At 68.5% G+C, this 53,079-nt stretch carries 64 protein-coding genes and 2 pseudogenes (2 of these 66 only partly in view); 57 read left to right on the top strand and 9 right to left on the bottom strand.

What is annotated here, in order from left to right:
• From B0I32_RS16395 to B0I32_RS16340, 13 genes and pseudogenes are all read left to right on the top strand, one after another.
• On the top strand, nucleotides 1-376 hold the 3' portion of the coding sequence (locus B0I32_RS16395) for an HAD family hydrolase (RefSeq protein WP_146178189.1). The gene continues 155 nt to the left of window position 1, outside the view; 376 of the gene's 531 nt are visible here — the last part of the coding sequence; the start codon falls outside the window, past its left edge; its stop codon occupies nucleotides 374-376.
• Entirely contained in the window at nucleotides 373-696 is a 324-nt protein-coding gene (locus tag B0I32_RS16390; RefSeq protein WP_106239753.1) for a hypothetical protein, read from the top strand. Before B0I32_RS16395 ends, B0I32_RS16390 begins: the two co-directional genes overlap by 4 nt.
• Nucleotides 693-1,058 carry a hypothetical protein gene (locus tag B0I32_RS16385; RefSeq protein ID WP_146178188.1) on the top strand — a complete coding sequence of 122 codons (366 nt, stop codon included), beginning with the start codon at nucleotides 693-695 and terminating at the stop codon, nucleotides 1,056-1,058. The genes B0I32_RS16390 and B0I32_RS16385 overlap by 4 nt, the downstream gene beginning before the upstream one ends.
• Before the next feature lie 12 nt (nucleotides 1,059-1,070).
• Nucleotides 1,071-1,244, top strand: coding sequence for a hypothetical protein (locus tag B0I32_RS57695; RefSeq protein ID WP_181307454.1), 174 nt, complete (start codon nucleotides 1,071-1,073; stop codon nucleotides 1,242-1,244).
• Nucleotides 1,241-1,660 carry a hypothetical protein gene (locus B0I32_RS16380; RefSeq protein ID WP_146178187.1) on the top strand — a complete coding sequence of 140 codons (420 nt, stop codon included), beginning with the start codon at nucleotides 1,241-1,243 and terminating at the stop codon, nucleotides 1,658-1,660. Before B0I32_RS57695 ends, B0I32_RS16380 begins: the two co-directional genes overlap by 4 nt.
• Nucleotides 1,657-1,974 (top strand): hypothetical protein, encoded by a 318-nt coding sequence (locus B0I32_RS16375; RefSeq protein WP_106239745.1) that lies wholly within the window; start codon nucleotides 1,657-1,659, stop codon nucleotides 1,972-1,974. The genes B0I32_RS16380 and B0I32_RS16375 overlap by 4 nt, the downstream gene beginning before the upstream one ends.
• A gap of 304 nt (nucleotides 1,975-2,278) precedes the next feature.
• Nucleotides 2,279-2,497: pseudogene (locus B0I32_RS59855) on the top strand (DnaJ domain-containing protein); the annotation flags it as partial.
• 121 nt (nucleotides 2,498-2,618) lie between these two features.
• The gene (locus B0I32_RS16365) at nucleotides 2,619-3,056 is read left to right on the top strand and encodes a phospholipase D-like domain-containing protein (RefSeq protein WP_146178186.1); all 438 of its coding nucleotides are present in this window, start codon (nucleotides 2,619-2,621) and stop codon (nucleotides 3,054-3,056) included.
• A 240-nt stretch (nucleotides 3,057-3,296) separates the two neighbouring features.
• Nucleotides 3,297-3,617, top strand: coding sequence for a hypothetical protein (locus tag B0I32_RS16360; RefSeq protein ID WP_106239739.1), 321 nt, complete (start codon nucleotides 3,297-3,299; stop codon nucleotides 3,615-3,617).
• A complete protein-coding gene (locus B0I32_RS16355) occupies nucleotides 3,614-3,868 on the top strand; it encodes a hypothetical protein (RefSeq protein ID WP_106239736.1) in 255 nt (84 codons plus the stop codon). The genes B0I32_RS16360 and B0I32_RS16355 overlap by 4 nt, the downstream gene beginning before the upstream one ends.
• A gap of 226 nt (nucleotides 3,869-4,094) precedes the next feature.
• The gene (locus B0I32_RS16350; RefSeq protein ID WP_146178185.1) at nucleotides 4,095-4,817 is read left to right on the top strand and encodes a hypothetical protein; all 723 of its coding nucleotides are present in this window, start codon (nucleotides 4,095-4,097) and stop codon (nucleotides 4,815-4,817) included.
• Between the two features lie 2 nt (nucleotides 4,818-4,819).
• A complete protein-coding gene (locus tag B0I32_RS16345; RefSeq protein ID WP_106239731.1) occupies nucleotides 4,820-5,461 on the top strand; it encodes a hypothetical protein in 642 nt (213 codons plus the stop codon).
• Between the two features lie 76 nt (nucleotides 5,462-5,537).
• Nucleotides 5,538-5,948, top strand: a complete 411-nt coding sequence (locus B0I32_RS16340) for a hypothetical protein (RefSeq protein WP_106239729.1) — start codon at nucleotides 5,538-5,540, stop codon at nucleotides 5,946-5,948.
• A 457-nt stretch (nucleotides 5,949-6,405) separates the two neighbouring features.
• Here B0I32_RS16340 and B0I32_RS16335 read toward each other — a convergent pair whose 3' ends face one another.
• Nucleotides 6,406-6,939: a hypothetical protein gene (locus B0I32_RS16335; RefSeq protein WP_146178184.1), complete on the bottom strand. Its 534-nt coding sequence runs from the start codon at nucleotides 6,937-6,939 to the stop codon at nucleotides 6,406-6,408.
• Between the two features lie 165 nt (nucleotides 6,940-7,104).
• Between B0I32_RS16335 and B0I32_RS57690 the strand changes: the two genes are divergently transcribed.
• On the top strand, nucleotides 7,105-7,596 hold the full coding sequence (locus B0I32_RS57690; protein ID WP_181307452.1) for a hypothetical protein: 492 nt from the start codon (nucleotides 7,105-7,107) through the stop codon (nucleotides 7,594-7,596).
• A gap of 155 nt (nucleotides 7,597-7,751) precedes the next feature.
• Here the strand turns inward: B0I32_RS57690 and B0I32_RS16325 are convergent, their stop codons facing one another.
• The gene (locus tag B0I32_RS16325; protein ID WP_106239725.1) at nucleotides 7,752-7,970 is read right to left on the bottom strand and encodes a hypothetical protein; all 219 of its coding nucleotides are present in this window, start codon (nucleotides 7,968-7,970) and stop codon (nucleotides 7,752-7,754) included.
• An 881-nt stretch (nucleotides 7,971-8,851) separates the two neighbouring features.
• Between B0I32_RS16325 and B0I32_RS57685 the strand changes: the two genes are divergently transcribed.
• Both B0I32_RS57685 and B0I32_RS16315 read left to right on the top strand, forming a co-directional pair.
• On the top strand, nucleotides 8,852-9,295 hold the full coding sequence (locus tag B0I32_RS57685; protein ID WP_181307450.1) for a hypothetical protein: 444 nt from the start codon (nucleotides 8,852-8,854) through the stop codon (nucleotides 9,293-9,295).
• Nucleotides 9,282-10,106, top strand: a complete 825-nt coding sequence (locus tag B0I32_RS16315) for a pentapeptide repeat-containing protein (protein WP_106239721.1) — start codon at nucleotides 9,282-9,284, stop codon at nucleotides 10,104-10,106. Before B0I32_RS57685 ends, B0I32_RS16315 begins: the two co-directional genes overlap by 14 nt.
• Before the next feature lie 222 nt (nucleotides 10,107-10,328).
• Here the strand turns inward: B0I32_RS16315 and B0I32_RS57680 are convergent, their stop codons facing one another.
• Nucleotides 10,329-10,502 (bottom strand): hypothetical protein, encoded by a 174-nt coding sequence (locus B0I32_RS57680; protein ID WP_181307449.1) that lies wholly within the window; start codon nucleotides 10,500-10,502, stop codon nucleotides 10,329-10,331.
• Nucleotides 10,503-11,555: 1,053 nt separating this feature from the next.
• Here B0I32_RS57680 and B0I32_RS16305 point away from each other — a divergent pair.
• The 6 genes from B0I32_RS16305 (at nucleotide 11,556) to B0I32_RS16285 (ending at nucleotide 17,133) form a co-directional block, all read left to right on the top strand.
• Nucleotides 11,556-12,617, top strand: a complete 1,062-nt coding sequence (locus tag B0I32_RS16305) for a hypothetical protein (protein WP_106239716.1) — start codon at nucleotides 11,556-11,558, stop codon at nucleotides 12,615-12,617.
• Entirely contained in the window at nucleotides 12,614-12,796 is a 183-nt protein-coding gene (locus B0I32_RS56455; RefSeq protein WP_146178182.1) for a hypothetical protein, read from the top strand. The genes B0I32_RS16305 and B0I32_RS56455 overlap by 4 nt, the downstream gene beginning before the upstream one ends.
• A complete protein-coding gene (locus B0I32_RS58820) occupies nucleotides 12,796-13,401 on the top strand; it encodes a RyR domain-containing protein (RefSeq protein WP_219911840.1) in 606 nt (201 codons plus the stop codon). Before B0I32_RS56455 ends, B0I32_RS58820 begins: the two co-directional genes overlap by 1 nt.
• Nucleotides 13,401-14,033, top strand: coding sequence for a ParB N-terminal domain-containing protein (locus B0I32_RS16295; RefSeq protein WP_106239714.1), 633 nt, complete (start codon nucleotides 13,401-13,403; stop codon nucleotides 14,031-14,033). The genes B0I32_RS58820 and B0I32_RS16295 overlap by 1 nt, the downstream gene beginning before the upstream one ends.
• A gap of 581 nt (nucleotides 14,034-14,614) precedes the next feature.
• Complete coding sequence (locus tag B0I32_RS16290) at nucleotides 14,615-15,721, top strand: DNA cytosine methyltransferase (RefSeq protein WP_219911839.1); 1,107 nt, start codon at nucleotides 14,615-14,617, stop codon at nucleotides 15,719-15,721.
• On the top strand, nucleotides 15,721-17,133 hold the full coding sequence (locus tag B0I32_RS16285) for an asparagine synthetase B family protein (RefSeq protein WP_106239709.1): 1,413 nt from the start codon (nucleotides 15,721-15,723) through the stop codon (nucleotides 17,131-17,133). The genes B0I32_RS16290 and B0I32_RS16285 overlap by 1 nt, the downstream gene beginning before the upstream one ends.
• A gap of 50 nt (nucleotides 17,134-17,183) precedes the next feature.
• Here the strand turns inward: B0I32_RS16285 and B0I32_RS16280 are convergent, their stop codons facing one another.
• Nucleotides 17,184-17,798 carry an RICIN domain-containing protein gene (locus tag B0I32_RS16280; RefSeq protein ID WP_146178181.1) on the bottom strand — a complete coding sequence of 205 codons (615 nt, stop codon included), beginning with the start codon at nucleotides 17,796-17,798 and terminating at the stop codon, nucleotides 17,184-17,186.
• A gap of 247 nt (nucleotides 17,799-18,045) precedes the next feature.
• Here B0I32_RS16280 and B0I32_RS16275 point away from each other — a divergent pair, with 247 nt between their 5' ends.
• The 24 genes from B0I32_RS16275 (at nucleotide 18,046) to B0I32_RS16150 (ending at nucleotide 39,024) form a co-directional block, all read left to right on the top strand.
• The gene (locus B0I32_RS16275; RefSeq protein WP_106239707.1) at nucleotides 18,046-18,801 is read left to right on the top strand and encodes a class I SAM-dependent methyltransferase; all 756 of its coding nucleotides are present in this window, start codon (nucleotides 18,046-18,048) and stop codon (nucleotides 18,799-18,801) included.
• Nucleotides 18,802-18,815: 14 nt separating this feature from the next.
• The gene (locus B0I32_RS16270; RefSeq protein WP_106239704.1) at nucleotides 18,816-19,208 is read left to right on the top strand and encodes a hypothetical protein; all 393 of its coding nucleotides are present in this window, start codon (nucleotides 18,816-18,818) and stop codon (nucleotides 19,206-19,208) included.
• A gap of 46 nt (nucleotides 19,209-19,254) precedes the next feature.
• Nucleotides 19,255-19,731, top strand: coding sequence for a hypothetical protein (locus tag B0I32_RS16265; RefSeq protein WP_106239701.1), 477 nt, complete (start codon nucleotides 19,255-19,257; stop codon nucleotides 19,729-19,731).
• Nucleotides 19,728-21,035 carry a PBSX family phage terminase large subunit gene (locus tag B0I32_RS16260; protein ID WP_245955857.1) on the top strand — a complete coding sequence of 436 codons (1,308 nt, stop codon included), beginning with the start codon at nucleotides 19,728-19,730 and terminating at the stop codon, nucleotides 21,033-21,035. Before B0I32_RS16265 ends, B0I32_RS16260 begins: the two co-directional genes overlap by 4 nt.
• Before the next feature lie 178 nt (nucleotides 21,036-21,213).
• Nucleotides 21,214-21,759, top strand: coding sequence for a hypothetical protein (locus B0I32_RS16255; protein ID WP_106239700.1), 546 nt, complete (start codon nucleotides 21,214-21,216; stop codon nucleotides 21,757-21,759).
• Nucleotides 21,760-21,797: 38 nt separating this feature from the next.
• Nucleotides 21,798-24,005, top strand: coding sequence for a hypothetical protein (locus B0I32_RS16250; protein WP_106239697.1), 2,208 nt, complete (start codon nucleotides 21,798-21,800; stop codon nucleotides 24,003-24,005).
• A gap of 20 nt (nucleotides 24,006-24,025) precedes the next feature.
• Complete coding sequence (locus B0I32_RS16245) at nucleotides 24,026-24,310, top strand: hypothetical protein (RefSeq protein ID WP_146178180.1); 285 nt, start codon at nucleotides 24,026-24,028, stop codon at nucleotides 24,308-24,310.
• 81 nt (nucleotides 24,311-24,391) lie between these two features.
• The gene (locus B0I32_RS16240; RefSeq protein ID WP_219911838.1) at nucleotides 24,392-25,909 is read left to right on the top strand and encodes a phage portal protein; all 1,518 of its coding nucleotides are present in this window, start codon (nucleotides 24,392-24,394) and stop codon (nucleotides 25,907-25,909) included.
• The gene (locus B0I32_RS16235; protein ID WP_106239691.1) at nucleotides 25,902-27,773 is read left to right on the top strand and encodes a phage minor capsid protein; all 1,872 of its coding nucleotides are present in this window, start codon (nucleotides 25,902-25,904) and stop codon (nucleotides 27,771-27,773) included. Before B0I32_RS16240 ends, B0I32_RS16235 begins: the two co-directional genes overlap by 8 nt.
• 21 nt (nucleotides 27,774-27,794) lie before the next feature.
• Nucleotides 27,795-28,133 carry a hypothetical protein gene (locus B0I32_RS16230; protein WP_106239688.1) on the top strand — a complete coding sequence of 113 codons (339 nt, stop codon included), beginning with the start codon at nucleotides 27,795-27,797 and terminating at the stop codon, nucleotides 28,131-28,133.
• A gap of 164 nt (nucleotides 28,134-28,297) precedes the next feature.
• The gene (locus tag B0I32_RS16225; protein ID WP_106239687.1) at nucleotides 28,298-29,071 is read left to right on the top strand and encodes a hypothetical protein; all 774 of its coding nucleotides are present in this window, start codon (nucleotides 28,298-28,300) and stop codon (nucleotides 29,069-29,071) included.
• Between the two features lie 5 nt (nucleotides 29,072-29,076).
• The gene (locus B0I32_RS16220; RefSeq protein ID WP_106239684.1) at nucleotides 29,077-30,024 is read left to right on the top strand and encodes a major capsid protein; all 948 of its coding nucleotides are present in this window, start codon (nucleotides 29,077-29,079) and stop codon (nucleotides 30,022-30,024) included.
• 105 nt (nucleotides 30,025-30,129) lie between these two features.
• A complete protein-coding gene (locus B0I32_RS16215; protein ID WP_146178179.1) occupies nucleotides 30,130-30,486 on the top strand; it encodes a hypothetical protein in 357 nt (118 codons plus the stop codon).
• A gap of 9 nt (nucleotides 30,487-30,495) precedes the next feature.
• Nucleotides 30,496-30,777: a hypothetical protein gene (locus B0I32_RS16210; RefSeq protein ID WP_106239681.1), complete on the top strand. Its 282-nt coding sequence runs from the start codon at nucleotides 30,496-30,498 to the stop codon at nucleotides 30,775-30,777.
• Nucleotides 30,777-31,124: a hypothetical protein gene (locus B0I32_RS16205; RefSeq protein WP_106239679.1), complete on the top strand. Its 348-nt coding sequence runs from the start codon at nucleotides 30,777-30,779 to the stop codon at nucleotides 31,122-31,124. The genes B0I32_RS16210 and B0I32_RS16205 overlap by 1 nt, the downstream gene beginning before the upstream one ends.
• A gap of 2 nt (nucleotides 31,125-31,126) precedes the next feature.
• Complete coding sequence (locus B0I32_RS16200) at nucleotides 31,127-31,504, top strand: head-tail connector protein (protein WP_106239677.1); 378 nt, start codon at nucleotides 31,127-31,129, stop codon at nucleotides 31,502-31,504.
• On the top strand, nucleotides 31,501-31,815 hold the full coding sequence (locus B0I32_RS16195) for a hypothetical protein (RefSeq protein WP_106239675.1): 315 nt from the start codon (nucleotides 31,501-31,503) through the stop codon (nucleotides 31,813-31,815). The genes B0I32_RS16200 and B0I32_RS16195 overlap by 4 nt, the downstream gene beginning before the upstream one ends.
• Nucleotides 31,812-32,174: a minor capsid protein gene (locus B0I32_RS16190; RefSeq protein ID WP_219911837.1), complete on the top strand. Its 363-nt coding sequence runs from the start codon at nucleotides 31,812-31,814 to the stop codon at nucleotides 32,172-32,174. Before B0I32_RS16195 ends, B0I32_RS16190 begins: the two co-directional genes overlap by 4 nt.
• On the top strand, nucleotides 32,171-32,626 hold the full coding sequence (locus B0I32_RS16185; protein ID WP_106239673.1) for a minor capsid protein: 456 nt from the start codon (nucleotides 32,171-32,173) through the stop codon (nucleotides 32,624-32,626). The genes B0I32_RS16190 and B0I32_RS16185 overlap by 4 nt, the downstream gene beginning before the upstream one ends.
• Nucleotides 32,627-32,701: 75 nt before the next feature.
• Nucleotides 32,702-33,172: a phage tail tube protein gene (locus B0I32_RS16180; protein WP_106239671.1), complete on the top strand. Its 471-nt coding sequence runs from the start codon at nucleotides 32,702-32,704 to the stop codon at nucleotides 33,170-33,172.
• Between the two features lie 3 nt (nucleotides 33,173-33,175).
• Nucleotides 33,176-33,655 carry a DUF7426 family protein gene (locus tag B0I32_RS16175; RefSeq protein ID WP_106239668.1) on the top strand — a complete coding sequence of 160 codons (480 nt, stop codon included), beginning with the start codon at nucleotides 33,176-33,178 and terminating at the stop codon, nucleotides 33,653-33,655.
• Nucleotides 33,656-33,910: 255 nt separating this feature from the next.
• Nucleotides 33,911-35,911, top strand: coding sequence for a phage tail protein (locus B0I32_RS16165; protein WP_106239667.1), 2,001 nt, complete (start codon nucleotides 33,911-33,913; stop codon nucleotides 35,909-35,911).
• Nucleotides 35,912-35,953: 42 nt separating this feature from the next.
• Entirely contained in the window at nucleotides 35,954-38,152 is a 2,199-nt protein-coding gene (locus tag B0I32_RS57675; RefSeq protein WP_181307448.1) for a phage tail protein, read from the top strand.
• Nucleotides 38,152-39,024: a hypothetical protein gene (locus B0I32_RS16150; protein ID WP_106239659.1), complete on the top strand. Its 873-nt coding sequence runs from the start codon at nucleotides 38,152-38,154 to the stop codon at nucleotides 39,022-39,024. Before B0I32_RS57675 ends, B0I32_RS16150 begins: the two co-directional genes overlap by 1 nt.
• 13 nt (nucleotides 39,025-39,037) lie before the next feature.
• On the opposite strand, the gene B0I32_RS57670 is transcribed toward B0I32_RS16150, so the two are convergent.
• Nucleotides 39,038-39,907: an AbiTii domain-containing protein gene (locus B0I32_RS57670; protein WP_181307447.1), complete on the bottom strand. Its 870-nt coding sequence runs from the start codon at nucleotides 39,905-39,907 to the stop codon at nucleotides 39,038-39,040.
• A gap of 50 nt (nucleotides 39,908-39,957) precedes the next feature.
• Between B0I32_RS57670 and B0I32_RS16145 the strand changes: the two genes are divergently transcribed.
• The 9 genes and pseudogenes from B0I32_RS16145 to B0I32_RS16110 all read left to right on the top strand — a co-directional run bounded on the left by B0I32_RS16145 (nucleotide 39,958) and on the right by B0I32_RS16110 (nucleotide 49,492).
• Nucleotides 39,958-42,714, top strand: a complete 2,757-nt coding sequence (locus B0I32_RS16145; RefSeq protein ID WP_146178177.1) for a fibronectin type III domain-containing protein — start codon at nucleotides 39,958-39,960, stop codon at nucleotides 42,712-42,714.
• Nucleotides 42,714-43,172 carry a hypothetical protein gene (locus tag B0I32_RS16140; protein ID WP_146178176.1) on the top strand — a complete coding sequence of 153 codons (459 nt, stop codon included), beginning with the start codon at nucleotides 42,714-42,716 and terminating at the stop codon, nucleotides 43,170-43,172. The genes B0I32_RS16145 and B0I32_RS16140 overlap by 1 nt, the downstream gene beginning before the upstream one ends.
• Before the next feature lie 128 nt (nucleotides 43,173-43,300).
• The gene (locus B0I32_RS16135) at nucleotides 43,301-46,111 is read left to right on the top strand and encodes a fibronectin type III domain-containing protein (protein WP_106239652.1); all 2,811 of its coding nucleotides are present in this window, start codon (nucleotides 43,301-43,303) and stop codon (nucleotides 46,109-46,111) included.
• Nucleotides 46,108-46,770, top strand: coding sequence for a hypothetical protein (locus B0I32_RS16130; RefSeq protein WP_146178175.1), 663 nt, complete (start codon nucleotides 46,108-46,110; stop codon nucleotides 46,768-46,770). Before B0I32_RS16135 ends, B0I32_RS16130 begins: the two co-directional genes overlap by 4 nt.
• Nucleotides 46,767-47,111, top strand: coding sequence for a hypothetical protein (locus tag B0I32_RS57665; protein WP_181307446.1), 345 nt, complete (start codon nucleotides 46,767-46,769; stop codon nucleotides 47,109-47,111). Before B0I32_RS16130 ends, B0I32_RS57665 begins: the two co-directional genes overlap by 4 nt.
• A 14-nt stretch (nucleotides 47,112-47,125) precedes the next feature.
• Nucleotides 47,126-47,566 (top strand): annotated as a pseudogene (locus B0I32_RS59850) (peptidoglycan recognition protein family protein); the annotation flags it as partial.
• Between the two features lie 539 nt (nucleotides 47,567-48,105).
• The gene (locus B0I32_RS16120) at nucleotides 48,106-48,918 is read left to right on the top strand and encodes an N-acetylmuramoyl-L-alanine amidase (RefSeq protein WP_106239647.1); all 813 of its coding nucleotides are present in this window, start codon (nucleotides 48,106-48,108) and stop codon (nucleotides 48,916-48,918) included.
• 40 nt (nucleotides 48,919-48,958) lie between these two features.
• Nucleotides 48,959-49,177: a hypothetical protein gene (locus B0I32_RS16115; protein ID WP_106239644.1), complete on the top strand. Its 219-nt coding sequence runs from the start codon at nucleotides 48,959-48,961 to the stop codon at nucleotides 49,175-49,177.
• Nucleotides 49,178-49,234: 57 nt separating this feature from the next.
• Nucleotides 49,235-49,492, top strand: coding sequence for a holin (locus tag B0I32_RS16110; RefSeq protein ID WP_106239641.1), 258 nt, complete (start codon nucleotides 49,235-49,237; stop codon nucleotides 49,490-49,492).
• Nucleotides 49,493-49,559: 67 nt separating this feature from the next.
• Here B0I32_RS16110 and B0I32_RS16105 read toward each other — a convergent pair whose 3' ends face one another.
• The 4 genes from B0I32_RS16105 to B0I32_RS16090 form a co-directional block, all read right to left on the bottom strand.
• The gene (locus B0I32_RS16105; protein WP_106239639.1) at nucleotides 49,560-49,760 is read right to left on the bottom strand and encodes a helix-turn-helix domain-containing protein; all 201 of its coding nucleotides are present in this window, start codon (nucleotides 49,758-49,760) and stop codon (nucleotides 49,560-49,562) included.
• A 98-nt stretch (nucleotides 49,761-49,858) separates the two neighbouring features.
• Complete coding sequence (locus B0I32_RS16100) at nucleotides 49,859-50,257, bottom strand: hypothetical protein (RefSeq protein ID WP_146178174.1); 399 nt, start codon at nucleotides 50,255-50,257, stop codon at nucleotides 49,859-49,861.
• A 55-nt stretch (nucleotides 50,258-50,312) separates the two neighbouring features.
• Complete coding sequence (locus B0I32_RS16095; protein WP_106239635.1) at nucleotides 50,313-50,858, bottom strand: GNAT family N-acetyltransferase; 546 nt, start codon at nucleotides 50,856-50,858, stop codon at nucleotides 50,313-50,315.
• A gap of 1 nt (nucleotide 50,859) precedes the next feature.
• Nucleotides 50,860-52,140, bottom strand: coding sequence for a helix-turn-helix domain-containing protein (locus B0I32_RS16090; protein WP_181307444.1), 1,281 nt, complete (start codon nucleotides 52,138-52,140; stop codon nucleotides 50,860-50,862).
• Nucleotides 52,141-52,302: 162 nt separating this feature from the next.
• On the opposite strand from B0I32_RS16090, the gene B0I32_RS16085 reads away from it, so the two are divergent.
• The gene (locus B0I32_RS16085; RefSeq protein ID WP_146178172.1) at nucleotides 52,303-52,683 is read left to right on the top strand and encodes a hypothetical protein; all 381 of its coding nucleotides are present in this window, start codon (nucleotides 52,303-52,305) and stop codon (nucleotides 52,681-52,683) included.
• A 212-nt stretch (nucleotides 52,684-52,895) separates the two neighbouring features.
• A protein-coding gene (locus tag B0I32_RS16080; RefSeq protein ID WP_106239627.1) for a hypothetical protein crosses the window boundary here: on the top strand, nucleotides 52,896-53,079 show its 5' end (the start). The gene runs 224 nt beyond the window's last position; 184 of the gene's 408 nt are visible here — the first part of the coding sequence; the start codon lies at nucleotides 52,896-52,898; the stop codon falls past the right edge of the window.

The following is a 53,079-nucleotide window of genomic DNA, read 5'->3' as shown; positions in this document are numbered from 1 at the left end:
GTCGCCGCAGGACGTCGCTCCGTGGCTCGTGCAGCGCGGATTCGACGTGCAGGTTGAGTACCCCGGCGACCCGACGCAGTTCTGGACGGAGCGAGGTGCGCTGCTGGTGACGCGGAGGAAACTCCCCGCGCTGGCCTACCTCGACGACCGGGCGGTGCAGTTCACGTCGTGGCCGCTCGCGCTCGCCGAGCTGCTGCCAGCCGACGCCGCGGCGACCACGCCGCCGGGCAGCGTCGACCAGGTGCAGGTGTCGGCCGAGGACCTGCGCAGCCTCGTGCAGCTCGCGCGCTGCCACGTCGAGAACCTCTGGATCACTCCCGCTGAGGACCTGGCGCTCATTGAGCGGATCCACGCCCAGCTCGGCGGTGAGAAGTGAAGAGATCACGTGTGGTCCAGGTCGGCGCGGTCGTCGCTATCTCGGCTCTTGTCACCACCGCCTGCTCGGGCGACGAGGTGACAGCTGACTGCGTGCTCGCCAAGCCGCAACCGGACGGCAGCTACCTGGTGGTCGACGAGCACCGCTGCAGCGGCGACTCCCACGGCGCGTACGTGTACGTGTACGGCGGCGGCCGGTCCAGCACGGTTGTGCGGGGCGGCACCACGGTGCGGCCGAAGGACGCCCGGATCGTCACCAGGAAGGGAACCGTCGTCCAGCGCGGAGGGTTCGGCAGGGGCGGGAAGGGCGGCGGCGGATGACGACCCCGAGGCCGAGAATCAGCTCCGACCATGGGCAGGCTCTGGCCCGCAACCTCTACCGGCATCTGCAGCAGGAAGGGGTGTCGCCAGAGATGGCCGAGCGCGCCGTACGTCACTTCCACGCGGACCTGACGGCCTGGTCCGACCCCGAGCCGTTCACCCTGGGCTACACCGGGTGGCGGGGCGCGCGCCGGGAGAAGGTGCAGGCCGACCTGGCGCGCATCCGCGACGACGTCGGCGCGTTGCGGCTCATCGTCGGGTTCGACCCGGACAAGCGCCGCCCGAGCGGCGGCGACATGCACGCCTACGACTGGGCCATCGGCACGCCGGGCGTGACCGTGGAGTGCCTGCCCGCGCCGTGACACCTTCCCGAGTTGGACAAGGCGGCCGGCCACTACCGCAACGGCGCGATCGTCGAGCGGACCCTGCTCGCGGCTGGCAGGCGAGGAATGTTGGCACACCTTCACCCGGAGTCGCGCGGCGCGGCCGGCACCGCCGCGTACGCGCGGTGGCGGGGCCTGGAAGTGATCGAGGAGGAAGCAGTATGAACATGGATCCGTTGCAGGACCAGATCGACGCCGCGGCTGCGGAGGCGGGCCGTTTCGCCGCTGGCGTGTTCCGCGAGGGCACGGTGAACAGCCCGAGCGGGTGGATCGAGCAGGTGGCGGACGACTTCCTGAGGGCCTACCTGGGCGACCCGCGCAGGTGCGAACACCTGGGATCGCCTCGGCCGACGTTCGGTTCGCTGTCGCAGATGGGCGTGATGAGGTGCCTGCCGTGCTTCACCTCGTGGTTCTCGGAAGACGCGTGGTCGGCGTGCAACCGGTGCGGCCAGGTCGGCGATACGACCGTGAGCGCCGTGACGATGGGCCCGATCGTCGTCGTGCTGTGCCTGTGCAACGGCTGCCACGGGGTGCTGCTCGCCGAGCAGCTGCAGGACCACCGAGAGGAGGGGCAGCGGTGACCAGTGTGCTGGAGGAGGTCGGCTTCGACCAGGAGGTGGCGCAGCTGCTCGACGCCGGGGAGCCGGAGGTGCGCAGGTGCATCATCATGGACAACGGCGCGCAGTGCCGCCACGAAGTGGTGATCGTGCTGCTGCTGGGCTGCGTCCACGAGCACGCGGGCGAGACCCCGCTGTGCCAGTACCACGTGGAGGACGTGGCGCACGGTGAGATTCGCTGCCCCCTGTGCTTCCTGGTGGAGAAGCCGCACTCGTGCCGCCTGGAGGTGCTCGCCGAGATCACAACGCTGGGGGAGCGGCGTGTTTTCGAGGGCTGACCTGAAGCCGTGCCTGGGCCGGGGAGGCCGGCCCGGGTGTGGCAAGCCGGTGCGGTGGACGAAGACGGAGTCCGGGTTGCCGTTCGCCGTCGACCCGGAGCCGCATCCGGCGGGCAACACGGCGGTGTGGCGCGACGTGACCGGGGTTCTGCGGTCGCGTCGCGTCACCACGCAGAGGCCTCGCGCGCCGCACGAGAAGCTGATGATGCCGCACGTCGCGACGTGCAAGCCGCGGCCGAGGAGGGCGACGCCTCCTCCTCCTGGGGGTGGCGGTGGTGGTCGGGTGCAGCGGCCGGCGACTCCCGTGCTGGACCTGTACGGGGTGCTCGGGGTCGAGCGGGCCGCGAGCCAGGACGACATCAAGAAGGCGTACCGGCGGCTGGCCCGGCAGCTGCACCCGGACATCAACCCGAGCAAGGAGGCGGAGGAGCGCTTCAAGAAGGTGACGGAGGCGTACGCCGTGCTGTCGGACCCGAGCCAGCGGCAGCTGTACGACGTGACGGGGCGCCCGCCGAAGCCGGGACGGAGTTAGGAGGATTGACGTGACAGATGGTCGATGCCAGCGAAACCGCTGGCCTTATGGTGTGGACCTGCTGATATGACCGCCCTTCCCTCAAGGACGATGATGCGCGACAGGGGGAGTGGTGGCGGAAAGCCTGGTCGGGGAGGTGTCCGCGTGGCTGGGCTCTCCGGCTGCTCAGGGGATGCCTGCGTCGGACCGGTTGGTGCTGATGATCATTGCGGAGCGGGCGCACAAGGGGTCGCGGCGGATGCTGTGGCATCGCGGGGACCGCAGGGACGACGGCACGAAGATCACGTTGACGGAGACGTTGCAGATGCGGACGGGGCTCGGCGAGCGGGGTCTGGGCGACGCGTTGAAGCGGCTCGCGGCTCGCGGGGTCGAGGTGCGGATACAGATCGACACGGACAAGCTCGGCAGGCCGGTGTTCGCTCGTCGGGGGCACGCGGTGGACTACCACCTGCCGCTGTTGCCGGCGTCGGTGGAGCTGCCCCCGGCGCCGGTTAGGTCACGCTCTGACCGTGGCCAAACCCCTCGGGAAGAGCCTGTGGATAACTCCTAAACGATCATGGAATCGGGGGGAGTTAGGTCACGTCTGAGCGTGGCCCGTAGGTCACGCTCAGACCGTGACCTAACCGCGAGTTAGGTCACGTTCTAGCGGGGGCCCCTATCCCTACTAGCTATCCCTTCACTATGTCCATATATGGATCCCGCCGTACACATGAACGTGGAAGGGGACAAGATCACGCACCCAGGAACACGACAGCTCACGCAAGCAATAACGCACACAGGAAGGACCCCCATGGCCCACGCCAAGCACGACGACAAGCCCACCCTCCGCCACGCCTACGGCCCCCTCGCCGCACTCCTCACCGAGATGCGCGCCGACTGGGACCTCGACCAAGTCCTCGCCGAGCTCGTCGGCTGCCCCTGGAACGCCCACCTCGTCCTCCAAGCGCTCCTCGCCGCGAGGGACGACACCAGCAGCCGGCTCCGCGTCCGCGACGCCGTCATCAAGATCCGCAGCCAGACGCAGCAACTCACCCCCGAGCAGTACGCCGCCCACCGCGCCCACGCAGAACGCGCCCTCGGTCGGCCCGCCACCACCGGAGAGCAGGCATGAGCATCCACACCATCGTCCTCGCCTGCGACGGCTGCGCCAACGTCTGCGGCATCACCGCACCCACCAGCATCAACGACGCACGAGGAACCGCATCCGCCGCCTTCGGCTGGACCCGAGACGGAGACCTCGACCACTGCGCGACCTGCAGCCGCGGACACGACCCCGGTGATCTCTCCTCGTCGCTGATGGTCTTCCCCCACGACGGGACCCGCACGTTCGGAACCCACCCAGACCCCCCTAGAACGCGCTGAGACGCAAGCTGAAGCGCTAGCGGGATGGATCCGACCAGAACCACTAGGGACATGATCAAAAACGCTCCACGGGCAAATCAGGGCCCTACAAGGGAAAGCGGGCAAGAGGAGGTAGGGAGAGGAGAGGGGAAAAGGGCGTGAGGCCAGGCCACAACGTCTGCCACCTGGGCATATGCGCACCGGAGGGTGGTTGTACCGAAAGCGAAACGACCTATAAGCTTTAGCCATGAACACCAGACAAGCGCGGGGGGTGGCCACCTTGGTGTGTGCCGTCCTCATGATCGCGCTACTCGCCCCCGTGGCGGCGGCATGGGGCGCGTCCCCCGTAGGTGGGGGAGACCCGCCCACGACCGTCACACCTGAGCCTGAGGTCACCGTGACTGAGACCGTCACCACGGGCCCGACCGTCACGGTTCCCGTGACCACCACGGCCACGGCCACCACCACGGCCACGGCGACCGCCACCACCACGGCGACCGTCACGGCCACGGCCACCCGCACGGCTACGGCCACCACGACCGCCACGGCCACCACCACGGCGACCGCCACGGCAAGCCCGTCCGTGTCCGTGTCGTACGTGACCACGGGCCCCCTCCCGGCGGTCCCCACACCCGCACCTGGCTTGCCCGCCATCACGGGTAGCGCGCCCACCACGGCGGCGGCCAACACGGGCGTACAGATGCCGGTAGCAGCGTGCGCCACCCCCCCGATTCCGGGCGTGGCGTGCGTGCCCGACACCCCCGCACCCGCCACCCCCAACGCGGCCCCCGTGGGCGGGGATGACCCGATCCCCCTCCCCATGCTGATCACGGCAATCGTGACCGTGGCAGCAGCCGGAACGGGCATCTGGCTTGTCCGGCGGGCGGCCCGTCATTCACGCAAGCAAAAGCGCTTGCCGGACCCCACTACCAACCCAACCCAGAGCGACACCCAGACTCAGGAGATCTGATCATGGCTGAGAACACGACCGACACCACCACCCCTGAGACCGTCCTCACCCCCGACCAGGTGAACGCGCTCATCCCCGTGTTCGCGTGGCTCACCCGCGCGGAGACCCCCAAGGGGGGCAGCTCCCGTGGCACGGCGAACTACTGGTCGTTCGTCGGGGGCATGCGCCCGTCCATCGCGACCCTGGTCGCCGTCCACCACTTCGGGGAGCTGAAGGGAGACGCGCTGATCGGGGAAGACCTGATCGACGTTCCCGACCTTCCCGACTTCCCTGACAGGTTCGTCTTCACCCAGAAGCGGACAAAGGCGGTCGCGCGGCTCACCACCCTCCGCCACGTCGGGATGCACCTCCTGAACGTGGGCGCGGAACACCCTCTCGCCCAGCCTGCCGGGGTGTCCGTCCCGGACCTGGCTAAGTGGCTCAAGGCGGCCGACCCGCAGGCTATGGATCGGGTCGTCGCGGAGCGTGAGGCCACGCGTAAGGCCCTTCAGAGGGAAGCTGCCGGAAAGCAGCTTGAGGAGCAGGTCAAGAACCTCGCGGCCGCTATCAAGGTCGCGGAGGACAACGGGCTCGACGTGACTGCCATGCGCGCCATGCTCGACGCCGTCAAGGCCCAGCAGACGTCCGAGCAGGCGTCCGAGTAGCACCCCCAAGCCAGGCCACGTACCCGCGTGGCCTGGCTCCCCTCCCAACCAACCCACAGCCAGAAAGGCAAACCCCATGCCGTACAACACGACCCCCACGAACGACCTCATCGAGGAAACGGCGGAGCTGTACGCGCTCCTTATGGCGGAGCTGTTCATCCCGGTTGCCGTCCTCCTCCAGTCGCCGGAGGACGGACCCCGGAACGTGGTGGTTCAGTTCGGCCCGTCGCACTGCCAGGGCGTAGAGAACGCCGCCATGTTCTGGCATGAGGCGATCACGACGCCGCTCATCGCCGCCCACGTGGCGGCGCACGAACTGCAGGAGGTGACGGAGGATCGTTGCCGACGCAAGGTGGCGTCCAACTCGCCTTACGCCGTGGAAGCGCGCAAAGAGGTGAAGCGACTCCGCGCCATCATCGGAAACAGCGACATGGCGATCCGTCGCGAGCTTCGCGGGCTCCAGGTGAGGTTGACCAGGGGCATCTAGTTTCACCGCGCTAACGCGCTCAGGGCTCCACACGCTGGCACGCGTGTGGAGCCCTTCCCGTTTTCCTCCGGCCGCACCGACCCCCCACCCCCCGGGGGGAGGGGGGCCGGGGTGCACTTGGCGTCGCTGTGCTGCCCTGCCTTGCTCTGCTGTGCTGTGTCCTGGTGCTGGTGCATGCTGGTTGGTGTGTGGGTGTCGTTTGAGGTGGCTGCGGTTCGTGCTGGTGTTGATCGTTCGACGTTGGGCCGGTGGGTTAATGCTGGTCGTCTCCGGTGTCTGGTGGTGGATGCTTCGACTGGGTTGCCGAGGGCGCGCCGGCGGGGGGAGGCGGGGGGCTTGGTGAATGTGCGGGAGTTGTTGGAGGTGGAGGTGGAGCGTCGCCGTTCGCGGGGCCGGCCTGGGCCGCGTCTGCCCCAACTTGTCGATGTCGAGGTGAAGGCGGCTCGCCGTACCTGAGCTACTTCGACATGAGCTCGTATGTCCAAGTTGTCAACAGGCCCACGGCATAACCGGTCACCGACGCCAGCACATAGAAGAACCACTGTGTACGGCGCTGGCGGCTGTCCAAGTCGTCCGCCTGGACTTCGAGGTAGTCACGCATACCCTCCGCTGCCCGCTGGTACTTCGCCGCCAGGTTCTGATCCGACTCCGACTGCAGTCGTGCATGATGGGCCTGCTGTTTGAGCTGCTCGATGACCTCGGCTCGGTGCGTCGCCATCACCTGTAGCTCGCTCAACTCTGCGGACAGGGCAACCAGTTGGTGAGCGGCTATCGTCAGACGTTCCTCAAGTGCAGGGTCTTGCACATCAAGTAACTTCTCATAGAGCCTCACGATCTCTCGCTCATGTTTCGCGATTGCGTCTGCTTCCTTCTTCGACTTACGGCCGAGGTAGCCGGAGGGGCCAAACGCGGCAAGAATCCAGACGACGAAGAAGACAATCGTGTTGGCCGGGCTCGGGAACGGCGCTGCAGCCACCGCGCCGAGCAGCATGGAGAACCCCATCACGACCATCGCTATAAGAAGCAGTCTCTCCGTCTTCCGCCTCTGAGCGCGTAGGGCTCGAAGCGCCTCGCGGCGCTGCGCAGGCAACATCGGCAATCCCGACATAACCTGACGATACGGGGCTCATCGCGGATGGGACAGGTGGCGCGAGTCATGTCGGGTTTCCAGCTTGTGGCGTCCCTCGTGAGCTCTCTAGCCTGGCCTGTCGCTGTGGTGGTGGCGGTGGTGGTGTTGCGCCGGCCGTTGGCGGCGACGATGGGGCGGGCGAAGCGGTTGGAGGCTGCGGGGGTAGCGGTGGAACTGGCCGAGGTGGAGCAGGCTCGGGAGAGCGTGGAGGAGGAACTAGCGCAAGCCGACGCGCGGGGCGCGTCCGTCGGAAACGCTGAGATAGATGGGCTGGTGGAGAGGGCTGCCGAACTGGGCTGGCACCTGGGGCGACTCGCGCCGCACAACGAGCCGGATGTGGTGGTGGACCGGTCAGGAGAGAGCCCGGTGGTTCGGTCGCTCAGCGAAGAGGTAATGCGGAAAGCCGTCGAGGAAGGGCAGCATGCGCACAGTTTCCGACTACACGTGGCGGACCTGAGCGATCCTGGCCATCCTGCGGCTCGAAGCCTTCCGCAGTGGTTGAAGCGGCCTCGCCCATAGCGTCGCCAATCGTGGCATAACTCACGATAACGTCTCTTATCGTGAGTTAGAGATATGTTTCGTTACGCAAGTGAAAGAGCTAGCGGCTTGGCATGTAGTTCAACAAGTTCCTGGGAGCGCCGAACCGGACGGCACGACCCACAAATGCATACTCACTAGTGCGCAGCCAAGAAGAGCGCAAGGACCACAGCGGCGAGGGCCAACACGACGATCACCCATATCGCATGGACAAGCAGCACCACAAGAAAGATCGTTACCAACAGAATCCAAGCCGACACCAGGAGTGCGGTGTTTCGCGGCAGATTCCTCCAGGCCCAAACGTGCCCTACAACATTGATGAGGGCTGCAATGGCGAGCGCCCACTGCATCGACATGGCGTTCTCCTAGCTCTTACCTCGACAGAACACCTGAGCGTCTCCAGTTGTAAACCAATGGCCAGCAAAGATCTGGGGCCTGCCCTCAGCCCCCAGCCAAACAGGAGATGACGATGAGCGGTTGACACGCACGCTGCTTGACGAACAGCAGAAGCTCCGGGGCGGCCGCGAGCTGGGATCCGCCGACAACGCCGCGCTCGACCAGGCGGCCGAGAAGTTCGAGTCCCGCGCCGACAACACCCTGCGCGCCTATGCCTCCGACTGGCGGGCCTGGGAGCGGTATGTCAGCCGTGCGCATCCCGCTGGAGGTCGGCACTCCGGGAGCGTTCCTCGGGTTCGTGATCTGGCTGGGGAAGGAGGGCAGGGCGCCGTCGACGATCGAGCGGAACTTGTACGGCGCGGCGGTGTCCCTGCGGGAGCGCGGGGTCGCCGTGCCCCCGGCGCGCCTGGCTGGCGTGGGCGGCGGCTGCGGACCTCGACCCGGACGGGCCCGCATTCCTGCGCTTCAACCGGCGCAAGATGCTGGGTCCGATCACGGGGCAGAGCATCGGGATCGCGGTCACGGCGGCGGCCGAGGCGGTGGGCCTGGACGGCATCACCGGGCATAGTATGCGCGCCGGCCTCGCCACGGCGGCGCGGGCGGCCGGGCACGACACCAAGACGATCGCCGTGCAGGCGGATAGTCGCCGAACGGCACTGCGTTGCACGAGTATCTGCGGATCGTGGACCAGTGGGCGGACAACGCCACGGCGGGCATCGGCATGTGAGGCCCCGGAACCTTCGTAGCTGTGGGCGTCCGTCAGAGCCCCCGGTCACGCCTAGGTTGTGCGAGTTGTCCTGAAGCCGTGCGCGGCACGACATGGTCGGCTTACGGTCAGTGCATGAGCGTCTGGGTGCTTGCGTTGTGGGGGCTGGGCGGAGGTCTGGCCATCGAGGCGCTGGAATTTTTCAAGGCGGCACGGAGAGTGGGGCGAGGGTGGCCGTGGCGTTACCCGTACGGACCGGGCGGCGGCCCCTATTTCGTCTCGGTGCTCGTCCGAGCGGCACTGAGCGCGGTGGTCGCGGGCGCCGCAGGAGCTTCGGTGGACTGCGTGACGCCACTCATTGCGTTTGCCTTGGGCACGGCCGCACCTCTCATCCTGGAGAAGCTCAGCCAACAGATTCCCGTACAGGCGGACCTGCCCCTGGCTGATGCTCCGGCTGCGTTTCCAGCGGCGGGTGCCAGCGGCCCATCGTTGTCACAAGAGTTGCTCAACCTCCGGGAACACCCGTCAAGTGAAGCGGAGATCACTGGTGTGGAGGAGGGGCGAGATGCTGCGCGCTGACTCGCTGGCGGGCCGAATCGTCGCAGCCTTCGCCCGCAGTTCGCCCGCCTTCCGTCCATCAGGGGAGGGCCGGATCGGGCGGTGGTCGGCGGCCTGGACACGTACCGCTCCTGCATTCGGTAATACCTGGGGCACCGGCCTGGTAAGTACACCCCTGAGCGGCGCTGATCTGAGCGACACAGATCTGAGCGACACGGACCTGACCGGCGCGGACCTGGCCGGCGCCAACCTAAGCCGTGCAACTCTCGTCAGCGTGCGTCTGATCGGTGCGAACCTAAGCGGTGCGAACTTGTCCGGCGCGACCTTGATTAGCGCAACCCTTAGTGGCGCGAACCTGAGCGGCGCACATCTCAGCGGCGCAAAGCTGAGCCGAGTGAACTTGACCCACACGGACCTGACTGACGCGGACCTGACCGACGCGGACTTGGCTGGCGCGTTCTTGGCTGACGCGTTCCTCATCCGCACGGACCTGTCCGGTGTGAACCTGATCCACGCCAACCTGTCTGGCGCGAAGCTCATCGACGCGGAGCTGGCTGGCGCAAACCTGACCCGCGCGATTTTGGAGAGCGCGAGGTTGATCGGAGCCAACCTTGCCAACGCGAACCTGACCGGCGCCAACCTCATCGGCGCTGACCTGGACGGCGCTAACCTGATCCGTGCGCTCCTGCCCCAGGTGGTGTGGAGCGATTGGACGCACTGGCCCACGGCGGAATGGGCGGAGCGGATGAGAGTAGCGTCAGATCGGTTGCCGGACGGGCGGTGGCGAGTGCGAACCGAAGACGTTTCAGACGACGCCTTGGTGCTCATCTGAAGCAGGGCTGCGCTGCACGAGTACCTGTGGATCGTCGGCCAGTGGGCTGACAACGCCACAGCGCGCATCCGAATGTGAAGCGGGCAGTGTAAGGACGCGGTGAGATTCACGCCGTCGCAGCCTGACCATAGAGCGCACAGTGCGGGCCTCGCACGCTGAGGTGCTCGGCCCGCATGGTGTTGAGCAGGTAGGGGACGGGTTAATCGATCGGCGGAGGAACGGCTAGAGGTAGATGTGAACCTCCCACGTCGGCTGCATCTGCCCGCAAACAAGAAGCACAAGGATCACCACGGTGACGGGGATCACCGAGATCCATGGCCGCTCACGATCCCAGAGCGGGTTGAGGCACAGGCTCCACACGTCGATGATCCAGGGCATGGGCAGCAGGTTATGCACGATCACTCCTTCGGTCGGTGATCCAACCGAGGCCCTGGTCCGTGGCGTAGAGTGGAGTTGTCGACGCTCCACCCCGGCCACGGTCCTGAGGACTCGGTCGGTATCATTGCTCGCCTCTTGGGGCCCTTTACCCCGGGAGGTCGAGCAGTTTTTATTATCTAGGGTTTCTTCTCCGTGTGCGCACCAGTTCGATCCGCAAGGAGTCGTCGCGCACCCGGCTTCCGATCTTCCAAGAGCCCTCAATCGCTTAGTACATGCCAAGTCTTCCCAGGTAGAGTGTGCAGTCATTTAATACGACCGCCGACGCGAATAGTGCCCTAGTATAAATAGTCCAGCAATACTCTCTGGCATTTATCTCTATTAATCCCTGTGGAGCATCCTTCCTGGCTGGAGGGTGTGGAGCCTTTATCGCGCGCGTTTATATAAGCGAGCCCTGCCCATCTGCCGATCGCCAAGGAGTCCAACCCGGGTCAAGGTTATGACTGTCTGGCAGGCGGCAGGGTCGGTTGTGCACCCTGATCGGCTCCACGTCTGGGTCGGCTTACCGGAGGAGTTCGACCTCCCCTGGGGAGGTAAGGAAACTCTGTCTCTGCAGCCATATGCCCGGATGCTCGAACACCTTTACTCGGAGGGTCGCCGCCCGCCGAAATCGATCACGCCGCCGCCCTCTCTCTGATCGTGAGCTTGCCCCTGGATGCCCTCGGCCGCGTCTGGTTGGCGGATCAGGGTTGCGGAGGCTTGACAACAGTGCATATGCTGCCCGCCAGAGTGGAACACGCATGCCAAAGTGCTTGCATGTTTGCTCGTACGCGTCTCTGAGCCCGCGCGTGTTGCCCGTTCAAGGCGCGCCGCATGGCTCTCGACCCCCCCATGAGTCGATCTTGTCTCAGACGCTCTGAGACGCGAAACGAGCTGGAAGGCCCCGATCCCCTTGATGGGACGGGGCCTTCCCCATGTTCACCCGGCCCCGGCACGGCCCTGCGCTCATCGGGGGAGGCGCGGAAAACGAGCCGGGGCCGGGCCCTCCACCCCTCGCCACCTGGAGGCCCCCTCGTGCACTGGCACTCCCGCGACAACCGCAAGGACGACGGCCACCCCACGCCCGGCCTGCTGGTCGATCGAAGCGTCTGGCTCAACGACGCGCCCCGCCTCATGCTGCGGTGCCGCCTGCTCGGCCACAAACCGGTCATCGACGGGTACGGCCGCCACAAGCGCGGCCTGGCGGCGCGCCGCTGGGTCACCTGCGACCGATGCGGCGTCCGCCCCGACCCGCAGGGCGACCTCACCCCCGAAGAGTGGCCTCTCGGCTCCCGCTACGACGGCCTGTACGAGACGCCCGAGCGGCACGTCCTCACCACCGAGGAAGTGCGGGCGGCCATGAACCGCGTCCGCGCCGGCCTACGGCTGCCCGGCCCGTGGCCAGCCAAGCCCACCGGCAGCCTCGGCGCGCAGGTCCTGCTCGACCGCACGTTCGGCGCGTTCTCGATCGCGTTCGAGGTCGGCTGCGCTGGCGGCGACAACACGCTGGCAACGCACATCCGGCTCAACCCGCTCGGCGCGCTCTACCTGCACACCGAGGGGTTCGGCACGTGGCTGCAGCGCCGCCTGAACCCAACCGGCTACACCGCGCGCGTCATCGAGGTGTCGGTCAGCGAGTGGGCGCTCCGCTGGAAGCTGTGGGCCCGCGAGCACGAGTGGTCACGAGACGATCCGTGGTGGATGCACGGCAGCGTCAGCTTCGACCTGGTGGAGAAGCTGCTCGGCCCCAAGCGGTACAGCTCTCGCCCCGTGGAAGGCCCGGTCATGGGCTGGATCCTCATGCCGGAAGGCGACCGCCACCAGGTGCAGCTCACCCTGAAGCGGGTCCGGCTCGGCCGCCCGCGCGCCGAGTGGGCCGCGAAGTACCACTGGGCGGTCGAGTGGGAGTCGGCCACGCCGATCGTCACCCGCCCCGGCAGAGGAGGCACCACCGCGGCGTCGGTTCCGGTGCCCGAGGAGGCCGTCGAGGCCCGCTGCTGGGACGTGCTGGCCTGCACGCTGGCCGCCAAGCAGCTGAGCGAGCGCCGAACCGCGTACGGCTACCAGCCGCAGACCACGGACGGAGGCACCCCGTGAGCGCCACTTTGATCCGCTGGTCCGTCGCCGCGACCATCAACGACAGCGACCACCTGCCCGAGGACACCAGCGTCGACGAGGTCACCGTCGAGATCGAAGAGGTCCTCGCCGACGCCCTCGACGCCTGGTACAAGCGGCGCGGGCACCAGCTGCTCGCCTGCGAACCGGTGGTGGCGTGATGGCGATGACGGTGCCCGGCAGCCTGATCTTCCGGGTCGGCTCCCAAGACGTCCTCCTCGGCGAGTTCTTGCTGCCTCTCAAGGCGGTCCCCGGCGACGAGCCAGGCGAGATGTCCCTGCTCCTGGACACGAAGGCGTTCCGCGCGGACATGGCCGAGCTGCTGCGCGAAGCCGCGGCCGAGGTGGAGAAGCTGCCCGACGACGACCCCCGCACCCCCGAAAACCCCGAGGACCCCGACATGAAGGTGTATGTGACCACGATCGCCCGCGTCTGCCACGAGGCGAACCGCGTCATGCAGATCGCCGCCGGTGAGGCTCCGTCGCCGCACTGGGCCGACGCGCCCGAGTGGCAGCGAGAGTCCGCGGTCCAAGGCGTCCAGGCGGCGCTGGCCGGCGCGACTCCGCAGGAGCTGCACGAGCGGTGGTGCGAGGCGAAGACGGCTGAGGGCTGGACGTACGGCCTGATCAAGGACGACGAGGCGCGCACGCATCCGTGTCTGCTGCCGTACGCGGCGCTGCCGCAGTCGCAGCGGGTCAAGGACCACCTGTTCCACGCAATCGTCCGCGCTTTCCCCGCGACGTCGCCGGCCGAGGCGGAGGCGTGATGAAGCGGTACATCAAGTACATGCCGATCCCGGAGATTCCCTCCGCGAGTCGGAACGCCAAGGACCACGACCTGTCGAGCATCCGCAGGTCCATCGAGACGTTCGGGTGCGTGGTCGCCGGAGAGGTAGACGAGCGGACCGGCCGACTGGTCGCCGGGCACGGCCGCAAGGAAGTCCTGATGCAGATGCAGGCCGAGGGCGCGAGCCCGCCGGAAGGCGTGCAGCTGGGCGAGGACGGCACGTGGATGGCGGCCATCGTGCGCGGCTGGCGGTCCCGGTCCGACGCGGACGCCGAGGCGTACATGATCGCCCACAACCGCACCAACGAAAAGGGCGGATGGGACCAAGACGTGCTGGCGCTGTCGCTGCAGGAGATCCGGGCGGCTGACGAGGCGCTGCTTGCGGCCACGGGCTACTCCGAGGACGAGGCGGCCACACTGCAGGAGGCGCTCGCGGCGGACGCACACATCACCGAGGGCGTGCTGGACTACGACGAGCGGTACGGCGTCGGCGGCGGCACCCGCGACGCGGACGGGCCGTCGCCGGAGGGCTTCCAGGAGTTCGACGACGACATCTCGACCGACTACCAGTGCCCGCGCTGCGCGTATAGCTGGAGTGGTAAGCCCAAGTGATATCAACGAAGGCCGAGCGGCAACGCGCCGCCTAATGGGAAAGGCCCCCGAGCAAGTCGGGGGCCTACTGGGCCTTAGTGGAGCCCAGCCCGGTCGCGGAAGATCTCATACACGAGCCGTGCAACCGAGGCTGCTGCGGCTAAAGATCCCGGAAGCCACCACCAACGGCTCCGCCTCTCCGGGTCGCGATCCATGATCTTCCCTTCTCCAATAACGAGGCGGGCCACATCCCGGCCTATGAGCCTCGTTACGGGAGCAAACCAGGCTCATAGGTGGGCGGGTAGGGCCCGCATCGCTCAGGATTCGGGTAAGGACAGTGAATCTTGATCGGAGATCCGCTTTTCAACGCGCCCCTCAAGGGTACCTCCGGGAGCTGTTCAAGCAAGGTAGACGTTCGGAGTACACCGTTCGACTCTGAACGACGGGTTCCGTGTGGAAGAGGTGGAGCGACTCGCCACGCAGCTGACCGATTCTCGTCTTCGCATTGGCCTGTATGGCTCAGGTCACCTGATCGTGCTGGACTCCAAGCCCTCTCTCGACTGGATTGGTCCATGCCCCCTGCCAGAGATTCACGGCCACAAGTGGAGGCCGCACCCCTGACCAAGCTGCCGTACCGAGTGCCGACCATGGCCGAGGTCCGGGCGGTGCCGTGGAACGGCTTCAACGCCGTCAGCACCTTCTCCGGCTGTGGCGGTTCGTCGCTCGGCTACCGCACGGCCGGCTTCCGCATACTTTGGGCGTCGGAGTTCATTGCCGCAGCCGCCGAGACCTACCGGGCCAACGCCGCGGCGTACACCCACCTCGACACCCGCGACATCCGCCAGGTCACCGCGAAGGACATCCTCGTCCGGATCGGCCTCAAGGTGAGAGAGCTCGACCTGCTCGACGGCAGCCCGCCGTGCGCCGCGTTCTCCTCCTCGGGCAAGCGCGAGGCCGGGTGGGACACCGTCAAGACCTACAGCGACACCAAGCAGCGGGTGGACGACCTGTTCTTCGAGTTCACGCGCCTCCTCGGCGACCTGCAGCCCAAAGTGTTCGTCGCGGAGAACGTCGCCGGTCTGGTGCAGGGCACCGCGAAGGGCTACTTCAAGGAGATCCTGGCCGCGCTGCGCAAGCCCGGATACCGCGTCACGGCGAAGCTGCTCGACGCACAATGGCTCGGCGTGCCGCAGGCCCGGCGTCGGCTCATCTTCGTCGGCGTCCGCGATGACCTCGGCGTTGACCCTGCCCACCCAGCGCCGCTGCCGTACCGGTACACGGTGCGCGACGCGATCGGCGACCTGCCGGGCGCGCACGACGACCTGGCCGAAGACCCGGAGACCGGGCAGCCGCTCACGCTGCGCGGCTACGCCGTGGAGAAGTACTGGCACGAGCTGCGGCCCGGCGAAGGCCACAAGAAGCGGACCAGCCTCAAGCGGATGGCGTGGGACCAGCCCGCGCACACCATCGTGGCCAGGGCGGGCACCGCTGGCACCGCCGCGCTCACCCACCCCGACCACCCGCGCTACCCGTCGCTCGCCGAGCTGCGCCGCCTGGGCGGCTTCCCGGACGACTTCCAGCTCACCGGCTCCTACTACCGCCGGTGGGAGCGGATCGGCCGCGCCGTGCCGCCGGTGATGATGGCGCGGATCGCTAAGACCGTGCGCGATCAGGTGCTCGTGCCGCTACGAGACGCGGGGAGGATCTGATGTGCGGTGTCGTCGCCGGCCTCGGTCGGCTCGACTTGGCCCCGGCCGTGGCGGCGCTCACCCATCGTGGGCCGGACGCGTCCAGCCTGGTCGAAGTGGACGGCGTGCATCTCGGACACACCCGGCTCGCGGTGCAGGACCTCGACAGCCGATCCGACCAGCCGTACCGGGACGGGCCGGTCACGGTCGCCTACAACGGCGAGATCTACAACGCCGCCGAACTGCGCCAGGCCGTCGAGGAGCGCGTCCCTGGCCGGGGCTGGGCGACGACGGGCGACACAGAGGCCCTGGCCGCCGCGCTCGCCGTGCTCGGCCCCGAACGAGCCCTGCCGATGGTGAACGGCATGTTCGCCGTGGCGTGGGCCGACGACCGGCGGCCGGGCGTGCTTCACGTCGCCCGCGACCGGCACGGCGAGATCCCGCTGCACCTGCACCTGGCGCAGCCCGTCATGGCCGCGTCCGAGCTGCGCGCGTTCGCCGCGGCTGGCCGCCCGATGGCCGCGCACCTGATCGCGGACGTCCCCGCCGGGCAGTGGGGGACATTCCACGGCCGCCGCGCCCAGTGGAGCCGCTTCCACACCCAGCGGTGCACGCCGGCGGGCTACACGCTGGAGCTCGCGTCGGCGACGCTGAAGGACACGCTGGCGCGGGCGGTACAGCGGCGGCTCATCGCCGACGTGCCGGTGTGCGCGCTGCTGTCCGGCGGCATCGACTCGGCCGCGATCACGTACGAGCTGGCGCAGCACGTGCCCGATCTGGTGGCGTACACCGCCCGCATGGACCCGAAGTCTCGGGACCTGCGGTGCGCGCGCGAGACCGCAGAGCAGCTCGGGATCCGGCTGATAGAGGTGGACATCCCGGCGCCGACCGCTGACGACCTGGCCCGCGTGGTGTCCGTGATCGAGATGCCGCACAAGGCGCAGGTGGAGATCGGGTGGGCGTGCCTGCAGCTCGCCGAGCGGATCCGCTCGGACGGCTTCAAGGTCACCTACTCCGGCGAGGGCAGCGACGAGCTGTGGGCCAGCTACGGGTTCGCCTTCCACGCGCTGCAGAAGACCGACTGGCACATCTACCGGTGCGACCTCATGGCGGCGCAGGCCCGCAAGAACTTCCCGCGCGTCAACAAGACGTTTATGGCGCACTCGGTGGAGGGGCGGTTGCCGTTCTGCGACCCCGACGTGGTCGATCTGGCGCTGTCGCTGCCGCAGCACGCCGTGGCGGACGGCAAGGCCCACCCCAAGGCGGTGCTGCAGCGCGCGTACGCCGGGCTGCTGCCCGACGCCGTGGTGAGGCGGCCGAAGGTCGCGTTCCAGGACGGGTTAGGTTTGAAGACCGCGATCATGGACGTGCTGCCGAACCCGGCCCGTTTCTACCGCGCCGAATACCAGCGCCTCGTCAGGAACAGTGCATGAGATGTACGCTTCGCCATCCGCAAGCTTCATCTCGTCAGGACAGGAAAATACTAGTATCGCTTGAACTCCCAGACTTGATTGACACGGTTCGCAGCCTTTCTAAGATCGGTGGGATGGAAGCAGTCCCATATCTGTAGGGGAGCATTGGGGCGTGGCCACTCAGGGTAGGCCCCGTTGTGGACGTCGAGGCACTTGCCGCTGCTGACGCTCACGAGGATCCTGAAACCCTTGTGGGGGCCGGAGTAGAAGCTATCCGCTCTCCACCGCTGGTTAGGGCCCCCGTGGCAACCCCACAAGACTACGGCCGCGCCATTGGCTTTACCGTCATGTGCCACATCCAAACACTTCGTCCCGTTCAGGCCGGTCCATCTGATTAGATCGCCTGTGATGCCGGGCGAGCTCTCAAAAAAGAAGGCATGGTAATTGCCGCCGATTCGGGCACCCAATCGGATACGCCTACCGAGGACGCATTCAGGGTTCTCGATGTTGTAGCGACATTCGCTGGGGATGTCGACGAAGAGTTGTCCGCCTGTGATCTTGTTGTTGATCCAGGTGTCGGGGCCGCGATCGCGGTTGCTGTCCATTTTCGCGAATGCAGGGAGTGGTGCGGCGAAAACTAGCAATGGCGCGATGATCGCGTTCAGGTAGCCCTTGGTCTTCGACATTGCAACTCTCCTCGCTGTCCCTGTCGCAGAAGTCCGCCGACTAGGCGGCCCACGAGATGCGGAAGCAATAAATGAAGTCTATCGCCGGATTTTTCAGACCAAGACAATGCACATTCAATTTCCCGCCAATGAATCTATTGGGAAAATCTGACCAACCGGGCACGTTTAATTTCCAATCGCCCGTCTTTCTGGATATGTCGCCTTTACATGTCGGTCTAAAGAGGATTCTCCCTTGACTGGTGCACGGTTGCCGCGTCAGAGAGACGCTGACGTCGCCGAACGGTTCGACACTGGCGGCTGGCAGTTCACGCCCGAGGTGGTCGAGGTGTTCGACGACCACGTGCGCGCCAGCGTCCCGCACTACGACGTGATCCAGGACCTCGTGGCCGAGACGACCGACTGGCTCGTCCCGGCCGGCGGCCTGGTCGCCGACCTCGGAGCGTCGACCGGGGCGTCAGCGCGGCGCATCCTGGAGCGGCACCCTGACCGGGGCGTCCGGTTCGTGTTGTACGACGAGCAGCCCGCGATGCTCGACCAGGCCGCCGTCGAACTGCGCAAGCTCGCCTCCAAGGTGGGCGGCGTGTACGACGCCATGCTCAGCGCGACCCGCATCCAGGACGGGCCGCTCGCGCATGAGGACGCCGACCTGACCTTGGCGCTGTTCACGCTGCAGTTCCTACCGCGCAAGGAGCGGGTGAAGGCGCTCCGGCTCGCCCGGCAGCGTTCGGCCGAGAGCGGCGCCCTGATCGTCGCCGAGAAAATCCGCGCCATCGACAGCCGGTGGGCCGAGATCGGCCAGGACGTCGCGCACGACTACAAGGCCGCGCACGGCATCAGCGACTCGGCGATCCGAGCCAAGGCGAAGGCCCTGCGCGGGGTGCTGCGGCCGTACCCGCAGCAGGCCACCGCGGACGCCATGGTCGCGGCCGGATGGCACGCGCCGGAAGTCCTGTTCAGGTGGCATTCGTGGGCGGTGATCGGGGCTTTCGCCTCTGCCCAGTAGCGAGGGGGTGACCGATGTGGTTCGACGAGCGGCCTGCCCCGGACTGGAGCATCGAGTTGCCGCCGGGCCTGGAGCTTCTGAACTCGAATCAGCGGCTGCACCCGATGGCGAAGGCTCGCGTCACGAAGCTGCTGCGCCGCGCTGGCCACAGGGCTTCCCTGGCGGTTGGCCTGCCCCGGCTTGAGCGGGTGTACGTCGTTGGCGAGCTCCGGCCGAACGACAGGCGTAGGCGCGACCCCGGCAACTGGTATCCGTCCGCGAAGGCGGCGGTGGACGGCGCGATGACCGACGCCGGCGTGCTGGTGGACGACGACGCCGAACACCTGGTCGGGCCGGACATGCGGCTCGGGCCGGTGGTGAAGGGCGGGCAGCTCGTGCTGCACGTCTGGCGCGGCACCGACGCCTGACGCCCTCACTGATCTTCTCTCACGCACCTCGGACGGGGGTCCCCTCATGGTTTCCAGCAGAAAGCGGGCACGGTCCGTCGTCGTCGCGGAGCGGCGCGCCAAGGCCGTGCAGATGCGGATCGCGGGCATCAGCCCGACGATCATCGCGGAGAACCTCGGCTACTCCAGTGGCGCGGCCGTCATCAAGGACATCACGCGCAGCCTGCAGAAGGCCGCGCAGGCCGAGCAGATGGCGTCCGAGCAGCTGCTGCAGATCGAGATCGACCGGCTGGACCGGCTCATGGCCAGCGTCTGGGGCAAGGCGCTGTCTGGCGATGTGAAGGCGGTTGACCAGGCGGAGAAGCTGATCGCGCGCCGCTGCAGCCTGCTGGGCCTGGACCTGCTCAACCGGAACGGGTCGGAGAACGCCGACATCGCCTCCCTGCTGGGCAACCTGTTCTCCAACTTGAAGGCCCGGCACGGCCAGGACGATGTGACGGTCGAGGTGGTGGACGCCATCGAGGCCGGCGAGGACCGCCCGTGAGCCTGGCGGTTGTCACGCTGTCGCCGATGCAGGAGCGCAGCATCGCTGAGTCGACGGCCCGGATCAACATCTGGACCGGCAGTGTCCGCTCCGGCAAGACCATCGCCAGTCTGCTGCGGTGGCTGATCTACGTGGCGCAGGCACCGCGTGGCGGCCACTTGGTGATCGTCGGCAAGACCGCCGACACGATCGCGCGCAACGTGTTCGAGCCGCTGATGGACCCGTCGCTGACGGGGCCGGTGGCTCGGCGGATCTTCTACACGCGCGGCGCGGTCACCGGCAACATCCTGGGCCGCCGCGTCGAGATCATCTCCGCGAACGACGTCCGGTCGGAGTCTCGGCTGCGTGGTCTGACCTGCGCGGGCGCGTACGTGGACGAGGCGACGCTGATCCCTGAGGCGTTCTGGGATCAGCTGCTCGCCCGCTGCTCCGTGCCGGGCGCGATGATCTTTGCTACGACGAACCCGGACGCTCCGAACCACTGGCTGCGCAAGAGGTTCCTGCTCCGCTCGCACGAGTTGGACCTGCGCTGGTGGCACTTCACCTTGGACGACAATCCCAGCTTGGACCCGCTGTACGTGGCCAACCTCAAGGCCGAGTACACCGGCCTCTGGTATAGGAGGTACGTCCTCGGTGAGTGGTGCATGGCTGAGGGTGCTGTCTTCGACATGTGGGACCCCGACCGTCACATCGTGCACGAACTGCCGCTCATGGAACGGTGGCTCGGCGTCGGCATCGACTACGGCACGGTGAATCCTTTCTCGGCTCTGCTCGCCGGGGTGTCCGTCCCGGACGCCACTGGCCAGCGGCGCGTCTACCTCGCCAGAGAGTGGCGGTGGGATTCCCGCGCCGAGCGCCGGCAGCTCACGGACGCCGAGTACTCGGCGAGGGTCTCGGAGTGGCTGGACGCCGTGCCCGACCCGTACGGGCCCGGCACGGTGGGTCTCCGGCCTGAATACATCGTCGTCGACCCGTCTGCGGCGAGTTTCGTCACGCAGCTGATGCACGACGGGTTGATGCCTCGGCTGGGCGATAACGCGGTGCTCGACGGCATCCGCACGGTGTCCAACCTGATCGCCAGCGACCACCTGCGGGTGCATGAATCCTGCCTGGGCTGGCTCGGCGAGGTCGGCTCCTACAGCTGGGACGACAAGAAGGCCGAGAAAGGCGACGACGCGCCGGTGAAGCTCGACGACCACTCGATCGACGCCAGCCGGTACATCCTGCACACCACGCAGGCTGCGTGGATGCCGCTGATGGAGCCCGTCCCCAACTGGGGCAAGCAGTTCCGCTTGCCCGACTGATGACTCCCACCGCCTCCACGGTGGGCCGCTCCGAACGCGCTCCCGGGACAGCGCGTCCGGAGCCGGTGCATCCCCGGCCCCTGCTGTTGAGGGGCAGCGCGGGGCCGGGGATCGCACCTCAACCACAACGTCAGGGCCGCCCGAGCGGGTGGCCCTTCTGCATGTCCGGGAGGGCACCATGCGGGAGACCGCTCGACTGACCGAGGGAAGCCACCTGGCGGCCGGCGTGGGCCGCCACGACGCCGTGAAGTGGCGCTGCCACTGGAAGGTGGAGAAGTTCCACGGTGACGACCTGACCGCCGCGCCGTACGAGGTGATCGAGCGCGAGGGCAACGCCCTCATGTACGGCGGCGCATCCGCGCTGTGGCACCGACTCACCGGTGGCAGCACCGTCGCAGCGTACGACGCGACCAACGCCCGGATCGGTGTCGGCAATGGCACCGCCGCGGCGGACCCGCTGCAGACCAACCTGCAGGGCGCGAACACGCTCCGCAAGGGCATGGACGCCACGTACCCGCAGCACGTCGATGGCGTCGACGCCGGCGGTGCGCTGCTGACGTTCCGGTCGACGTTCTCCACCGCCGAAGCGAACTTCGTGTGGGCCGAATGGGGGATCTTCAACGCCGCTGCCGGCGGCCGGATGCTCAACCGCAAGGTGGAGAACCTGGGTGAGAAGACCAGCGCCGCCTCCTGGGTGTTCACCGTTCAACTCTCCCTGGTCTGAGCCATCACGCGACTGCCTGACGGGGAGGGGAGTAGCGGGTGGCGACCATCCTGGAGGACTTCGAGGACGCAACCCTCAACCTCACCATCACGGGAGACTGGACACGGGCTCAAGGCAATGCGGCGTTCGGCAGTTGGTCGCTGCGCAGCCGCACCATCAGCGACCTGGAGTCGACGCAGGCTGTGGTGGCCATCCCAGCCCAGGCCACGTCCCTGACGTTCTACTACCGGGTCTCATCGGAAGCCGACTTCGACAAGCTCCACGTCCTGATCGACGACGTGGAGGTCCTCACCGAATCCGGTGATGTCGCCTGGGCGTCCGCCACGTACAACGTGACCGGAAAGTCGCAGGTCACGTTTCTCTACACCAAGGACGAGTCGTTCCCCAACGGCAGTGACGCGGCCTGGGTTGACCAGATCGAGTTCACCGTTCCGGACACGGGGACGCCCAAGGCCGGCGCCGACAGCGGCACTCTGACCGAGACGACCAATATCGCCCCGGTGCCGGAGGTCGCCAAAGCCAGCACCGACAGCGGCCATCTGGCCGAGGCGCGCTGGGCGAGCGAGCCCCAGGGCGGCACCATACCGCCGTCGATCCGGTCGACGTCTACGGCAGCAAGCGGCACCGCGACGTACACGATCAACAAGCCTGACGGGCTCGCTCTCAACGACATCGTGATCGGTATTCAGGCGGCGGACCGCGGTTCGACAGCGGTCATGACCGATCCGACCGGCGGCACCACCTGGCAGCTGCTGGACTCCTTGGACACGAACAACGGCATCATCCAGGCGATCCGGGTCTGGTGGAAACGCGCAGGGTCGGCCGAGCCCGGCACGTACACGTTCAAGCAGCAGGGCGGTTCAGACGGCGTCTGCCTGCTCGTCGCAATCAAGGATGCATCGCTGACGGCGGCACCGAAGCTCGTGCGTTCGACGGCTGGGACCGGCCTGAACATCACGACACCGGGCATCACCCCGGACTCGAACAGCGACGTGGAGCTCCGCCTGGTCGCGGCGTACGCGCTCGGCGTCGCCATGACCTTTGACGAGCCGGATGGGCTCACCCCGCTGACCCGCGTCCAGTCGCGGATCTACACCGTGGTGGCAGCGGCAGCCCGCACGCTGGAATCCAACGCGGCGACCAGCCCCGCGGACTTCGTTGCCTCGGTGGACGAGGTGGAATGGCGGGCTGGCTACACGCTGGCCATCACCCCGGCTGTCACCGGGCCTCCGCAGGCGGCCAAGGCGGCGTCCGACGCGGCCAGCCTGGCCGAATCCTCCGCTGTCGCCGTCCTGCCGGACGGCGAACCCATGGCAGCCGACGACACCGCGACGCTGATCGAGTCAGCAGCGGCCATGTCCGACGCCACAGCGTCGGACATGGCCGCTCTGGTCGAGGCCCCGGCCGTCGACGCCGTCCCGGGCGGCGCCGATCAGGCGGTGCTCGGTGAGACGTCGATGCTGGAGGTCGGGTGGAGCGGCGTCGACCAGGCGCACGTCATCGACACCGCCCACGTGGACGTGCAAGCCGCCGGCGTCGACTCCGGCGCGCTGGCCGAGCTGGCCGACGTCGCTAAGACGATCGGTCCGATCACCGCTGACTCTGGAACGCTGGCCGAGGCCGCCGCAGTGGCGGCGCAGGCGATGGCGGCCGACGCGGGCGCGCTGGCTGAGATGTCGATGCTGGAAGTCGGACGGCAGGCCGCCGATCAGGCGGTGCTCGCTGAGACTGCCCAGCTCGGCACCCAGACCGCTGGCGTCGACTCCGGCGTGCTGGCCGAGACGGTGAACGTCGCTAAGACGATCGGCCCGATCTCCGCCGACTCCGGAACGCTGGCCGAAGTCGCGACGGTGGAAACGCAGCTGGCGGCGGCCGACGCGGGCGCGCTCCACGAAGCGGCTTCGGCGGCGGTCGCCAAGGAAGCCAGCGACGCCGCGACGCTCGCCGAGCAGGTCTCGATCGGCCTGGCTGCATCCGACGCCGCGACGCTCGCTGAGCTCGCCGCCGTTGACGCTGCCATCGCTGGGTCGGACAGCGGCACGCTGACGGATCACGCATCGCTCGTGGTGCCCAAGTTCGCGACCGACGCCGCGGTGCTCGCCGAGCATGCCGAAGTCCTCAACATCGGGCGGGCCATCGGCGCTGTCGGTCTCATCCGTCGTGGCTGGGCTGCTCGTACGCCGCGCCGCCGCTGGGCGGCCGGGAAGCCGCGCCGGGCCTGGCGGGCGGACTCGCCCCACACGTAGGGAGGTGATCAGTGGAGCCGATGTCCTCCCTGAGCAGGGAGTTTCTGTACGTCTACGTCGAGGGCGCGACCGGCGGCGAGGGTGTGGAGGTCGCGTTCACTGTCCCCGGCGTGAAGCCGGTTGAGGACGACTGGCACCCCGCCGAGTGGGAGCCGCCGCAGGCGGACGGCGCTGACGCGAGGATCCTCGTCGGCCCCGGTGAGGGCGCTGTGGCGCTGCCGGAAGGCACCCATCAGGCGTGGGTGCGGGTGACCGCCGTCGAGGAGCAGCCCTTGCTCCCGGCCGGACTGGTCCCGATCACATGAACGACGCGAACGACGAGAGGTGGTGTGATGCCGCTCCCTACTCATGACCAGGAGTGGCCGCCCCCGCACATCCGTGCTGAGATGCGTCTGTATCGCCAGTACGGGGCCTGGTACTCGGGCGATCCTGACCGGCTCGCTGAGGTGTACGGCAACGGGGCGGTGACGCCCGGCCTGGGCCTGGACCTGAAGGGCTGGGATCGGCCGCTGCAGTGGGGCGGCGGCGCGGTAGGCCGCGTCTCGCGGTGGTTCTGGGGGTCGCCGATCCCGGCCGGGCAGTCCCGCTCGACGAAGCTGCACGTGCCGCTGGCGGCCGACATCGCGTCCAAGTCCGCGGACCTGCTGTTCTCGGAGCCGCCGACGCTGCGCGCGGCCGGGAAGAAGACGCAGAAGCGGCTCGACCAGATCCTCAACGAAGGCTCGGTGTACGCGGGGCTGCTGGAGGCTGGCGAGCTGGACAGCGCGTACGGCGGCGTCTACTTGCGGGTCGGCTGGGACACGGAGATGGCCGACTACCCGGTGGTCGACTCGGTCCCGGCGGACACGGCGGTGCCGGAGTTCCACTCCGGCCGGCTGGCGGCGGTCACGTTTTGGCGGGTCGTCGGCGAGGACCAGAAGGTCGTGTGGCGGCATCTGGAGCGGCACGAGAAGGGCCGCGTCTACCACGGCCTCTACCAGGGAGATGACTCGCGGCTGGGTCACCCGGTGCCGCTGGAGGACCATCCGGCGACGGCCGGGTTCGCGGCCATCGTGGACGCGGACGGCGGCTTCGATTCCGGCTATCAAAAGGGCTTGCTTGTTTACTACGTCCCCAACATGAGGCCGCACCGGACGCTGCGGGGGACGGCGCTGGGCCGCTCCGACTACGCCGGGGTGGAGCCGCTGATGGACGCGCTCGATGAGACGTGGACGTCGTGGATGCGGGACCTGCGGCTCGGCAAGGCCCGCATCATCGTGCCCGAGGTGTATCTGCAGAACACCGGACGCGGAAAAGGCTCGTACTGGGACCCGGACCGGGAGATCTACAGCGGGCTTGGGATGCTGCCGCCGGCGAACGGCGGCGGCAACATGATCACCGTCTCCCAGTTCGAGATCCGGGTGGCCGAGCACCAGCAGACCGCCAAGAGCCTGGTCGCGCAGATCCTGCGCGGCGCCGGGTACAGCGTGCAGAGCTTCGGTGAGGCCGGCGAAGGTGTCGAAGCGACCGCGACGGAGATCCAGTCGCGCGAGCGGCAGTCCCTCACCACTCGGGGCCGGAAGATCGGCTACTGGACGCCCGCGCTGGCCTGGTTGGGCGACTGCCTGCTGTCGGTGGATCACTACATCTACAAGAGCAAGGTCACCGCCGAGCGTCCGCAGGTCGAGTGGCCTGACGGCGTGTTCCTGGAGACCGAGGCCGTGGCCCGCACCGTGGAGATGCTGAACCGGGCGCAGGCCGCCAGCATCGACACCCGCATCCGGATGGTCCACCCGGACTGGGACGACGTCCAGGTGTCGGCGGAGATGAAGCGGCTGCGGGACGAGCTCGGCCTGAACCTCCAAGACCCGGACTCGTTCGACGAGCAGATCCTGCCGGGCCAGGACGACGACCTCGATGGCTGACGACCTGCAAGAGCAGGTGGAGGGGCGTATCTCGCTCGCCGCCGCGATCGCAGCTCAGTACGCCGAGGCGGAGACGACCCTGTTCGAGGCCATCTCCAAGGCGCTGGCCAAGGGGAACGACGCGCCGATGCAGGCGAGCGCCCGGCTCGAAGAGGTCCAGGCGCTCAGCCAGCAGGCCGAGAAGATCCTGCGGGACCTGGAGGCGCTGGCGTCCACGGCTCTCGAAGAGGGCGTCACGAAGGCGTGGCAGGACGGGTTCGAGCGGGCGAGTCAGGAGCTGGAAGGGCTCGGCGAAGGCCAGGGCATCAGCCCCAGCGCGGGCCTGGCGCAGCTGCTGAAGGAGGCGCTCGGCCTGCTGCCCGACCTGACCACGGGGGCGCTGCGGCAGGTAGGCGACATCTACCGGCAGGTGATCGCGGAGACGGCTCCGCTGGCGCTGACCGGCGCGGCCACCCGGCAGCAGGTGACGACGAAGGCGCTGCAGAAGTTCGCCGCGAAGGGCATCACGTTCTTCGACGGGAAGAACCGCACCTGGTCCATCTCCAGCTACGCGGAGATGGCGGCCAGGACCGCGATGGCGCGGGCGGCGAACGAAGGCCACCTGCAGACACTGCGGGAGAACGGCCACGACCTGGTCATGGTGTCGCGGGCGCCGTACTCGTGCCCGGTGTGCGACCCGTGGGAAGGCAAGGTGCTCTCCCAGGGCGGCGCGGCCGACGACCGGCAGGAGAAGAACGTCCTGACCGGCGAGACCATGACCGTGCACGTCGCGGGCACCGTCGCCCAGGCGCGGGCGGCGGGCCTGCAGCACCCGAACTGCAAGCACACGTTCGGCGTGTTCCTGCCGGGCCTGACGAAGCCGCCGCCGAAGCCGGAGGCGGAGGGCACGTACAAGGACACGCAGCAGCAGCGCTACCTCGAACGGCAGATCAGGGGATGGAAGCGTCGCGCGGCGGCGGCCCCGCCGGGCAGCGACGAGCGGAAGGCCGCGACCCGGCACCTGCGGGCCTACCAGGAGCAGATGAAGGAGCACCTGGACAAGACGGGCCTGCTGCGGCAAAAGGCCCGCGAACAGGTCCGGGCCGATGAGACGACGGACCCGCCGAAGCATCCGGCGCTGAAGCCGAAGCCGAAGCCGAAGGCGGCGCCGACGCCCCAGGCCGACCTGACGCAGCGGGATGACGTTGCTGAGGTGACGCCTCGTCGTTCGTCGTCGATGCGTGACGCTGCCCGCCACCGGAGCAATGAGGAAGGCGTGCAGTGGCTCCGGGCCAACATGCCTCCGATCCCTCCGAGCCGATGGCGTCCCGACGAATACGACGCGATCCACCGCTACACCGATGACGACTACGAGCGGATGAACGATGCTCTGCGGGACGGGGGCGGCAGCGATCAGACGTTGAGGCTGATCGAAAGGCTCGACAGGGCGATGACCCGGCAGAGGGTCCCTGAGCCGGTCATCGTGCACCGCGGCGTCGATTCTCGCTACACGGCGGCCAACGGCGTGAACATGGACTCCCCGGACGAGATGTACGGCATGATCGGGCGGGTACTGCGGGACAAGGCGTACATGTCCACCAGCGTGGGCAGCAGGGCCGCGTTCTCCGGCATGCCGGTTCTGTTGATGCTGCGTGTGCCGAGCGGTCACGGAGCAATCAACGTCGAAGGTCTCACGGCGCACCCGGGCGAACGAGAGTTGCTCCTGCGCCGCGATACCACGTACATCGTTCACTCGGTATACAAGGTGAAGGGGAAGTGGTTCATTGAGGCGGAGGTTGTTCCCGACGAGTGGTTCGAGGACGCGCCGCTCGACGACTGGGAGCCCGACGCTTTCGGCGACGCCCACAGAGGCTACACCTCGTGATCTTAGGGGGATGATGCAGGAATGGCTGAGAACGACGACGCGCCCATGCATCCGCGGTTCGTTGAGACGATCACCGTCGTCGGTAAGACGGCGAGCACGTACAGCAGCAAGGCCGCCCGCAAGGAGGACGTGCGCCGCGCCCCGCTGAGGGACCGGGCTGGCCAGGTCCTGGGCGAGGTGTGGACGGACGGCCGGGACGCGGCCGGGTTCGTCCCGGACGAGAACGCGGGCGTCGCCGGGATCAGGGCGCAGTCGCAGGTGTGGCGCATTCTGAAGGCTGCGTACGCCTCGGGCAGGCCCGCCGCTGACGTGCTCGACCCCGATCTGTACGCACCGGACTTCGAGCTGGCCGCCGACTAGCTCGATCTTCACCACCATCTGAGAGGCCCGCCCGGCGCGGGCCTTTGTCATATGCGGGCGCACCCCACCGGGTGCGCCTTTTTCATGCCCGCCCGCAGGCCGGGCGGAGTGCGACAGCCCGCAGGCCGGGCGGCACATCACCGATTCGCAAGGAGTGTCAGCTCATGGCAGACGAGCAGATCGAGGTCTCCTCAACCGCCGACCAGGCCGAGCAGGCCGGTCAGGCTGGCCAGGACGCGCCCGCGCCGGAGGCGGAGAACACGCCTCCCGAGCAGGCGCCGGCTGCAGAGGAGGACAAGGCCAAGCCGAACGCGCGGAAGATCGACGACCTTCCCGCGTGGGCGCAGGCCGAGCTGCGGCGTGCCCGCACCGACGCCGTGAAGTACCGCACCCAGCTGCAGGAGAAGGAGAAGACGGCCGAGCAGCAGGCCGGGCCGTCTCCTGAGGAGGTGGCGGCGCAGGCGAAGGCGGAGCTGGCGCAGCAGATCGGTAAGGCCCTCGGTCTCGTGGCCGAGGAGGAGAAGCCGGTTGACCCGAAGGAGATGGTCGAGCGGCTGAGCGCTGAGAAGGACGCCACGGCGAAGGAGCGCGACAAGGAGCGGGAGCTGCACCGCCGTGCGCTGACGGAGCTGGGTGTGCACCGTACTGCGCTGAAGCTCGGCGCGGACGGGGACGCGCTGCTCGATTCGCGCTCGTTCCTTCGATCCATCAAGGACCTCGACCCGAACGCCGACGACTTCGGCACCGCACTGGCGGAGCGGATCACGCAGGCGGTCGAGGACAACCCGAAGTTCAAGGCGGCATCGCTGAGCGGGCCGCCTGCGAGGAGCGGAGGGGAGTTCACCGGTGGGCCCGGTGGCCGTAGCTCCGACCCGGACCAGATGACCACCGATGACTTCCGCGCGGCACGCCGCCGGAAGTCCAACACCAAGGAGTAGGCCCCATGGCTAACACCTTTCTGACCCCGAGCGTGATCGCTCGTGCGGCGCTGGCCACCCTGTACGAGACCACGGTCATGGCGATGCTCGTGCACCGCGACTACGAGGAGGAGTTCGCGGCGCGCATCGGCGACACCGTCAATGTGAGGAAGCCGGCCGTTTTCCAGGCGAACGAGTACGTGCGCGCGAACGGCATCCAGATCCAGAACGCGCAGGAGACCTCGATCCCGGTCACCCTGAACCACTTCGCGGACGTGAGCTTTGCGGTCACGACCGAGGAGCTGACGCTGAAGATCGAGGACTTCGGCGTGCAGCTGCTCAACCCGGCGATGGAGGCGATCGCGCAGAAGATCGACCGCGACATCCTCGCCCTGCGGAACGACGTGCTGCAGGAGGTCGGTGTCACCGCTGAGGGTGGCGTGCAGTTCCCTGCGAACCCGGTCGGCAAGAACATGTTCGACTACAGCAACCCTCGGGTCGCGATCGACGCGCGCCGGGTGCTCAACCAGCGCAACGTCCCGTCCGCTGACCGCTACCTGGTGGTCGGCCCGGAGATCGAGGCGCTGTGGCTCGGCGATGACCTGTTCAACCGGGCGGACGCCCGCGGCGACACCGATGGCCTGCGTGAGGCGTCTCTGGGCAGGCGCGTTTTTGGTTTTGATCCTTACCAGACTCAGAACATCAAGGTCCCGGCGCAGACCACCGGCAACTCAACGACCGAGGTCGGCGTGTCTTTCCACCGGACTGCTTTCGCGCTTGTGACCCGCCCGCTCGTGCTTCCGCAGGGCGCTGCCAACGCCGCTGTCGCCAGCTATAAGGGTTTCGGCCTGCGCGTGGTCATGGACTACGACATCGACAAGAAGCAGGACGTCGTGTCGATCGACTGCCTGTACGGAACCAAGACCCTGGACCCCAACAGGGCCGTCCTGATCAAGGGCGCGGACGTCGCCTGACACAAGCCTTAAAGCTTGCGCGTCCACTGGCCCGCCCGCACGCCGGGCGGGCCTTCCATCACCCAGCCTCAGGAGGGGGCAGCGATGGGCCACAAGGTCAATTCAGTGGACGGCAGGGCGGGCGACGTCGACCTGTCCGCCGTTCGCACCTTCAGCAAGGAGTACCGCGTCGCCAAGGGCGCGGCCGGCACCTACATGGTGACCAGGCTCCCGGTCGCCTGCACGGCCATCGCCGTGCGCGCCTACCGGGCTGGCGGAAGCGGCGGCGTTGTCAACGCGCAGCGCAACGGCGGCGACCTGCTCGCCGAACCGCTGGCCACCGTCACCGACACGTGGGCGGGCTGGACGCACCTGCAGAACGTGGTGTTCGCCTCGGGCGACACCCTGTCGGTCGTCACCGCCGACCCGGCCGGAAGCCCGTCCGAGGTGGTCGTCCAGGTCGATTTCCGAGTCAACCCGTAGGGCGGCCGCATGTACGTCTACCGCAACAGCAACACCGGCGACATCTACGAGACGCCGCGCCGCTCGCTCCGGCTGGAGGCCCTGCCGAACTGGCTGCTGATCTCCGGCCCGGCCGAGGAGAAGCCCAAGGCCGCCGCCAACGGCAAGGCCGTCCCGCAGAGGCCACTCGACAGCGCGACCCGCGAGGTGTGGGTCCAGTACGCGATCGCCCGAGGCATGCCCGCGAAGGACGCCCGCGCCCTCAGCAAGGCCAGCCTCGTGAAGGAGTTCGGCCGGGAGGAGGAGGACTGATGGCGAGGACCGACCTGCCAGTCACGAAGACCACGCGCGCTGGCCACGACCTGACGGCTCCGCTTCCCACGGATGCCATCGCGGACGGGCACGCTTTCGTCAACAACAGCCGCCGCATGGTCCGAGTGAAGAACGCCGCCGCCGAAGCGCGGACCGTCACGGTGCAGATCCCGGGCCAGATCGAGGGGCAGCCGCTCCCCGACGTGCCCTACCCGGTGCCCGCCGGCGGGGACGTGCTGATCCCGCCGCTGCCCGCGATCTACAACCAGTCCGGCGGCAAGGTCTACCTGGACTACTCCGACCCAGACGGGCTGACGGTCCACGTGCTCGAACTGCCTGCGGTGTAGCCATGACGTACGCCACGGCGGATGACTACACCGAGTACACCGGCAAGCCCGGCCCGGACGACATCGACAGGCGGCTCACCCGGGCGTCGGAGCGGATCGACGAGCTGCTGTCGAACGCGATCTACGAGACCGACGCCGAGGGGTTCCCGGTCGAGCCGCATCTGGCGGACGCCGTCAGGCGGGCGACGTGCGCGCAGGCCGCGTGGACGCTGGCGGTCGGCGACGAGTTCGGCACAGCCAGCGCCTTCAAGGACGTCAGCATGGGGTCCGTCCGACTCGCTCGGGTGGACACCAAGACGGGTGAAGCTCCCCGGTACGCGCAGGACGCCGTGTCGATCCTGCTCAAGGCCGGATTCCTGATCGCGGTGATGACCTGGTGACCGCCATCCCGGACTTCATGTTCCGCCACGAGGCGGTGGTGGAGCCGCTGACCGGAGAGGGAGCGTACGGGCCGGTGTACGGCCCGCCGGAGACCCACTCGTGCCTGGCCGACGACAAGCGGCAGCTCGTCCGCGACGCCTCCGGCTCGGAGGTCGTGTCCGACACGACGGTCTACTTCCGGCCCGGCGTGGTGTGCCCGCCCGGCAGCCGGGTCACGGTCAACGGTCGCGCGAGCACGGCCATCACGTCCCTTACCCGCGACGGCGGCGGCCTGCCGACGCCTGATCATGTGGAGGTGGCGCTGAAGTGAGAGACGGCATCGACGTCGATTTGGACCTGCATCTCAACCCGGCCGCGTTCACGGAGGAGACCAAGACGGTGTCCGCGCGGGCGCTCAAGGACGGCGCGCTGCACGTGCTGTCCGTGTCGAACACGCGGGTTCCGCTCCAGGAAGGCCACCTGCAGAACTCCGGCAACGCGTCAGTGGATCGAGGCGAGATGCGCGCCTACGTGTCCTACGACCAGCCGTACGCGATCAGGCAGCACGAGGAGCTGACCTGGCAGCACGCGCCCGGACGGCAGGCCAAGTACCTGGAGACGGCGCTCGAAGAGGAAGCCGCGCAGGTGCGGGCCCTGCTCGCGCAGCAGCTCAAGGAGCTGTTCCGGTGACGCCGCCGCAGGGATGGACCCGGCAACTCCTGGAAGGGCTCGGGCAGCTCCTGGAGGACGCGGGCGCGGGCGACTGGAACCCCGAAGGTGTCTACACCGCGGCGCAGACCGCGATCACGCTGGGCGGCCTGCCGACGACGCCGGACCTGGCGATCTCGCTGGCGACGTACGGGCTCGGCCAGGGCGGCGACGACGTCGAGCAGACCGACAGCTCCGTGCTGGTGCAGGTCCGAGTGCGGGGCGGCGCGGACCCGCGCGTGGCTGACGACCTGGCCGACGCCGTGTTCAACGCGGTTCACGGCCTGGCCGAGCACCGCCTCTCGACCGGCGTGATGGTGCTGCTGGCTCAGCGGCGCATCGTGTCCCCGCACACGCGGGACGGCTCCGGCCGAGTGGAGCGCGCCGACAGCTACGAGCTGATGTGCGTCCGCCCCTCCACCCACCGGGACTGATCCCCGACCCCCTTTTCCCCTTGCCGCAAGCAATAGTGCTGGCGGCATTCCGGCATGCGCTCACAAGGAGATGAGATGACGCTGCGCAGCCTCCTCGCCAAGGACTGGGTCGTCGAGGTCAACACAGCCACCCCGGCTGTGCCGACCTGGACGCCCGTGAAGGGCCTGACGGAATTCGCCGAGGAGATCAACACCGAGACCGAGGACGACTCGGACTTCGACGGCGACGGCTGGGCCAGCCAGGTCGTCACCCAGCGCGGGTGGACGCTGACCCTCAACGGCAACCGGAAGCGGGACGCCGACGCCCCCGCGTTCGTGCCTGACCCCGGCCAGGAGTTCCTGCGCCAGGCCGGCCACGTCGTCGGCCCCGGCGCTGACGTGCACGTCCGCTGGTACCGGCGCGACGGCAGCCCGGACGCGTACGAGGGCCGAGCCGCGGTCGACTACAAGGGTGCCGGTGGCGAGACCACCGACCTGGAGCCGTTCGAGTGCGAACTGCTCGGCCAGGGCAAGCCCACCGAGATCGACAACCCGGTGGCGGCATAACTCATGGCGAAGCTCAAGGCCCTCGACGAGTTTTTCGACGACACCCTCACGCTGCCGGTCAGCGGCAGCGAGTACACCATCCCAGCGCCGGACGCGGAAACCGGCCTGCTGTGCCAGAGGCTCATGCAGGCCGGTGTCGCGGCGGCGGCCGGCCAGCAGACCGACCTGTCGGACCTGGCCGACCTGGACGACGACGAGGAGACCGACCTCTACAAGCGGTGCCTCGGCCCGGTCTATGACGCGCTGGTGGCCGACAAGGTGTCCTGGCCGAAGATCAAGCACTGCGGCGTGACCGCGTTCCTGTGGATCGCGGCCGACCTGGACACCGCGATGCGCTTCTGGGACGCCGGTGGTGTCCCGGAAGCCATGGCCCCGGACCGGGCAGCCTCCGAGGCGGCGGCGAGTACGACCCGGTCACGGGGCTCTACGAGTGGTACGAGCCGGTCCCGGCAGGCTCGGACATCACGTGGGAAAAGCTCCTGACCCACTGGGACCTGATCGAGGCCGACCTGCACAGCCACTACGGGATCGACCTCGACGAGCCGGGCCTGCTGCAGCACCGCTCCTGGCGGTGGCTCCGCACCCGGATTGTCGGCCTCCTCTCCGCTGACACGCGGCTGGCCCGCCAGTTCGCCCCTCCCCCGGACAAGGCGGCCAGCCGGTCGCGCCGCGTACGCGGCTGACCAGATCACGCAATCCATACCGCTGGCGACAAGCGACTATCCGGGGAGGTGACCCGTGGCTCTGTCGATCGGTGACCTGTACGCGACCCTGAGTCTGCGCGACAAGATGACGGGGCCGCTCGGCAAGGCCACCGCTGGCATCAAGGTTCACGCGACCGGCATCCAGGCCGCGTTCATCGCCGCGGGCCTGGCCGCCACCCGCATGGCGTCCACGGCCGCCAAGGGCGGCCAGGCGATCGTCTCGGCCGGGGCCAAGAGCAGCGTGGCGCTGGCCGGGGTGGGCGCGGCCGGCGTCGCGGTGGGCGGCGGCCTGGCGCTGGCGTTCGCGGGCGCTGTGGCGGGCATCGCGAAGCTCGGCATCTCGGCGGCGATGGCCGCGCCGCAGGTGAAGGCCGCCTTCGCCGGGCTCGGCGAGTCGGTGAAGAGCGACCTGGCGGACGCCGCGAGCGTCTTCCAGGGGCCGCTGATCGCGGCTGCTGGCCAGCTCAAGGGCATGTTCTCCTCCCAGATCGCTCCGGCGCTGCAGGGAATGTTCACGCAGCTCGCGCCGCTGGTCACGCAGTTCACGGGCGGGCTCGGGCAGATGCTCGGGCCGCTGCTGCCCGCCATCTCGGGCATCGTGGCGGCGGTCGCGCCGATGCTGTCCGTCCTGGCCGGGAGTCTCGGCCAGTTCGGTGGCCAGCTCGCCGGCTTCCTGGAGCCGGTGTCGGCCGCGCTGTCGCAGAACTCCGGCCTGCTGGCGACCCTGGTCACGGGGATCGGCGGCCTGCTGCAGGCGCTCGGGCCGCTGCTGGGCGCGTTCGTGCAGCTCGCCGGGACCGTGGCCGGGCCGCTGATGGCCGGCCTGCAGCTGATCGCTTCGACCCTGTCGGCGCAGCTCGGTCCCGTCCTGATCCAGATCGCGCCCGTGATCGGCCAGCTCGTCACGGGGCTCGCCGGGATTGTGGCTGCGCTGATCCCGCTTCTGCCGCCGATCCTGCAGCTCGCGGCAACTCTGGCAACCGCGCTGATGCCGGTGCTGACGCAGGTGGCGCAGACGATCGTCGCCGCGCTGCAGCCGGTGCTTGTCCAGCTCACGCCGGTGGTCGGGCAGATCGCTACGGCGTTCGGTCAGCTGATCACCGCTGTGCTGCCGCTGCTGCCGCCCATCGCTCAGCTGGTGGGCACGCTGGCGTCGCAGCTCATCCCCGCGATCACGCCGATCATCCCCCTGGTCGGGCAGGTGGCGGCGGCTCTGGCGGGCGCGCTGCTGTCCGCCTTCTCAGCGATCTTGCCCGCGATCACGCCGCTGCTGCCGGTGGTTGCGCAGCTGGCTCAGGCCCTGTTGCCGCCGCTGGTGCAGCTGATCAACGCTCTGTCGCCGATCTTGACGCTACTGGCGACGATCTTCGCCAAGGTGGTCGGGGCGGTGACCCCCTTCCTGCCGCCGCTGATCCAGCTCTCGACGGCGATCCTGCCGCTGCTGATCAGCATCGTGACCGCGTTCGCCAAGCTCCTGACCGGCGACTTCTCGGGCGCCTTCGAGACGATCAAGAAGGGCGTCACGACCTTCGCCACGACGATCAAGAACGCCTTCGAGAAGCTGATGACCCTTGGGCGGGACCTGGTGACCGGCATCCGCGACGGGTTCCTCTCGGCGTGGAACAGCTTCGTCGACACGATCAAGAACCTCGCCAAGGGCGCGGTTGACCTGGTGAAGGGCATCTTCGGCATCTCCAGCCCGTCGAAGGTGTTCGCCGAGATCGGCCAGCAGAACGTGCAGGGCCTGATCAACGGCATGGCACGCAAGCAGAAGGGCTTGCAGCAGATGGCCGCGCGGCTGTCCACCACGCTGCAGCAGGCCGCGCCAGGGCCGCTCACGTACGCCCCGCAGGTCCCCGTGGCCGCGCCGCCGCCGCGCGTGGCAGTCCCGGCCGGAGGCGGCGGAGCCGGGGGCGGTGGCGATGGTCGCCAGATCCACATGGTGATCAACAACCACTACCCGCAGGCAGAACCCACCTCGCGGTCGATGAACCGGGGCCTGCAGTACGCCGCAGCGGTCGGCCTCCTGTCCTGACCTCTCTCCCGCCCACGGACGTTCCTCGGGAGGTGAGGCATCGTGGCGCTCAACGTCGGCGACCTGTTCGCCACAATCAGCCTCCGGGACAACCTCACCCCCGGCGTGGGCCGGGCCGTCGTCGCGCTGCGCACCATGAGCGGTCAGTTCGACGACGCCTCGGCCAGGGTCGCGAAGACGGGCGCCGCGATCTCGCTGGCCACCACGGTGGCCGGTACGGCGATGGCCGGGCTCGGCGTGGCCGCGTCCGCCGTCGCCGTGGGCGCGGCCGGGGCCTTCGCCGGCCTGGTCGGCGGGATCGCCGCGATCGGCATCGCCGCCGCGGCGACAAGCGAGGACGTGCAGCTCGCGTTCTCTGCGATGGCGTCCACCGTGGGGATGCACCTGAAGGCCGCTGCGGCGACGTTCGAGCAGCCGCTGGTGCAGCTGGCCGGGAACCTGCAGACGATCTTCACCACGATGATCGCGCCGCAGCTCGCGGCCATGTTTCAGCAGCTCAGCCCGCTCATCGGGCAGTTCACCACGGCGCTGGTGCACGTGCTCGTGCCGATCCTCCCGGCCGTGCAGCAGATCATCGGGGCGATCGTCCCGATGCTGTCGCAGCTCGCCGGGGCGCTGGGTACCTTCGCCGCCCAGGTGGCGGCGTTCCTCGCCCCGATCACGTCGGCGTTCGCCGCGAACAGCGGCTTGCTCGCGCAGTTCGTGATCGGGGTCGGCGGCATCCTGCAGATCCTCGGGCCGTTCATCGGCGGGCTGGTGCAGGTCGGGGCGCAGCTCATGGGGCCCGTCCTGTCCGCGCTGCAGATGATCGTGCAGGCCCTCGCCGGGTCGCTGCTGTCCGCGATCGTCGCCGTCACCCCGGCGGCGTCCATGCTGCTGGGCAGCGTCGCCCAGCTCGCTGGCGCGGTGCTTCCGCTGCTGTCGCCGCTGCTGCAGCTGGCGGCCGTGCTCGCGACGACGTTGATGCCGGTGATCGTGCAGGTCGTGCAGATCCTGTCCGGGGTGCTGTCGTCGGCGCTGGTCCGGCTGCAGCCGGTCGTCGGGCAGGTCGCCGCCGCGTTCGGCGCGCTGCTGCTCGCCCTGGTGCCGTTGGTCGGCCCGCTGGTGGACCTGGTGGTGCAGATCGCGTCCGCGCTGGTTCCGGCGCTGGCTCCGCTGCTGCCGCTGGTCGGGCAGGTCGCGACGATCCTCGGCGGCGTCCTGGTGCAGGCCCTCGGCATCATGATCCGGGCGATCTCGCCGATCCTGCCTGTGCTGTCGCAGGTCGTGGTGTTGTTCGGCGCGCAGTTGATGAAGGCGCTGCTCGACCTGACGCCCACGCTGCTGCAGTTCGTCCAGACGTTCTCCTCGCTGCTGCCGACCGTGGCTCCGCTGTTGCCGATGCTGACCCAGTTCAGCGCGCAGATACTGCCGCAAGCTGTACAGCTCGCGGCAGTGCTCGCTCCGGTGCTGATGCAGCTCGCGGGCGCGTTCATCCAGATCTTCCAGGCGGTGATGCCGCTCCTGCCGCCGCTGCTGCAGCTGACCAGCGCGGTCCTGCCGCACGTCGTGTCGATGGTGGGTGTGCTGGCGCAGGCCCTGACGACCGTGCTCGGCCCGGCCGTGCAGGTGGTCACCACGATCGTGTCGGCGATGGTGGAGAGCGTCGCGAGGCTGTTCGGCTGGCTGTACGACGTGCTGATCGGCCACTCGATCATCCCGGACATGGTGACGGGGATCGGTAAGTGGATCGGCGGCACGCTGGTCGGCTTCTTCGCGGACCTGCCGGACGGGCTGGTGCGCGCGGTCGGCGACATCGGTTCCGTGATGTCCGGCATCGGGCAGGCCGCCATGACCGGCATCTGGTCCGGCGTCCAGTCCATGTACGACTGGCTGAAGAACGCGCTGTACGGCTTCTTCAGCTCGATCATGCCGGACTGGGTGCGGCAGGCCCTCGGCATCTCCAGTCCGAGCAGGGTGTTCGCGGAGATCGGCGGCTACACCATGCTCGGCATGGCGCAGGGCATGCAGAAGTCGGCCGGGCAGGTGATGCGCACAGCCCGCAGCATCGCGGGGCAGCTCACCACCGCGTTCAACCCGGACCTGTCTGGGTCGCTCAGGCCGGCGGCGGCCGCGGTGGGCAGGCAGGGCCACAGCGGGGGAGTGGTCATCAACCAGACGGTGATCAACCCGGTCGCTGAGCCGGGCTCGCAGACGATCAACCGCGGCCTGCAACTGGCCAGCGCAATGGGGGTGGTGTGATGGGCGCGACGTACATCCTCGACGGGGTCCCCCTGGACCACCCGGCGGGGTGCTGGCGCCTGAAGAAGGGCACGAAGCGGCGCCCCCTGCCGGGGCTGCGGTCGGTGAACCTGTCCGTGCCCGGCCGGGCGGGTGACCTGCCGGTGCTGGGCCTGGACCACGAGGCAACGACGCTGGCGCTGGCGCTCACCATCTACCCGTTCACGCCGTCCGGTGTGGACGGCGGGGCGCAGCAGATGGAGCACAACCTGGAGGCGCTCGGCGCGCTGCTCGGGACGAGGCACCGGCTCATGGCGCTGAAGTGGGTGACGGGGACGATCGTCCGCGTCGCCGACGTGATGGTGGAGGCGGTCAGCGAGCCGGAGTACTTCCCGGGCGCGGCCATAGCCAGGCTAACCGCCGTGGTGAAGGTGCCCGGGGTGTACTGGCGGGACGAGGCCGGCGCGACGTGGACCGGAGCCGTGCCGGGCGCGGGCCAGATCGTCACGCCGCTCGCGGGCAGCACCGGCCCCATCGTGGACGCGATGCTGCGGATCACTGGCCCCGCCGTCCAGCCGTCCGCGAGCGACGTGGCCACCGGCGGGACGGTGGCCTACACCGGCACGGTGCAGGTTGGGGAGCATCTGCTGATCGACTGCGGCCAGCTGACGGCGGCGATCGTCACGACGGACACGTGGGACCAGACCGGCGGGATGGACGTGACCGGCGACATCAACGCGACCGGCCCCGGCTCGGCGTTCCGATGGCTGCACCTGACGCCGGCCATGGCGGTTGGTGATCCGCACTCGCGGGCCGTCCTGGTCGACGCTACGGCATTGGGCACCTCGGTCGCTTCAGCTCTCGCGATCCGGGCGCGCCGCTCCTACTTGTGACCTTGATGCAGGTTCACCATGGTGCTGGCCAGTTCAACCATTGGCCGAGGCCGGCATAAGCGCCCACAATCGCGACCAGAATTCCGATCCCCCAACCTACTAGAGACCACACCTTTCGGTTGGTAGCTTCGCCTTCATTGTCCGGGGAGTCCTTGATCTTGGCTGTTATGTCACCTGAGTCACTCATCTGGACGGTTACCACGTTGTGGTCACCGTCGATCTTGATATCTCCGACCGCCTTCTTGAGCGCGTTATCTGTATCGGTCGGAGAGGGGACCTCTTGGCCTGTGGGAGTGGCCTCACGAAGTTCTGCCACGAGTACGACCAGAGCTGTTCGGATTCGATCGAGCACTCCAAGCAGCACAGGACGAGGGAGCTTCCAATAGATGGCTGCGACAACCTGATTCGACGCAATTGCGCCTTGCTGCTGCCAGAGGCGGGTAAGGAACTGTGCCACCATCTCGGAGTTGCCGAAGGTGAAGCGTAGATCGTCCTCGTGACCGTTGGCATGCCCTTCGAGAGTTCTAATCGGGTCGGGCAGGCGGACCTCCTCGTCGATCACCTCGCGCACACCTTCGGGAAGGTCCCGTCTGAGCATCTGTGGGCTAACTCGTTGAGGCATTCGGTTGAATCCCCCTAGGTTCGTGTGGTCCACATATAGCGACGCTGGCACGATTCGGTAATCTGGCAGGTCTTTCTTGCCCGTGTAACCGTTTAGCTCACGGCCTGCCCATTCGCGGAGGGCGGCGGATCCTGCGCGGCCGCCCAAGGCAATACATGCACGTAGGGCATCTGAGAGCGGGACGTTAGGGTTCAGCGCCGCATCTTCGATCCGGTCGAGTAGTGATGCCCCGTTCTCGGGGGCCGAGGGAGCACTAGACACCACCCCAGTGTCCCGCGCCTCCTGCTGTCTTTGCACCGGAAGAGGTCACCGTGTACGAACTTAGGTTGGTCGCCTTCGCTCCCAACGGGCCGCGTCTGGGCCTGTTACCGCACCCGCTGTCCTTCGAGGTCGGGCATCCGCTGAACGACGTGCCCGCGATGACGTTGCAGTACAGCCGCCACACCCTCGGCGCGCAGCTGCTCGCACAGCCCTGCGAGATTGCGTTGGAGTGGACGGACGACGGGCAGATGTGGACAGAGTCGCCGGACGCGCGGTTCCTACGGATCAAGCGCGGCACGGACGTCACCGACGAGGCCGGCGTCGAGACGTTCGAGCTGCCCGGCTATGGCTGGCAGCTCCGCAAGATCGTGCTGTTCCCCGGGCCCGCTCCGCTGGTCGACGGCAAGCGCGCGTTCACGTCGGCGACGCCTGGCACCATCCTGCAGACATTCCTTGCTGAGGCCCAGGCACGGGGGGCGCTGCCCGCGCTCGACTGGACGTTCACCACGACTCACGACAGCGCTGGCCAGCCGTGGGCGAAGATCCTGACCATCTACTACCAGCTGGGCCTGGACGCGCTCACGACGCTGATCAACCTCGCTGAGCAGTCCGTCATCGACTTCCGCATGGAGGGCCGGACGCTCCACGTCTACAACGCCGACAGCGCGCTGGCTCGCGACCGTACGGCCGCGCCGCGCGTGGACCTGCTGCTCGGCCGCGACGTGTTCGACGCCCCCGACACGGGCACCCTGGAGGACGCCGCGAACGCCGTGCTCATCGTCGGCGACGAAGGATTCCGCAAGTCGTACGGCTCCAGCGCGGTCCTGCCGTGGGGCCGATGGGAGAACTACATCGGGCAGGGCGGCGTGAGCGATGAGGGGACGGCGTTCTTGCTCGCGGAGGGGTCGCTGCTGCGCGCCGCCCAGGAGCGGGTGCAGCACACCCGCGAAATCACGCCGCATGGGGCGCGGTGGCTGCCGTGGCGGGACTACCAGCCCGGAGACAAGATCATCGCCCCAGCGAGCGGCGGCACGCTGGCGCCGCTGCGGGTCCGGCAGATCACCCTCACCAAGGACGACAAGGGCACGGTCGGCGGAAACGTCGTGCTCAATGACCGTTTCCTTGAGCAGTCGATCAGGCTCGCCCGCCGCACCGCGGGCATCGTCGGCGGCTCCACCGCCTCGGGAGGGTCCGGCGCGCAGCCCGCCCCGCCCACGCCGCGCGGCCGCACAGCGGCGGCCCCGGAGGGGCTGATCGTGGACCCGATCGCGTACGTGGACGCGACCGGGCACGCGCAGGGCCAGATCACCGCCACGTGGGGGCCGGTGCTCCTGGACGTGAACGGCGAGGCGGTCGACATCGACTCCTACGAGCTGTTCATGCGGGAGAACGTGGTCGGCGCGCCGTGGTTCCTGGTGGCCACCACCGAGCCGGACGACACCACGGCGACCTTCTCCCCGCTGCTCGTCGGCGAGGAGTACGCCTTCAAGGTGCGCGCCACCTCGCAAGGCGTCAGGGGCGACTTCTCCGACGAGTACGCGGTGCTCATCCCGGATGACGTCACCCCGCCGCCCGTGCCGTCCGCGCCGACGCTCACGACCCGGCTGGGCGTGATCCACGTCGAATGGGACGGCCTCGGCGACGGCGGAGAGCCGATGCCGGCCGACTTCCACCGGGCGCGGGTGTGGATGCAGGACCCGCTCAACCCCGGCGCGGCCGAAGTCGGGTATCTGCAGGCGGCCGGGTCGATCGTGGTCACCGGCCAGCCGTACGGCGCGCTGCGCGAGTTCTGGCTGACCGCCGTCGACCACGCCGGGAACGAGTCGGCCCCGTCCGCGAGCGTGGTCATCGCCGCGGTGCAACTCGTGCAGGGCGACGCCGCTGACGAGTCGATCACGACCGGCGCGATCGTGGCGAACGCGGTCACGGCCGACAAGATCGACGCGGGCGCGGTCGAGGCGGGCCACATCGCCGCCAACGCGGTCACGGCCGACAAGCTGGAGGCGGTGCTCACTCTGGCCACGCGGATCGTGGCCGGGGCTCCGGCCGGGGCGCGGGTGGAGCTCAACGAGGACGGGCTGGCGGCGTTCGATGCGTCGTCGCAGCAGACGGTGTCCATCTCGTCGGCGTCCGGCGCGGTGTCGATCATCGGGCAGCTCGCGACCGGCGTCCTCGGGCGGCGGATCGTCGTCAACCCCGCCGGGGCGAGCGACCCAGAGATCCGCTTCTACCCAGGCGCGGGCCTCAACTACGCCCGCATCTGGACCGACACCGAAGCCGCGATCCGCCTGTACTCAGGCACGAGCACGGACGGCACCCGCCGCAGCGAAGTGATCCAACAGGGCGACGAGTGGCGCATGCACATGGTGCAGTCCTCGGACGGCCTGGCCGGCGGCGGCTACATGTTCGCGCAGCCCGACCAGCTGGAGGTGGGCTTTAACGACATCGCGGGCCGCCTGAACAGGTGGCTGTTCACCAACGGCGGCGGCAGCTCGGCCAGCGGCTACACGACGTTCCGGGGCACCTTCACATACGAGGCGACCGGCGCCGGTCTGGTCATGTTCGGGCGGAGCCTGCCAGCGGCGGGCGGTGCCGCGTCGTCGTACTTCGTCGGGTTCTCGGTGACGCTGCAGTCCACGCCGAGGCTCAACATCACGGCCGACAGCCCGGTCCCGGCTCGGCTCGCGTTCCACATCGCGTCGCCGGGGCCGTCCGGGTTCACGCTGCGGTCGTCGGAGACCGCGTCAGGGACGACGTTCAACGTGCTGCTGCACGTGTGGGCGTGGAGACAGCACGGAGTGAGCTGATGGCAGTGGCGCAGTGGCGGATCACCAGCGTGACGGAGGAGCCGGAGACGTGGCTCATCCACTACGAGCCGGTCGGCGACGGGCAGCCGTTCGCGGCGTCCTGGCCGAAGGACGCTTTCGAGATCCGCATGGCCGAACACGGCCTCGACAGCCTCGACGAGGCGATCGAGGTCCTGCTGTATACGCCGCTGCTGCACCTGATGCGCGCGGACGGCCACGACGGTGTGTTGCCGGTGCTGGCGGACGACGTGGCCACCGCGCGGGCCCGGATCCGCGACCAGGTCGAGGGGTGCAAGAAGCGGTACGCCGAGGTGGTGGCCGCGCCCGCGAACGGGCTGGCGAGGGCCGCCGCGGATCCGCTGCAGGTGCTGCGCGAGCGGGTGCGGGTGGATCCGGTGCGGGTGGCCACGATCCGGCTGCAGAGAGACTCGCTGCTGGCGGGGGGCGCTGGTGGATGAGCTGCGAGTGGATCCCGTCGCCGTGGCGGAGGCGCTGAAGCGGCGCATCGCTGAGCTGATCTACGAGAACGCGGTCTTGGCGACCGCCGTTGACCAGCTCCAAGCAGAGCTGAAGAGGGGGGCAACGCATGCAGGTGATCGAGCCCAGTGAGGCGGCGTCGTACGGGGTGCGGCTGGTGGCGTACGAGCCGAACGGGCCGAGGCTGGGGCTGCTGCCGTTCCCGCTGGGTTTCGAGGCGGGCGCGCCGCTGAACGATGTGTCGTCGCTGCGGCTGGACTACACCTCGCACGCGCCCGGCATTGGCCTGCTCGCGCAGCCGTGCGAGGTTGCGCTGGAGTATTCGGCCGGCGGCGGCTGGGTGGAGCCGCCCAACGCGCGGTTCCTGCGGATCAAGCGGACGTCGGACGCCACCGACCAGGCGGGGAAGCGCGGCTACACCTGCCCCGGCTACGCCTGGCAGTTCAAGAAGGCGGTGCTCTACCCGAACGACCAGCTCGTGGACGGCAAGCGGCAGTTCAACGCCGTCCCGGCCGGGGCGGTGCTGCTGACCCTCATCGGGGAGGCGAAGGCGCGGGGCGCGCTGGCCGGGATGACGGCCGGGTTCACCGCCAGCACCGACAGCGCTGGCGAGCCGTGGGCGGCGACGCTGACGATCGCGCTGGAACCCGGCGTTGACCTGCTGACGCTGCTGCTCAACCTCTCCGATCAGGGTGTGATCGACTGGCGGATGAGCGGCCGCACGCTGGAGGTGTTCAACGAGGGCACCGTGATGGCGGCGGACCGGTCGGCCGGCCCTGGCCTGGTGGACCTGCGGCTCGGCCGCGACGTCGACCAGGCCCCAGATGACGCCACGCTGGAGGACGTCTCTACCGCCATCCTTATCGCTGGCGAGGGCGGGTTCACGCACGAGGTCACCAACACCTCCGCGAACGCCCCGTGGGGCCGCTGGGAGACCTATCAGCAGCAGGGCGGGGTGTCCGATGAGGGGACCGCTACCGCGCTCGCTCAGGCCGCTCTGGACCGCGCGTCGGGGGAGCGGGTGCAGATCACCCGCGCCGTGGTGTTCGCGGTGGCCAGGTGGCTGCCGTGGGCGGCCTACCAGCCGGGCGACACGGTGCTCGCGCCGGGCGACGGCGGCCACATGGAGCCGCTGCGGATCCGGCAGGTCACGCTGTCGCGGGCGGGCGACGGCAAGCTGTCCGGCAACCTCGTGCTCAACGACCGATTCTTGGAAGACGACATCAAGCTTGCCCGCAAGACGCAGGGCATCCTCGCGGGCGGCGTCTCCTCGGGCGGGTCGGGTGCGACGCCGGCACCGGACTCCAGCGGCCGGGTTCCGGCCGCGCCGCAGGGCCTGATCGTGGAGCCGGTCGCGTACCTGGACGCGGCCGGGTACGCGCAGGGCCTCGCCGTGGCGACGTGGGGGCCGGTCACGCAGGACGTCAACGGTGTGGCGCTCGACGTGGACGGCTACGAGGTGTACGCCCGGGTCAACGCCGAAGGCGAGCTGTGGTTCTTGGTGGCGCAGACCGCATCGGGCGACGTGTCGGCGTCGGTGTCGCCGCTGAACGTGAACAGCGAGTACGGCTTCAAGGTGCGCGCGGTCGGCAACGACGGCACGAAGGGCGAGTTCAGCGATCCGGTCGCCGTGCTCGTCCCGGACGACGCGACGCCTCCTCCGGTGCCGTCGCCGCCGACGCTGACCACGCGGCTCGGCGTGATCCATGTGGCGTGGGACGGGCTGGGCGACGGCGGCGTGCCGATGCCCCCGGACTTCGATCGGGTGCGGGTGTGGATGCGGGATCCGCTGGACCCGGACACGCCTGCCGCCGAGGTGGACCATCTGACGGCAGCCGGCGTCGTGGTGATCCCGGATCAGCCGTACAACGCACCTCGCGAGGTGTGGCTGACGGCGGTGGACCGGAGCGGGAACGAGTCGGCCGCCACGGCGGCCGGGGTGATCGCCACGGTGCCGCTGGTGGACGCCGACCTGATCGGGCAGGTGATCGACGGCGCGGAGCACATCATCGCCGGGTCGATCCCCGCCAACGCCAAGATCGTGGCGGGGTCGATCACGGGCGGCCTGATCCAGGCGCTGGCGATCGAGGCCGACAAGATCGCCGCGAACGCCATTACGGCGGACAAGATCAACGCGGGCGCGATCGAGGCGAGCCACATCAGCTCGAACGCCATCACCGCCGACAAGATCGCCGCCAACGCGATCACGGCCGCGAAGATCGCCGCTGACGCGATCTCCGGCAAGACCATCACGGGGTCGATCATCCGCACCGGCACGACCGGGCAGCGGATCGTCATCGACCCCACCACCTTGGACATCCGCTTTTACCCGCAAGGCACCACAAACTACTCCCGGCTTTACACCCGCGACGACGCGTTCCCCGGCGAGGCCACGTTCGAGATCACCTCGGGCACCAACCCGGGCAACACGGCGCGGACGTTCTTCACCCTCGCGGCCGGCTGGACCAAGCTGGATGTACTGCGGCCGTCCAACGGCAACCCCAACGGCGGGTTCTTGGAGAGCGCCGAGGACTACAGCCGGATCGGCTACGACGACGGCACCAGCGATAACCAGTACATGTGGTTCGACGCGAGCGGGATGACGACTCACTACGGCAAGTGGTGGGACAACACCTTCGCGACGAACACGTGGGGCGTCCACGCCGGGTCGCGGATCACCAGCTCAGGCTGGACCGGCGTCGAGATCGTCTACGGGCCCAGCATGCAGGGAAACATGGGGCCGGTCGCGGTGCTGCGCGACGGCGCGATAACCAGCAACCCCAGCCTGGACCCCAACTTCAACTGGTGCATCGAGTCCAGCACGCAGGTGGCCTTCATCATCAGCTGGGGTGAGGGCGGCGGCGTGCGCTCGGGCAAGGCCGTCTATTGGTGGGCCCATCGACACAACGGGAGCGCATGATGCCACTGACCTGGACCACGTGGGATGCCGAGCTGTCGTACGGCCCGATCTACCACGCCCAAGCCGACCCGGCCCGGGTCAACCCGATGGGCGCCGAGCCGCTGTGGGGCGTCGCGGTCGTCAAGGAGAACGGCAGCAGGTTTCTGAAGACGTTCCCCCACAGCACCCTGGAATGGCGCGCGGCCGAGTACGGGATCGACCCGGACGACAAGGACACCCTGCTCGACGTCATCCTGCACGAGTCCTACATCCCGCGTGAGGACGACCCGCTCGCGCTGATGGATCCGACGTCGGCGAGGGTCATCGCGGTGACGCAGGGCATGCCGACGTGCTGGACTCCGGGCGTTTCGGACGAGACCCGGCTGGAAGCCCATCTGACCCGGATCGCGGCGGTGAAGAAGTACCGCATCCGGATCGAGCCGGCGAGCGTGGACGACCGGCAGAGCGCTCTGGCGTTCATCGGGTCGCGGCGGGTGGCCCCGTCCGATCCTCTGGATCCGATCCGGGCGGCGCAACTCGACCCGATCCGGGTGGAGGCGCGCCGCCTGGCGGTGAGCTGGGCTCGGTCAACGGGCAGCGCGCGGGAGCCGAACTTCGACCTGAAGCCGCCGGACACCTTCATGGGGATGCCGACCGAGCCGGGTTCGGCGCCGGTATGAGCGAGGAGGAGACGCTACCGAATCTGGCGCTGGCGTTGGCGGAGCTGCGCAGCGCGGTCGAGCTTGGGTTCGAGCGGACGAACGGCAGCACGGCGTTGATCCTGCAGCGTCTGGAATGGGTGGACGACCGGCACGCCGAACTGGTCAAGCGCGTCGAGCAGGACCGCGCCGCAGCCGACGCCCGGTACGCGGCGATGGAAGGGCGCGTGGACGTGATGGAGCGGGAGGCGGTGACTCGCAGTCAGCTGACGGACCGGACGCGGCAGATCATCGCCGTCGTGACCGTCCTGATCGCTGCGGCGGGCACGGTGATCGCGCTGATCCAACTCACGAGCAGCTGAAGGAAGGAGGCACCATGCCGTGGCTGACGCAGCTCGCCTCGGTCGCCCGCAAGACGGGGTACCCGGTGACGGAGGTCGGCGGGTGGAAGACCAGGGGGCACGGGCCGCAGCAGGCCGTGCAGGGCGTGGTCTGCCACCACACCGCTGGCTGGAATGACCGGCACATCGTGGTGAACGGCAGGCCGGGACTGGACGGGCCGCTGTCGCACTTCTGGCTGCAGCACACCGGCCGGATCTGGGTCGTCGCCGCCGGGCGGTGCTGGCACAACGCGCCGTCCACCAGTTCGCAGCACATGAACAGCACGTCGATCGGCATCGAGGCCGAGAACGACGGCAAGACGGCGTGGCCGCAGGTGCAGCTCGACGCCTACGAAGCGCTGTGCGCGGAGCTGTGCCGAGAGTTCGGCCTGCCGGCCTCGCGGGTGAAGGCGCACCGGGAGGTCAACACCGGCAAGCCCGACCCGCACTCGATCAACATGACCACCTTCCGGGGGCACGTGGCCGCGCTGATCACGCACCCCGGAACCCCGACCAGGCAGGAGGAGGACGACGTGCCCGAAGTGATCTCCCTAGGAGCCGGTGAGGACCAGGACGTCCCGGCCAGCGGCGAGATGGCGGTGAGCTGGCACACCGAGTACGCCGACGACCCGCCCGGCCACAGCGCGGACGGAGTCGCCATCATGGCGGCGACCGCGCGCTGGTGCATCGTGGACGGCCTGGTCAAGGTGCGCGGCCTGAAGCCCGGCTCTGAGATCGACGTCGCCTGGTCGCGGTACGACCGCGACGGCAAGGAGTTCGACGACAACGCCTGGCGGCTGTCCTTCCGGGCCGACGTCAACGGCCGCGTCGAGACGAGCGTGGGCGGCCAGTTCGCGCTCAACTCCAAGAACCAGCTCCGGCTCAGGGTCATTAACCCCACCTCGAGCGACGCTGTCGTGGAGAAGGTCACGATGGCCAAGATCAGCATGTTCAAGCGCTAGAAGGGGCGGTGCCCGTGAGCATCAAGCTCGTCAGCCGCCGCACGTGGAGGGCAGAGACTCCCACGACGGCCTACACCCACGTCCCCGGAACCGAGGGCGTCAAGATCCACTACACCGGCGGCCACGTCGATCCGCGCATCGTGACTGATCACGAGGTGTGCGGCACGCTCGTCAAGGCGGTCCAGGCCGAGCACATGGCCGGTGCCCGCGCCGAACCGATGATCGACATCGGGCACAACCTCATCGCCTGCCCGCACCGGCGTGTGTTCGTCGGCCGTGGCCCGTACGCGATGCCGGAGGGCAACGGGCCCGGCCTGGACGGGGCGCATTACAGCGTGCTCGCCCTGGTCGGCAGCTCCGGCTACACCGAGCCGACCGAGTTGCTGCTGCACGCCGTCCGCGACGCCATCGAGTACCTGCGCGAGCACGGCAATGCCGGCACCGACATCAGGGGGCACCGCGACGGCCACGACACGAACTGCCCCGGCGGGCCGCTGACGGCCTGGGTGGCGGAGGGCGCCCTGCGGCCGCCGTCTCCGGTCGTGGCGCGGCCCGCGTTTGTCCAGCCCACCCCGAGAACTACGGAGGTCCTGGTGAAGAACCTGCCCGTCCTGAAGCCCGGCGACAGCCACCGGCACGTGAAGACGATGCGCGCCGTCCTGTTCGCGCGCGGGTTCGAGCCGACGAACCTGCACAACGCGACCTACGACCCGGCGGACACCGACCTGGTGCAGAAGGTCACGCAGTTCAAGTCCCAGCACAAGATCCCGGTCGGCGTGGATCCGCTGGTGTGGGACGCCGCCTGCTGGGAGGCGGCTCTCACCTGATGCCAGCACTACCGCTGGCCCGACCCTCGAAGGAGAGCAGTTGAACGTCATCGGACGCCATCCCGCCACGGTGGCCATCGCCAGGTTCTTCGAGTACGACCATCTGCCGCCGCATCTTCAGGCGGTGTCCAAGCCGTCTGCGGACCTGGCCCAGGCCATGATCGACGCGCTGCCGGACGGCACGGAGCTGACGGTGGGGCTGCGCAAGCTCTTGGAGGCGAAGGACTGTTTCGTCCGGGCCGCCCTGCCGCCCCGGTAACCACCTGACGCCAGCACTACAGCTGGCGCGACTCGATTCGTCCCCGAAGGAGAGACCATGCACGCTGACCCGGAGCCGACGTACACCCGCCCGGTCGAGACCAAGGTCAAGGCCATGACGCTGACCGCCTACCTGTCCGGCGTGGCCGGCATGGCGATCCTGCAGACCGTTGCCGACGCCCCGTCGCTGATCGCGTTCCTGCCGGACTGGGTGGAGGCCGTCATCCTGCCGCTCGTGCCGACCGCGCTCTCGGCCGTCGCCGGGTGGAAGGCCCGGCACACGCCGCGGCCAGACCTGCCGGACACGCAGCGGTAAACGCTTGAACGGGTACGCCCCGCTTCTCCCTGATGGGAGGAGCGGGGCGTTTTCCGCGTTTCCGCAGCTAGTTGCCAGCTTCGGTGGCGGGCTTCTTCCGGGCGCCGCCGCGCGACCTCATGGTGACGCCGGCGTCCTTGAGGATCCGGTGGACGAATCCGAAGCTTTTGCCGACGGCCTCGGCGGTGAGGCGGACGCTCAGGCCGTCGTCGACGTACTTGCGGACGATCTCGACCTTGAGATCGTCGTTTGCTGTGCTCTGTGTCATGGATGCTCCCAGATGAGGCGTGTGATCGTCTCATCATCTCGCAAGCTTTATTGCTTGCAACATGCTATCCGGGGTACCGGAGGAGAAGACTCCAGCGTTCAGTTCGACTCGGGGAACCGTTGGTTCAGCTGCGCGTGCGTCGCATCCTGCGCCTCGATCGCCTCCCGCAGGAGCAGGACGGACTCCATGAGCGCCATCTCGTCCACCCCGGCCCCGCTGGCGACGAGGGTGTTCTCATCGGAGGGAAAGGCGAACGCGGCCGCGTACCGGCAGGCCGCGTCGCGCACCTCGTGGACGTTGAGAGGCTGGGCGCTGAGCACGGCGTCCAGCGTGTTGAGCACGCCAATGTAGTCGTCGCTGACGGGCATCTTGGCAGGGTCGGCGTCAGCCGCCGCCCGGGCGCAGATAATCGCCCGGTCGACCAGCTCGTCGCCAGCGGCGGAAGTGCCGGTCTCCTTGCCGTACGGCCCGAACATTGCATGCTCAGCAGCGGTCATGCGGCGATTGTCGCACCGCCGTAGGGCCTTAGTGTGGGGATTCCCTTGGGAAAGTTCACTCGCCGACCGGGACGGCGAGACTGGTCACCATCGCATCGGCGACGACGGCGTCCGGCGCAGGCCGCACGGCGCCGACCAACCTCCACCCCCAACGCTGATACATGGCGTGAGCGGGCGTGTCCGGCCGTGACAGCAGAGTCGCTAACGGCTCCTCTCGATCGTCGAGCAGCTCGCTGAGCAGCCGCCGGCCGACGCCCTGGCCGCGATGCTCCGGCAGGAGATCCAGCTCAACTACAGCCAACTTCGGCGCGTCCACTACTTCTTGAGGTGGTGGCGTGGTTTCACCGCCCCACCACATTCCAGCCGCCATCGTGAACCCGAACGCGAATCCCGCCAGCACGCCGTCCCACTCGGCAGCCACCAGCTCGAAACCGGGCAGCTCTGTCTGCTTGCCGGTCCGCTCCAGGAACCGGTCCCGATCGTAGAGCGGCCCGCCGTTGTAGGGCGGCTCGGCCCGGATGGCGAGGTAGATGCTGACGTACGGCTCGTCCAGGACAGCCTTGGCCTTCTCCCCAGTCATGTGGCGGAACACGAACCCCACGTCACTCCCTCTCGCCAGGCGGTAGTTGCAGGTAGGCGCGATACTCCGCCGCGGGCGGCCTCGCGCGCTCCACGGCCGGCACCGATTCCAGAACGGTGCCAGCGAGGTGCCGCAGGTAGCTCGTGCGGCCGGGCGGCAGAGCGGTGAGCGCACTGCGCGCGTGCTCGATGCCGTCAGTGATTGCTCCCCGCTGGATCACTGTTATGGCCTGGTGGAGACGTACTTGAGCTGTCTGCCGGGCCTGGGCGGCAGGCGCAGGGCCGACAGGATATGCAGCGAGCGCTTCCTCCTGCGCCGCTGCGGCACCGGCGTGTCCTGCCAGCGTGTAGATCAGTGATCGTGTGTGGAGCAGCCGCTCCACCGGCCAGCCGTACAACGACGCGCGGTCCTGCACGACGTCGGCGGGCAACTGCTCGAAGACGCGTGCCTGCTCCTCCATGGCCGCCAGCGCGCCGACCTGGTCGCCGAGCAGCACGAGCGCGTGCGCCTTGGCCCCATACGCGCCGGCCAGGGCGCGGCATGGGCGGCCCTGCACCGCAGCTATAGCGGCGTCGACCCGGGCCATCACGACTGGAATGGGGCGCTTCTCGTACAGCGCCTGCACCGCCTCGATCGCGTTGATGGTGCCGAGGAATTCAGGGTCGTCGGCGCGGGCTGCGGATCGGCGGGCCGAGGCCCACCAGCGGCGCGACTCGCGTTCGTTGCCAGCTTGGCCGAGGGAGAAGGCGAGCAGGAAGGTCATGCGGGCGTTGACGCGCTCCCAGTCGCGGGCCTCGCCGGGGGGTGCCGCCATCGTTAGTCGCTGCAGGGCGAGTAGGTCTTGGGATAGATCGGTGATGACATCGACGCGGTCGCGCACGATCAGGGCGTACTCCCAGGCGAGCTCTTGCCATTCGCTGAGTTGGGAGCTGCCAACGCGGTCGTCGACGAGGTTCCGAAGGTTGTCGAGGGCACCGAAGATGTGGGCGGCTGGTCCTGCTGCGCCGAGCGTTACGAGCCCGCTAAGGAGCTGTCTGCGTATCTCGTCCATTTCCCCGCTACTGGCTGAGACGGTGGCCGGTTTGGTGTTGTATGCCCGCAATTCGACCAGTTCTGTCATTGCGGCATGCAGATTCGCCAATCGGCCGTTGGTGTTCAGTATGGTGTCGATCTTCTTGATGGCGTCAGCGGGCGGGCGGTGGACACCTCGTTCCCACTTGCCCACCTGGGAGTAATCCACGGGGATGGCCGCCGCTACAGCGCGCAGGCCCATTCCGGTTCGTTCGCGTTCCAGCCGCAGCATGGCTCCGAAAAGGGTCCATGTAGATGCTTCTTGCGACGATGGTACGCCCATGGTGACCTCGGATTCCGTGGCGTGCGTGGCGCGTTGGCCTGCGCCACGCCGCCACTCTGGCGACGCCCCGATCCTGCTCCCCACTATGACATCACCGAGTATTTACGCTCCGTGAATCTGGGATTCGGGATGACGATGAAAGAAGAACGCTGCGAGTGTCGGCCGGTGGCCATTGGCCAGGCCATGGCGGCAGCTGCCGATATAGAAGGGGCCGTCGCACGGGCCAAGGTTGCGGCACGAGCCAGCGTGGCCCGCGATCAGCGCGCGCGGCGTGACCTTGACGTGCTTCGCACGAACTACCCCGGATGGAACATCTACCGGCGCCGAGACCAGAACGGCCGGGAACGGTGGGTCGCCGAACTGATCAGCGTCATCACGCCGGAGATGAAAGAAGCCGGTGCCGTGGCAACGATCGATCTGTCAGACGCCGTGGCACTCGCTGCGGCGCTGTCGTGGCAGACGGATGTTCTTCACCAGTTCCGCGCGCCATGAACGACGCCCCGGCCCCGCCGGTTGCCGGTGCTGCAGCGCTGGAGCCTTGCCAGCCTCGTGGCGGACCCGGTCGATCAGATGGAGATCTTGGCCAGGCGCCGCACCTGAAGCCCCCTCAGCCCGTCGCTGCATATGGCTTCGGCGGGTTGAGGGACCCAAGACGCCGGCCCCGCCCGGCGCCACCGAAGAAACCGACCCCGAGGAGAACACCAATGATGACAGCCCGCAGCATCGAGGCGGACCTGCACAGTGTCAAAGTGGACCCGGACAAGTGGGCGCTGATCAAGGGTACGGGCCTGGAGTACGCCCCCATCGGCGACGCCGACGACTACGCGATCCGCGACAAGGACAGGCCGGAGGAGGAAATCCGCCGGCCCGGTGACGACTTCCGCATGC

Origin of the sequence: Nonomuraea fuscirosea (assembly GCF_003001935.1) — a bacterium.
GTDB classification, from domain to species: Bacteria; Actinomycetota; Actinomycetes; order Streptosporangiales; family Streptosporangiaceae; genus Nonomuraea; species Nonomuraea fuscirosea.
Note: the sequence above shows the minus strand (reverse complement) of the source record. Positions and strands in the feature narration are given on the sequence as shown.

What these genes read in the sequence shown, in the direction of transcription:
- B0I32_RS16385 (WP_146178188.1), top strand. Translation starts at nt 693, where the DNA reads ATGACGACCCCGAGGCCGAGAATCAGCTCCGACCATGGGCAGGCTCTG.
- B0I32_RS16380 (WP_146178187.1), top strand. Translation starts at nt 1,241, where the DNA reads ATGAACATGGATCCGTTGCAGGACCAGATCGACGCCGCGGCTGCGGAG.
- B0I32_RS16360 (WP_106239739.1), top strand. Translation starts at nt 3,297, where the DNA reads ATGGCCCACGCCAAGCACGACGACAAGCCCACCCTCCGCCACGCCTAC.
- B0I32_RS16355 (WP_106239736.1), top strand. Translation starts at nt 3,614, where the DNA reads ATGAGCATCCACACCATCGTCCTCGCCTGCGACGGCTGCGCCAACGTC.
- B0I32_RS16350 (WP_146178185.1), top strand. Translation starts at nt 4,095, where the DNA reads ATGAACACCAGACAAGCGCGGGGGGTGGCCACCTTGGTGTGTGCCGTC.
- B0I32_RS16345 (WP_106239731.1), top strand. Translation starts at nt 4,820, where the DNA reads ATGGCTGAGAACACGACCGACACCACCACCCCTGAGACCGTCCTCACC.
- B0I32_RS16340 (WP_106239729.1), top strand. Translation starts at nt 5,538, where the DNA reads ATGCCGTACAACACGACCCCCACGAACGACCTCATCGAGGAAACGGCG.
- B0I32_RS16335 (WP_146178184.1), bottom strand. Translation starts at nt 6,939, where the DNA reads ATGCTGCTCGGCGCGGTGGCTGCAGCGCCGTTCCCGAGCCCGGCCAAC.
- B0I32_RS57690 (WP_181307452.1), top strand. Translation starts at nt 7,105, where the DNA reads ATGTCGGGTTTCCAGCTTGTGGCGTCCCTCGTGAGCTCTCTAGCCTGG.
- B0I32_RS16325 (WP_106239725.1), bottom strand. Translation starts at nt 7,970, where the DNA reads ATGTCGATGCAGTGGGCGCTCGCCATTGCAGCCCTCATCAATGTTGTA.
- B0I32_RS57685 (WP_181307450.1), top strand. Translation starts at nt 8,852, where the DNA reads ATGAGCGTCTGGGTGCTTGCGTTGTGGGGGCTGGGCGGAGGTCTGGCC.
- B0I32_RS16315 (WP_106239721.1), top strand. Translation starts at nt 9,282, where the DNA reads ATGCTGCGCGCTGACTCGCTGGCGGGCCGAATCGTCGCAGCCTTCGCC.
- B0I32_RS58820 (WP_219911840.1), top strand. Translation starts at nt 12,796, where the DNA reads ATGGCGATGACGGTGCCCGGCAGCCTGATCTTCCGGGTCGGCTCCCAA.
- B0I32_RS16295 (WP_106239714.1), top strand. Translation starts at nt 13,401, where the DNA reads ATGAAGCGGTACATCAAGTACATGCCGATCCCGGAGATTCCCTCCGCG.
- B0I32_RS16285 (WP_106239709.1), top strand. Translation starts at nt 15,721, where the DNA reads ATGTGCGGTGTCGTCGCCGGCCTCGGTCGGCTCGACTTGGCCCCGGCC.
- B0I32_RS16280 (WP_146178181.1), bottom strand. Translation starts at nt 17,798, where the DNA reads ATGTCGAAGACCAAGGGCTACCTGAACGCGATCATCGCGCCATTGCTA.
- B0I32_RS16270 (WP_106239704.1), top strand. Translation starts at nt 18,816, where the DNA reads ATGTGGTTCGACGAGCGGCCTGCCCCGGACTGGAGCATCGAGTTGCCG.
- B0I32_RS16265 (WP_106239701.1), top strand. Translation starts at nt 19,255, where the DNA reads ATGGTTTCCAGCAGAAAGCGGGCACGGTCCGTCGTCGTCGCGGAGCGG.
- B0I32_RS16255 (WP_106239700.1), top strand. Translation starts at nt 21,214, where the DNA reads ATGCGGGAGACCGCTCGACTGACCGAGGGAAGCCACCTGGCGGCCGGC.
- B0I32_RS16245 (WP_146178180.1), top strand. Translation starts at nt 24,026, where the DNA reads ATGTCCTCCCTGAGCAGGGAGTTTCTGTACGTCTACGTCGAGGGCGCG.
- B0I32_RS16240 (WP_219911838.1), top strand. Translation starts at nt 24,392, where the DNA reads ATGCGTCTGTATCGCCAGTACGGGGCCTGGTACTCGGGCGATCCTGAC.
- B0I32_RS16235 (WP_106239691.1), top strand. Translation starts at nt 25,902, where the DNA reads ATGGCTGACGACCTGCAAGAGCAGGTGGAGGGGCGTATCTCGCTCGCC.
- B0I32_RS16230 (WP_106239688.1), top strand. Translation starts at nt 27,795, where the DNA reads ATGGCTGAGAACGACGACGCGCCCATGCATCCGCGGTTCGTTGAGACG.
- B0I32_RS16225 (WP_106239687.1), top strand. Translation starts at nt 28,298, where the DNA reads ATGGCAGACGAGCAGATCGAGGTCTCCTCAACCGCCGACCAGGCCGAG.
- B0I32_RS16220 (WP_106239684.1), top strand. Translation starts at nt 29,077, where the DNA reads ATGGCTAACACCTTTCTGACCCCGAGCGTGATCGCTCGTGCGGCGCTG.
- B0I32_RS16210 (WP_106239681.1), top strand. Translation starts at nt 30,496, where the DNA reads ATGTACGTCTACCGCAACAGCAACACCGGCGACATCTACGAGACGCCG.
- B0I32_RS16205 (WP_106239679.1), top strand. Translation starts at nt 30,777, where the DNA reads ATGGCGAGGACCGACCTGCCAGTCACGAAGACCACGCGCGCTGGCCAC.
- B0I32_RS16200 (WP_106239677.1), top strand. Translation starts at nt 31,127, where the DNA reads ATGACGTACGCCACGGCGGATGACTACACCGAGTACACCGGCAAGCCC.
- B0I32_RS16180 (WP_106239671.1), top strand. Translation starts at nt 32,702, where the DNA reads ATGACGCTGCGCAGCCTCCTCGCCAAGGACTGGGTCGTCGAGGTCAAC.
- B0I32_RS16175 (WP_106239668.1), top strand. Translation starts at nt 33,176, where the DNA reads ATGGCGAAGCTCAAGGCCCTCGACGAGTTTTTCGACGACACCCTCACG.
- B0I32_RS16150 (WP_106239659.1), top strand. Translation starts at nt 38,152, where the DNA reads ATGGGCGCGACGTACATCCTCGACGGGGTCCCCCTGGACCACCCGGCG.
- B0I32_RS16140 (WP_146178176.1), top strand. Translation starts at nt 42,714, where the DNA reads ATGGCAGTGGCGCAGTGGCGGATCACCAGCGTGACGGAGGAGCCGGAG.
- B0I32_RS16135 (WP_106239652.1), top strand. Translation starts at nt 43,301, where the DNA reads ATGCAGGTGATCGAGCCCAGTGAGGCGGCGTCGTACGGGGTGCGGCTG.
- B0I32_RS16130 (WP_146178175.1), top strand. Translation starts at nt 46,108, where the DNA reads ATGATGCCACTGACCTGGACCACGTGGGATGCCGAGCTGTCGTACGGC.
- B0I32_RS57665 (WP_181307446.1), top strand. Translation starts at nt 46,767, where the DNA reads ATGAGCGAGGAGGAGACGCTACCGAATCTGGCGCTGGCGTTGGCGGAG.
- B0I32_RS16110 (WP_106239641.1), top strand. Translation starts at nt 49,235, where the DNA reads ATGCACGCTGACCCGGAGCCGACGTACACCCGCCCGGTCGAGACCAAG.
- B0I32_RS16105 (WP_106239639.1), bottom strand. Translation starts at nt 49,760, where the DNA reads ATGACACAGAGCACAGCAAACGACGATCTCAAGGTCGAGATCGTCCGC.
- B0I32_RS16100 (WP_146178174.1), bottom strand. Translation starts at nt 50,257, where the DNA reads ATGACCGCTGCTGAGCATGCAATGTTCGGGCCGTACGGCAAGGAGACC.
- B0I32_RS16090 (WP_181307444.1), bottom strand. Translation starts at nt 52,140, where the DNA reads ATGCTGCGGCTGGAACGCGAACGAACCGGAATGGGCCTGCGCGCTGTA.